This window comes from Pseudomonas cerasi, from assembly GCF_900074915.1.
GTDB lineage: Bacteria > Pseudomonadota > Gammaproteobacteria > Pseudomonadales > Pseudomonadaceae > Aquipseudomonas > Aquipseudomonas cerasi.
Genome location: NZ_LT222319.1, coordinates 697,672 through 754,351 on the forward strand (window position 1 = coordinate 697,672; position 56,680 = coordinate 754,351).

Here is a 56,680-nt window from a genome sequence, read left to right on the forward strand (position 1 = left end):
CATGCCCGGTACGACCATCACCGGCAAGGTGGTCGACGACGAGATCACTTTTGTCTGACAGCGCTCGTCAACGCTCTATAGAAGGGCCCTCGAACCGAGGGCCTTTTTTTGAGGCGTGGTCAGCAGTAGAATCAGGCCCGAGAGGCGATCTGAAAAAAAATCGCAAATCATTGTCTTAAAAAGCAATTTATAGGGTTGACAGGTGTTTTTAAAATTGTAGAATAGCGCGCCTCAGAGACGTGAACGCAACGATACAAACGAAGCGGAAAGGTCGATGAGATTGAAATCAACGAGTTAACAGCAAGCTGGTTTCAAGGCGACAGGTTGTAAAGTTGAATCTGAAATCGATAGTTCCGCGATAGCTCAGTTGGTAGAGCAAGTGACTGTTAATCACTGGGTCCCTGGTTCGAGTCCAGGTCGTGGAGCCAGATTTCGCAAGGTTCAATGCAGTTTCAGTCGGGGTATAGCGCAGTCCGGTAGCGCGCCTGCTTTGGGAGCAGGATGTCAGGAGTTCGAATCCCCTTACCCCGACCATATTTGGGTCGTTAGCTCAGTTGGTAGAGCAGTTGGCTTTTAACCAATTGGTCGTAGGTTCGAATCCCACACGACCCACCATTTTTGGCTTCAAGGTTCGCCTTGGAGCCGAATCTTAAAGATCTGATGCCACTCGTATCAGGTCGCAGGCAGCTGGTTGAGGTGCCTTGATTTACCGGGGTATAGCGCAGTCCGGTAGCGCGCCTGCTTTGGGAGCAGGATGTCAGGAGTTCGAATCCCCTTACCCCGACCAAATACTGTTGCTACATAGCTCGATCTTTAGATTTTTAGGTAGTCGGTCATTGCAAAAAAGCGGACAAGCGTCTTGGTGCGTTTAACCAGGCAAGCAGCCGTCTGGAGCGAAAGATAGCGCCAGCATCCGGTGATGTCAAATTAGAGCGCCCCGTTCCAAGCGAAAGCTTGTGATCGGGGCATTTTTTTTGGAAAAAATTGCTGTGCTGTGCTGTGCTGGCGTAGGCCCGCCTGAAGCAGTCATTAGGCCTCATAACTAAATAATCTGCAGTGCGAAGCATCTGCTGCATCTGCTGATAATGGCAGATTGAGCATTTTTACAACTGTCTCTATAGCGGCTGGATCACCATGACCTGCCTATCCTTCCGCTCATTTCCAGCATTTCAGGGCGTAGATGCCGAGCATCCTGGCTTGGTACAGGTCTGTCCTCAATCACTGGTTCAGTACCAGTTCCTTCACCGGCAATGTTGTGTTGTACCCACTTGGTGAGTTCGCCCAAGCTTCTCAACAGATCTTCCGGGCTGGAGCATCCTAACGGTAGTTGCCTGACGGCAGGGTCGCCTTCATTCAAGGGGGACGGTATGTACTCGTGACTTCCTGACGTGATATCTGGTGCAGCCTGTATTGTCGTACCCGAGTGCGAATTCAAAGGGGCACTTTGTTTTTTGCGCTTTAACTGCACGGTCTGGGCGGGCGTTTTGCCCAAGACGTGCCCCGATGCTCTGTCGGCAACTGCTGTCCTTTCGTGTATCGACGATCCCGAAGTCAAGTCCCTCACTGGAGCAGCTACAGAGTAATGTTTTTCAGCTCGCTGCGCCGCATCTGCTTTTGCCAGGTAGCTGATCTTGGCCGGTCGCTTGCCTCGCTCATTCATCACCGCTCGCATCATCTCGTAGTCCGGCTCTATGTAATCCATCGTCGTTGCGATATTTGAGTGATTCAGCAGTTTCTTGGTCAAATAGATATTGCGCTCTGGCAGCGTCATCAGCTCGCTGGCGATCGTGTGACGAAACCGGTGAGGAGTCATGCGTACCCCGGTCATCGCGGTGAGCTTTTTGTACATGGCCTCCACCTGATGAGAGTTCATCTCCTGACGACGGTAGTGACCAGAAAATCTGTTTACGTTGAACAGTTGGTCTTCGGGCTGAAAACCCACTGCTTTAGCAGCATTCATGATGGTTTCCAACTGTGCCATGAGCCCATCCGGGATCGGAATCAGGAACTCACGGTGAGTTTTCTCTGTTTCACCTCTGACTCTGATCAGCCGGTCGCCCAGGTACACATCCGCATATCGCAGGCACAGCAGCGCGTTGAGCCTGAGCCCCGTGTAGTAGAAGGTTTCGAACACGGTGAGCCAGAACCAGGCCGGAGTAATTTCTGTCCGTTTTCCAGTGGCGCGCTCTTCTGCTGCCAACACCTGGAGCCAGTTACGAGCGCGGATGCTAGCGTCGTTCGCAACTGTCTTTTTTGGGCGTTTGGGTGGCATCACACTCGTGTTTTTAAGTGGGTTAGCAACCATGTCTACCAGACCGTGTTCGATTGCGTAGCCGTAGATGGTGCGCAAATGGCTGGAGTACGTATTCCAGCTCCGCTTGGAAACTCTCTCCAGTTCGGATCTGCGCCAGTCGAGCATGTCCCGGTGCGTCGTCTCGCTTGCCAGACGGTCGCCGAAGAATCTGACATAGGACTTTGTGGCAGCCCAGTAGATCTTGACGGTGTCGGGTCTCAGGTCATGAGTGAGGATGTATTCCTGGGTCAGCTCAGGCAGTGTCATCGTGTTCATTCAGATGGTTCCTTATCTGCCAAGTCCGCCAAGCTGATGACCGGGTTGTCATAGGGCACTTCGCTAAAAACGTCGGTGGGCTCAATGAGCAGGTAGCCCCGCAGTTGCTTGCTTTTGCGTGGTCCTTTGACCAGGCACGTCCAGATGTTCAGGCCGGCGGGCGTCTTCCGATGTTTTTTCAGCTTCTCAAAAGATCGTTGGACCACTTGCCAGGCTTCTAGATCGCGCTCTTTCGCCTCATGCTCAATCGCCGGATGCTCGAGCGCGTAGCGTTTGAAGATATCCGGACTGACCAGAAACGCCGTGCTGTCCACGGTATGTACACGCGCTTTGGCGTCATTGATGATGATCCGGTGAGAGATCACACCGCCCTTCAGCCAGGTGAGGAAGTTGGTGCCATGATTCGGGGCCGAGTCAGTCGAGTTCTTGGCAGTGTCTGTTGCTGGAGTTGTCGCAAAAACGGGGATGTCAGCCTCAGCCTGCTTGGGCTGACTAAGCCGTGCAGGTGGTTTGGTTGGAGGAGAAAAGGGGATCTGATCGTCGTCAGTGCTCTGCGGGCTACTTTGCACTGGTGCAGTTGGAACAGCAGGTACTGGATCGGGAAATAGATCGAGCAGCTCATCCAGCGCATCAAAATCTTTCACTGGTGCCGGTGCTTGTTTCTGAGAGGATTGCTGCGCCGTCTGATTGACCGCGGCAGGTATCTTATTGTTGTTACCTACCGATAGTGGTTCGGCGGCTCCCACAAGCGCTTGCTCGACTTCTTCCACCGGTCCTGCGGCTTCCACCGTAAGGGTGCCGGTATACGCCTCTGGTCTTTCGGTAGCGTTCGGCCAGATCAATGCCGGCGCTATCTTCAACACCGTGAACGTGTTCTTCCAGCCGCGACCATTGTCGATGTTGGCTTTCCAGATCGCCTTCCCCTCTCCATTAGGCTGGATGATTGCTTGATCCTGGAGCAGATTGAACATGGGGGCATTGGACGTCGGAATGTGCTCAATGCCCTGTGACAGCAGATGAGCCCTGAGCTGGTCTACTGCAGGCTTGCTGACAAGCCACAAGCCGTCCTGCGTCAGCCAGCCGTCTGAAGGACCATCGGGCTGGTTCAGCTTGAATTTCTCAGAGATGAGCATCCTCAAGCCTTCGGCCAGCTGCCGCTGAATGGATTGTTTAGGCGCTGACATTGCCCGACCCGGATTGCCGCCGAGTTCTTGCGCCACCGAAGCCTGATCCGCCTGAGAGACAATTTCTCCCAAGATGTCGGCATGCTCATATTGCCCTGCGAACGCGAACACCAGTTGGGCCCAGAGCTCGGGAAACCCGCTGAGCCAGTCCAGTGCCTTCGCCGGAATGACGTTGGTGTAGATCAGCGACGAAGCAGCTCCATGCAGCCGGTAGTCGCGACCTTTCACGTACTTGAATCGGTAAGGTTGATCCAGAGGTCCGTGCCATGGATGCCAGGTCGTGCCGTCTGCCAGTTCCACCTGGACGTCCACCGCAATCTTGCCGAGGTCATGCACGAGCGCACCGTAGGCCGATGCGGCAGACCATGCTTCGGATTGAGCGGCCTGCGACTCGGGCGGGGCTCCGATGGGCAGCAGGTACATTTGCCGGATCTTCAGTGCGTAGGCGACGATTTCAAGCCCGTGATCCAGCATGCCACCATGATAGGCATGGTGATGGTTCTCCGAGGCAGGGAGATGCTGCACCAAGGCTGCGTAGCTCCTGAATGCCTGCACGTATAGCGTATCGAACTGTGCGCGGGGCAGGGACGTTCGCTGCCAGATGTTTTCAATGAGCTGACGCCGCCGGGGAGTAGACAGTAACTCGTCGCAAGACTCGGGTTTGATAAACCCTGTAGCAGCATTGGAGGGCGTGGTTGGCGATGTTTTTCTTCGCTGAAAGAAACTAAGCATTGAGGCACCCATGATGAAGTCATGGTGGGCCTTTTGCTCTATAGGGCTCAGCGTGACAAGTCGAAACCCATATCTGTCAACGCCAACTAAAAAGTGACCCCCTTCCGTGCTAAATCGCCAACTTAGTTTTGACCCCCCTCGGGTTCATATTTTCGAGCCGGTTCGGCCCGAGAAGATTTGGTTCCTGCTTTGCGCTTGTCCTTGAGTCGATAGCTTTCACCTGTCATCTGCACGATATGGGCATGATGTAACAGCCTGTCCAGCATGGCCGCTGTCAGTGTTTGATCATCCGCAAAGGTTCCGGCCCACTGGGTAAACGGCAAGTTACTCGTGAGGATCAGGCTGCCTTGCTCGTAGCGCTTGGCGACAACATTGAAGAACAGGTTGGCTTCATCACGACCAAACGGCAGGTAGCCGATTTCATCGATGACCAACAACCCAGGGGCCATCACCACACGACTGAAGTATTCCTTGAGCCGTTCCTGGCGGTGCGCAGCGGTCAGTTGCAGCATCAAGTCAGCCGCCGTGACGAAGCGGGTTTTGATACCGGCCATCACTGCCCGGTAGGCCAGGGCGATAGCCAGGTGGCTCTTGCCTACACCACTAGGCCCCAGGAACACGATGTTCTCGGCACGTCCAACAAAACTCAGTGCTGCCAGCTCCTGGAGCTGTGCCCGGGGGACGCCGGTGGCAAACGCGAAGTCGTATTGCTCCAGCGTTTTCACAGCGGGCAGCGCGGCAGTTTTCAGCAGGGCCTGTCGAGAGCGTTCACTTCGGGCATCGGTCTCGGCAGCCAGCAGCTTTTCGAGGAAGTCGGCAAAGCTGTCTTCGCCGCTTGCTGCTTGTTGGGCCAGGTGCGGCCAGTCCACCCCGACGCGCTCAAGCTTTAGCCCCTTGCATAGTTCTGTCAGGCGAGCATGTTGAAGGTTCATGCTCTCACCTCCAGCAGTTGCTCATAAACCGACAGCGGATGCTGCAAGCTCTCGTACGGCAGGACCCGTCCCAGGCGTAGGCCTTGGGCGGGTTGCGGGCGCAGGCTCTGTGTTGGCAGTGGTAATAGTACCTGCTGCTCTTGGGCCAGACGTACCGCCGGTTGAACACCCGTCGTGCCGTGAATCCGCTGATGAGCGACTTCGTCGAGCCATTGGCCGATATGTGCGTTGGCCGTCACCACATCCAGCGTCAGACCCGCACTCTTGAGCGTAGCGGCCAACGGGGTAATGAAACTGCCCTTCAGATACCCGTTGAAGCGCTCAACCTTGCCCTTGGTCTGGGCACGGTAAGGGCGGCAGACCTTGGGAATAAAACCAAACTCATCGGCCAGCGCAGCCAATCGGGGATGCCAACGGTGCTGGCCCTCCCCAAAAGCATCTCGCTCGGTGATGATGGTTCCGGCGTTATCAAACAATGCCTGCTCGGGCACGCCGCCAAAGTAAGCGAACGCCTCCCGAAGCCCTGTCAGCCAGGCTTCGCTGTCCTCTCGCTCGGAGAAACGGACAAAGCTTGCTCGACTAAAACCAAGTGTCGCCACGAACGCCTTAAGCGGCTGACGGCCTCGTCGAATGGTGGTGAAGTCCACCTGTATCTGCTTGCCGGGCAGTGTCTCGAAACGTACCACCGGCTCTTCTGCCTTACGTTTGAAGGGGCGAATATAAGCCTTCAGACGACTGACGCCGCCGCTGTACCCCAATGCCGTGATCTCACGCAGCAGGACGGTCGCCGGAATCCAGTGTGGGCGCGCCGCCTCAATACGCTCGTGCAGGTAGTCCTTGAAGGGGTCGATTTTGCACGGACGTGCGGGTCTCACCTTGTCACTGGGTAGCGACCGGGCCTTTCGCAGGTACTTGCGCACGGTGTTACGCGAAATACCCAGCTCACGGGCGATGAATTTGATGCCATGGCCCTGACGGGCCAACACTTTAATTTCCACAGACTGCTCCTGGGTCAACATATTGGCAGCTCAAAGCCGCCAGTTTTACCCAGGGGGGTCAATTCTAGGTTGGCGTTAGGGGGTCATTTTTACAGTGGCGGTGACACATATCCATCCTGGAAAGGTTATGTACATGAGCCGCCACCTGAATGGTTGGGATCCAAACAGTGTCAGCGAACCGATGTTGCCATGCTTGCCGAAGAAAATGTAGCCTCCAAGTGATTGTTTAGGATGGTTTTTTGTAAATTTCAATTCGTGCAAAGCTGCCTTTCTAGCCCTTTCGGCATCCATTTCCGGCGGGCTCGCCGGCCTTTTCGGGTAAGGCACTTACCCTTATTCCCCATTCCATTCAAACCCTTCGCCTTGCCCTTTTGCTTCAGCCCATTTCCCCTTTGGTGCTGACAATCCGGGGCAGGCAAAGATTGAAATCCAGTGAAAGGCCCATGGCTGCGCTGCATGTCTCCAGGTGAAGCGCAGGATGGCCGGGACAGCTTTTCGGTCAAAACACTGTCAATCCGCGCCTCTCAACGGTCGGTATCTGTTGCCCAACTGCTCGTTGAGGGCTTGATTTTCAAGGGAGATTGAGCTGAAGATACTCACTAATGGGCTATCAATTGATGTCAATACGACATGCTCTAATCGATCAGGCGAGGTGCAACATGACCACAGATGCCAATACAGATTTAAGCGGTGCAGCGCGTTTTGGTCACGTGCTCGGTTGTGGTCTGCGTCGAATACTCAATGTTGAGCGCGCGTTCTGGTCGCTTTTCGACCGCACCGGTGTGCCTAGAGTGATCATCACTCCAGTCAAGTGGGGTGCCCGTGCGGCGGTGGTCGGTACTGGCGCGTTATTCGTGGCTTGGGGATTGCTGTATGTGTTGGCGGTTGTGTGCTTTATTGCAATCGCAATCGGTTTCGTCACAAACCCTGATATTGAACGCGCTTTGCGTGGTTCTCAGCTCGTTCATTTTGATGATGACAACCCTTATCGAAAGGAGCTTCGAGAAGGCTCAGATGGTTTCGGTACCTACGTTGCCGGTCGGCGGGTGGACTAGGATGCCAAGCAGAGAATCGGAGGCCTGCTTGGCATGCTTATGCTTAATGGTTAGTTAAATATGTCTACAGCTTTCCTTTAATAACAGATATAGCATTTCCTGCACCTTTACCTCCCGCCTCTTCAGCTTTAGTTGTCGCTGTGCTTAGTCCGTTCATTAGTGAACCAAGCTTCATTCCGGTCCAGCCAAGCGCAACGACCCAAAAACTGGGCAAGGCGATGAACATTGCCCCTATTACGAAGTCCAGCAGCAGGTCTCCCTGCGCATTGCTCGCTCCGAACACTGGATCAAAATTGGAATGAGGGACGTCACTGCCGATCCCGTTGCCGTACAAGGCGTCCAGTATCGTGCTGTCCACCCAGCGGGCCAGTTGGAACCAGAAGTCGACAAAAATCAGTGCAAACTCGGCGAATGTGATCGTCATCACGACCTTCAGATCAAACATTCCGAATACCAGGACAAATGGAATGCAGATGATCAAAGCCATCTTCAAAAACGCCATTGCCATGGGGGCCGCCTGACGGACGCTGTCAATGGCAGGGTACATCGCAACAGATCCAAACGCTTGCCCGACTGTAGCAGTCAGGCGGGTCACATCGTTTGCTACTGATCCACCCACTTGGCCTCCGTAGTCGGTATACACCTGTCCCTGGGTCAGTTTCTGCTTCCTCGGGGAGACCAGATCGCGAATGACTGAGTCGTTCACCTCATTCGGAGTCATGAATTTTGCCCACTGAGCGAGCTTGCTCAGCAGATCTGGACTGACCTGTTCCAGCAGTCTGGCTCTTAGGCCGATGCTTGCGTCCGACCACCATTGAGTGCACGTAGGAAATCCCCCACCACCAGTGGTTTGTGGCAGGGCCGCATCTCTTGTTGCGTCGTAGGGCCATCTGGTCCGAGGACTGTGAGACCTGAACCCAGAGAAACCATCATCATAATAGCCTGGCGTCTGCAGGAAGAACCGCGAGCCGATCCAGTTGACGTCGTTCAATTGCTCTTTGGTGAGCGTTGGTTGAGTCATGAATAGTCGCGACCGTGCCAATGCGTAGCAGTCGTTGGTAAAGTCGGCGACTTCCTGTGCCAGTAGTGGGTCGTTGATACGCGCTCTATTCACATCCATTCGAACTTGTTGCAGGTCTACACCACAAGGGATCGCCGCGATGGAGGCTGCGGTTGCGGCTTTTGACATCGCATGCACGAATAGCCACCACACAGGAACAACGGCGCTTTTTCCATTCAACGTACTGAATGAGGTATTCCAACCCGTATCGGCAGGGTTGGGGACCGAATACTGACACTGTTCCGAGCGGCTCCGATCAAACTGCAACGTGTCGATGCTGACCGTCACCAAAGGCATACAGCAGACAATGATGACCAGAATCGCGGTGTAGAAGCGGTTCTCCACTCGAGCCAGCGAGAGTACGCCTTTGTTACCTTCGTCGGCACCCTCAGCACGTGCTTTGAGCCATTCGCTGATGATGATGGCGGCAAACGGCGCGGCCACCAAGCCGCTGTCCTCAATCATGTTCCAGACGCCGCTGTTGATGATCCAGCCCACCAGCGTGAGGTAATACTCCAGATAATCATTGGTGTGTAACATCATAGTGCACTGACTCCCTCGAGTAGGCCGGCACGCCGTAGCTCCATCAATGCAATCAACAGCAGGGCGATCACCTCACATCGCATTAGACCTGCGGGAATATCGGAGGATGCCTGTTGAACCAGTTGCTTCCTGATCTTGAGCCATCCGAAGGCCAGCGTTGCGTAGACCAACAGCCGCCAGGCCAGCATGTACCCGTAGTGCGTCCTCTGCCATTCGCTGAATTGCTCCAGATCCCCAAACACCTTGTCGACGAACGTCAGAAACGTCACGACCAGTAGCGCCATCAGTAATGACATCAATAGAAAAGTCAGCGCAGCTTTACCCGCTTTTCTCCATCGTCCAGTTTTTGTTGTGGTTGACGTCATCGTCAGTCCTCCTTCTTGGGGCTTTGCAATTGGTCAAGACGATCAGGCGTCGGGTCGCCTTGGAAGATGCCTTTTGAACCGTCCCTCCTGATTTGAGCCCGTTGCAGAATGGCTGTCGGAGAGTTGCTGGCCAGATTGCGCCGCATGTCCAGCTCGGTCTTCAGGTTGTCAATTTCCTGTTGCAGGTTGTTGTTCTGCTGACTGACCGCCTGCTGGGCCACATCATTGGCGGCGATGTTCGGTTCCTTGCTCCCGGTAAACATCGTGCGTTGAAGCAGCAACGCTTTGCCCAGTACGTCCGACAATGCCAGCTCTGAAGCAAGGCGTTTGGCCAATATGTCTTGGTCGTGTTCGGAACGAAGGGCCTCGACCACGCCACGCGTCACAGGCAGAGAGCTACTGCTGGCTTGCGACAGGTTCTCCTGCGTGAGGGACTTGTTGCCTGAAATAAGCTCCTGCAGTGCCTTGAGTTTTGAGTCGTAGGACTCTTGAATGAGGGGCGTGAGCCCAACGCCAGCAGTAGAGGTGGTTTTGGTGCAACCCTCACACGTGCGTTGTTGCTGCTCTCCCAGAACACGGTTGGCGAATGTGGTTGCATCCTGCGGCGAAGGCCAGGTAGAGCACACCATGCCGTTGTTGCAGCTCGATGGGCTGATAGACGCTGTATCAGCGGCATTACGTCCGTTCAGCAGGTTGTATCCTGCCCGCGTGACATCGCCTACGACCTTGATCGGTTGCTGGCCCGATCCACCGGCCTTGCTCCCACCCACCCAGGTGATACCGTCATTCCCACCTTGCTTTTCGACCTGAGCAACGGCTGAGACCGCGTCTGTGTTTCCGGTTTTCACTGCCTGACTCATGGCCTGGCCTTCGGCGATCTTGTCCCAGCCCATTTGTCCGCCCGCGACATCGAGCATCTTGTCCGCTATGGCGCGACACGTGCCTTTGGAGCGGTCGAAATCAAGACGGCCTTGCAGGATGCCGTTGGTGAGCAGGTTGTAAAGCGCTGGATTGGCGCGCTGGATAATCAGCCCTGGCAATGAGGCCACTGCGCTGGTGGCGTTGGAGATCATCGAGCCCATGATCGTCTGAAAGCCGGAAGTGGCACCGTTCAACTGATTCTCCAGTGTATTGTTCAGGCTCATGTTTCCGCAGACCAGGTTGCTGTTCCAGCCACCGCCAATGCTGATGCTGTCCATGTTCCCGGCGCTTCCCATGGTCACGGCGTTGCCGCCACCGACGCTGTACAACACATCGTCACCGATGACGCTGCCGGACGAGCTGGCACTGATCCCTGGCGTCTCGGCAAGGGCGCTGTTTACCGTCAGGGCGCTCATGATTGCGATAGTCAACATGGCGGCGGCGCGGCGCATGATTGAAGTCCTCTTGATCATCATTGAAAGTCCGTACTGCCAAGAAAAGTTTGACCTGCCCGCTTGCAGCAGGAATAGGGTCGCCATAGCGCCCAGGCGTATGAGCCGTCTGTGGCCTGCATGCCCGGGCCAAAGTTAGGAAATACAGCGCAGCTTGGACTGAGAGCAGGAGTGAGCTCTTGCCACTTACCCGTGGCAGCGACGCCTTCAATCAGTTCTCCTGCTGGCCAATAACCTGGCATCGGTAGTGCGCGTAGGGGTAGGTAGACATGGACTTGTCCAATTCTTGTGACCACATCGCCAGCACGTTGAGCAATGACCGCAGCTGCCTTGTAATCGTCGGCTTGATGGATGAAGCCGCTCCGGGGGTAAACGCTACCCCACATGTCCCCAGAGAAAAGGCCGCCCACCTCTCTGCGGCCAGGGATGAGTGCCTCCGGGTACACCGATTCAGGAACGCCGTGGCGCCAGGCAACCGTATCCAGTGTGCTCAAGAGGTAAGGCATGTATGGAGTAGCAGCACCTGGGCAGGCGTAGCCAGAAGCACTCGCAAACCGGCTGAACGTCGCTCCCCCTGGGTGACCAATGACGTCAGCATTTTTGAATTTAGCCAGGCTGTCTTCGTTGTTGTGATTGATGGTCCCGTCGCCGCCATCCTGGGCGAATGAGGTGGGTGAGCTCAGCGAAGAGACTTCGACCCAAGGGTTTTCGCCGGTATTGGAGTAGCTTGAAACTACCGCGTCCGGAACGAAGTGGCGAACCTTGGTCGATGTCTTCACCTTGCAGCCAAACGGGGTGCAGAGCAGCCAGTAACAGATTCCGACCACCTTGTATTCCAGGCAGTCAGGCGACAGGGTGGAGGCGGCGAGGGTGGCCGATGTCACGGTGCCCGCAGCGGCTGGCCCGGTCGAGATCGACAGGGCCAAGGCCGTCCAAGCAGGAGGCTTGCGCAGGTTCATCACGGTATATCTCCCTGGCCAGCTTCATCTTGATGGTGGGCAGCAGCACGCCACTGGGCAATGCGCTGTTCCGCCGCCAGAACATTGGGTTCGCCATACACAACAAACGTGCGGTCGACCACCACTGCTGGGACCTTCGTGACCCCAATGCTCCAGGCGTCTACGAGGTTTTGTTGAGCTAAGGCCAGGTCGCGTTGCAAGCGCTGCGCATCGGCGCTCTTGAGGCGCTGCTGCATGATGGTGATGGCTTGTTGCTGATTCGCTGGTAGCCCTTCCGAAAGCTTGGTCTCAAGCCGCTCTTGCTCGTCCAGGAAAATCAGCCGGACATGTGCCGATGTCTGAACGGGATGGTTACGGTCCGTAATGACCCACGTCTCCGCGTGTGCGAGGGTGATCTGGGCGGCCATGACCAAGCCCAGGAAGCCCAAAAGGCTACGTTTGGATCTGAAGCAATAGGTTCTGGAGGGAAGCATGTGGCAGTACCTGCAGATGGTGTCAGGTACAGGAAACGCGATTGATGAAGAGCCGTCAGTAGGAAACCGTTATCGGGACGGTTGGGGTTTGGTGGCGCCTGTCTGGGCCGTGCGCCTGCCATCGAGCAGCAGGCGCGGTAGCATTTTCTTATAACGTCGCATAAACACTGGTGGTAGGCTTTCCCGGAGGCCTGCTGCTGACTCTCTTTGGAACGACAGCGAATTTCCGCCAATCCTGATAGGCAGCTATCCGGGGGGGGGGGGGCGAGGAGCAATGGAACAGAAAGTTAACTTAACCCCGACGCCCGTCCGCAAATACGCATGCTGCCTACAGAAACGTTACGAATCAGGCTTGTCAACCGAGCTACTGTATAGCTGCGATTGTACATTGATCGCCCTTCCGCTATAAAACTCCGTCGCTGCAGCCTTGCATGCGTCATTGTAAAAATCTTCAGCATCCTCCACTGTGTAGCCAGCTCCAACGAAACACCCGTGCGCAATTTCCCTAAGAGTGTGGCGTTCACTACTGGCGTTGTCGTAAATAGCATTAAGGCATCCTACTATGGCGATCACGTCTTTCTTGGAAAGTCTGTCCTCACCACTCAACAAGCGTGCATGATTGATGTATGCCGATACGTTATATCCAGTAAATGAATCAGCCAGACCAGAAGAATCCTCAAAGCTGGAAATATCTTCATTCATCTTGAAATGGGCGATAGGGATGTATTTCATTTCACCCAGCTTTTTGGCTGTCAGATCACTTATTGCTTTTTCATCTTTCTTGTAAATCGACTTTTGCAAAAATATGTTAAGCTTGTTTAGTGTAGGTCCTGCAAGGCTAGTATTGCGCCGTGCAATTCCTTTTTCCATATCGGTTTGTGTAAACGGCCTAGTTGCGCCAAGCTTTTGATTTTCCTGAGAAGAAACTAGACCCTTTTTTTCAAGAAAGGGCATCAGTACTTTGTGAGCATCTCCCCAATTTTCTGAACTACAGTACAACGGCCTGAGTATCAGCAGAGCTTGCCCTGCACGGAATTGGGCTTCAGGACTTAGGCCCTCACTTTTCTGTAGGAGCGGCTGCAATGCATCGACACAATTCCTTGGCGTCAATGCCCGCTCACTGTTGATTGCTCGGGCATGATGGTTCTCGCCTTTTTCAATAAAAGGATTAGAGACAGATCGTGATGCATAGCCGTAAGACCCTGTCTCTTGATTTGGCACGCCGGACAAAGAATACTTATTTTTGCAATCATAAGACGCGCCCTTGGTTATATCGAAATCTGGCGGAGCTTGGACAATACCGTGTTTTTTCAACAACTCAGGCTTGACACGCTCACCCATGATGCAAGAAATATTATTAGCTATGGAATCATGCGCTTCCTTGGTGTCGATTAAGTTCTTCATGTGCACTTTTGTAGCGGCGCGAAAATCCAACATCGTAACGAAAAGATTTTCCCCACACAATTTTGGCAATAACGAAGAACGCGTCGGCGCAACACCTCCAAAATTGGCACGATTATGGTAGGCATGATAATTAGCTTCTGCCTTTTTCTCTGCCTTCTGCAGGCGGGCGTCGCTGGTAAAGCCTTGTTTGCCGTCATTTAAGGAAGTGGTAGAAAGAAAAAAATCATTGACTGTTTTATCGTAGAGGTAGGCGCTGCCCGCAAGATAAGCAGCGTACCTCATACTTCGGAAGTATGATTGAGAGCCATTACTAGATTTGCCTTTCGAATCGCCCTCGTGTGTCCGTGCGGTTTGAGTTGCGCTCAGCGCAGCGGATTCATTATTTTTTGCTATTGTATTAGCCGCTTCTTTCGTAGACGAGGCATTAAAGGTATTCTGCACCAGTCTTGAGGCTGAATAGAGATGACTGTTCCTTATTTGCATAATCTATATGTCCTATGCTATGGGGCATTTGTTCATGTAACAAAACCATACGTGGTCATCACAAAGCATGGAGTTCCGCAGAAAATTTCTGTCCGGGGAATGGAAGGTTCAGCGCTTCCAGTCGTTACGTTTGATGCACTTGATAGCGTAGGTCTTCGACTGTTCCCTTCGGAGGTGTTCGGCAGCCGCTTCGCGATCCTCCTCAACGATCTGAGCTTCGTCGCTTGAGCCTGCTCAGGTCCGCCAGTCTGGGAACGTCACTGAGAATAAGTCGGCATCTTGCGCCGTAGGGAACTGCGTAGCGCATCTTGCAGCGCGCTTGCAGCATAGCAAGCTCTTCCACAAGCCAGTACGCGTTGTGGGCAACGATCTTCGCCATCTGATGAAAACCAAGTGAGCCATAGCTACGGACCTGCACCCATAGTAAGCGCGCTTGTAAGGCTTGTTCAAAGGCTGGGTTCATTTATAAATCCTTCGTGCTGACCAGCCAGTCGATTGCGGAAAGCAGCACGTTACCGTCAGGTGCTCCCTGCAGCTTGATCGATCGTCCAGAGACTTTATCCTTGATGACCAGCGTCGGTGTGGCAGTGATGCCGTCCAGGCTGGCCTTGTGAGCCTGCCTAACAACAGTCTGTCGGACAGCCGGGTTACTCGAAGCGCAGTTATCAATAGAGTGCTGTCGATCCTCAAACCCCGGGATCTGCGGATTTCCAGCAGTTCCAGCACCGTTCGACCGAGTACGTTGATAAATGAGCTCGACGGCGAGCCAGAACACGTCATTGCCTCGCTCGATCCCTGCGCACTCAGCCCACCGAGCTTCATAGCTCGCGGTCGGCTCGTGCATTGGAAGAGGTAGTTGGTGCCACTGCAGGTTCACGTCTGGATGCTGATCCACCCATGCTTTGAGCTGTGGGAAGTAATCCTTGCAGTACGGGCATTCCAGATCTGCATACTCGACGATGGTGAATCGGGCACTACGGTTCCCGTAAACCCATCCGCCACTTTGCTTCTGCTGATCGACTGCCTGCTCCAAGGGGCCACCTGAGATGCCAAGCGTGTTCTGCCTCAGTTCTGCCAGCAGAAAAGGCGAGATAGCCACGGCGACCGCACCGATGCAGTAGAGAATTTGGCGACGTGTGGGTCGCTTCATGCGGAGGCCTCTTTATCGAGGAACTGTTTGGCCAGCAACTCCTGATTCAGCAACGTGAGAAGAGCCTTCTGGGCGCTTTCGGGCTGTGGGTGATGCTCAAGCCACTGGTCCAGCGCTTTGTGCAGTTGGGACTGGATCTCTCGACGATCAACCGCTACATGTTTCACGACTTCCAGGTGTTCGATCAGGACCGGTGCGCAAATTTTCAAGGCCAGCAGAGCATCTTCCTGTGGGTTTTTGAGCAGTTGAGTCAGGCTGTCGATCAGATTTTGAGTCAGGGCATCCATGGCTCTCATGCCAGGTTCTCCAAGGGTGAAGCGGGGAATGTAATGGTTGTCGGTTCAATCCCGCGAAGGCGGTCGAGGTCGTGTGCGATCGCCATTGCGGCTCCCAGCTCGTCTACCCCTAATGACTGCATTAGATCGTACCGCTGTTTTTTTTCTTCCGGCTCAGTCATGGCCAATGCCAGGAGCAGGCTTGGGGGCACGGCTCGAAACAAAACCTCCATCGATTTGGAAAGCACAACCCCTTCAGTATACTTTCCGCTCTCTTTACGGGCTGACAGCATCAGTGACTTTTGCGCAGGCGTCAGCTTACGGAACGTGGTGATTTTCTCCACTTCATCCGGTGGCATGTTCAGGCAGATCCACCACTCGATCATGTTAAGCATCGGTGCTGCTGCTGACGGAAGGTCGTCGATGTTCTGAGTGGCAAGCCAGAACCAGGCACCGAGTTTTCGCCACATCTTGGTGATCTTGATGACGTAGGGCGAGAGAAGGGGGTTTTTCGTAATGATATGACCCTCGTCAGTGAAGTTGACGATCGGACGCCCCTTGAATTGGTCCCGTTCTGCAATGTTGTTCACGGTGTTGATCAGCGAGATGTAGGCGACCGACAGTTGGGCGTTATACCCCTCGCGGGCGTAGGTGGCCAAGTCCAGGATTGTGATGTCGGCCTCAGGCCAAGGCGTACCCTCCCGGTTGAACATCTCACCGTCAGCCCCCATGCAGAACATGTCCATGGCTTCAGCCATCTCAAACATGCGTTCTCGGCGCTTTTCCGGAAGGGTGGTGTCCTTGCCAGCGTCACTCAGCGCATCACGCACATCCTCCGTCTTGACTGCTCGTTCAGCGTCAAAGCATGTTCTGGCTGCCGTCAGAATGCAGTGCCTAATGGCGCTGCGGTCTGCGCGAGTGAGTCGAGCCTCTTCTCTCTCTTCGCCGCCGGTGATCATGAGCCTGGCTACGATCTCCATTTCGCCCAAAACATCACGCTCCTCTTCGCCCTGTTCAGGCATTGTTTGCAGATGCTCATCGGATCCTTCAATGTCATCGGCATCCAAGATCGTGACTTTGTCAGGTGTTGACACCAGGCGAATGGCATCAGTGAAGGGGGCCAGACTCACGCCCGACCCTGGCGCCAACTTGAGCCGGTTGACCGTCAGCCCAAGCTTTTGGGCAAAATCTCCCAGTAGGCCGAAACTATTACCGGCTTCAATGATGAACAGGCGCGGCCTGTAAATGGCGATTAACTGCATCAGCAAATTGTTGGCCGTGGCTGACTTACCTGAACCTGTCGGGCCAAACAGGAGCAGATGGGCATTCATCTGCCGATCAAGCTTGTTGAATGGGTCGAACGTCAGCGGTGCCCCGCCCCTGTTGAACAGGGTTATGCCGGGGTTGCCCGTGCCGCTGGCACGCCCCCATACTGGCGAAAGGTTCGCGACATGCTGGGCGAGCATCATCTGCGTGTACCAGTCCAAAGCATGTTTCTTGTTCACATCAAAACTGGCGGGCAGCCACCGCAGGTAACTGCTGAGAGGGGCGACTTCATCACGAGGATAGACAGGTTCCATACCGGCGCTAAGCATGGCATTGGCAAGCTCCATGCTCCGACTTTCCAGTTGTTGCTCATCCTTGCCGGTCAAGTAAAAAACCACGTTGCCCCGGTACAGCTTGTGTTTTCGACCGATCAGTTTCCGGGCTTCGTCGACCGCTTCACGGGTCAGGGCGGAGGCTTGATTGTCACCGACTGATTTACGTGCCAGTTTTTCCAGGTGGGCCTCCAGAACATCCTGTGGAGTGATCACCAGCGTGATGTTGAGTACTGTGTCCTCGGGCAACTTGTCGAACAAGGCATGCAGCGCGTCCCCGCCTTTACGGTTTTCACCCGTCAGGTGCCCGGTCTTTGGCGCATCGCGTAAGCGATCGAGGACGATGACCCGATGAGGGCGCGAGTCGAAGTACCAGAGACCCTTCTTGGCATCCGATTGCGGTTCGCTGTAGAACAGGCACTGAGAGAAATCATCGCCGCTGGCCAGCGGCAGCGTGCCCTCTTCTGGTGGTTCGACCGTGCGGTTATTGACGATTTCGAAGAAACGATCGATGTCCTGGCGCTTTGATCCCAAGTGTTCGGGATGCGGGTTGAACCAGTGCAACAGCCAGTGACGAATGTCATGGCGATCCATGCGCCGGGTTTTGATGCCCGCGTTGGCCAGTCCTCCCGTCAGGCGCTCGCAAATGTTTTTCAAGTACATCGACGGCGTCTGGCCACGAACCAGTCCATCTCCGGTGCAGCGCCGGTAGACGACCATGCGAACCCTGCGTTGCTGGCCGCGCCAGGGCAGTTGAGACACTTTGGTGTCTTCAAATAAACCTCCCGGCTTGGAGATTGCCTCTAGGTGATGTTTGAATTGCTGCAGGTACATTTCTGTAAACGCCGTACCCTGAGCGCGAGGCTGGACGTAATCATGCAACGTCTCCAGATAATCTTCCCAACTGGTTTCATCCCTGGCGTAGAACTGCACCACCCAAGGCGATTCATCCAGTTCGTCAAAACTGTCCTGCAGCGCATTTTCAAGAGCATCGCGCGCTTTGCGTAACCACTCAGGATCCCGACCTTCGGTGCCGATGGGGGTGAGTTCATAGAATGCTGCCAGTGACTTGCCGTCCTCGAGCAGCATCGCTTGCTCCTGAGGGAGGTACTCCGTCCAGGGCAGCATGTCGACGAATGACGGGTTGACGGCATACAGGGCTGCGATATCGTCGACCGTCGCAGGTTTGCGCTTGGGATCTAGCCACGCGCCAGGCTCTGGTATGCCCTCAGCCGCCAGGCGAGCCAGATAACGCTCTCTGGCCTGTGCGAAGATGGCCTCATCTCGTAGCTGATCGGCGATCGTCTCGACTGGAGTATCAACCACGGTGTCAGCGCCTCGATCCCGACGCTTTGTCAAACGCTTCAAAAGTCCCATCAATAATCCTCCACCCGCTCGCCGGGCATCGCATATTGCACGCGTTGATACAGCGGAAATACGGTCGTATACCCCGGTACTGGCGCGGGATCGGAGCCCGCCAGGTGAGGGAATACGTACATGACCAGGTCCGGATTGGGCAGGCGCTTGAACTGGCTGTAGATCTCGTTTTGAGCGGTACGGGTGTAGGCCGCGCTATCCTGTAGGGGCTGGGTAGCGCGTACATCGATTGGACGGCGCAACTCCGAGCGTGCATCGAGCAATTGCCGGCCACTAGCGCTCCCGGCCGAACCGGTCGTCCCTTGGTTCCAGACATCCATCATGGTGTTTTGACCATGCGGAAGCATTTGCTCTTTGTTTGTCGAGCATCCAGCCAGCAAGCCCGCCGTGAGAAGGCAAAACATCAGCGCGCTGCGCGCTGACCCCAATTGATCAATCCAGGTTGGCATTGGCATGGTTCGCTCCTGAGGCGTATTTGACCTTGCGGCCTTTGAGTTCGTAGTCAATTTCCAGCTCCTGATCGATGTGCAGTGAGACTTGCGCACCAGGCAGGACATAAATGGCCGCGAACGCTTGTCCGTAGAGTTTGTTAACCCAGCTCGAAACATCCGTGACGCCTTGGGTCAGGATCTTTCCCATCGCCTCGTTACCAGACAAACCGGTGCTACCCAGCGTCCCAGAAGCGTTCGAGATGTAAGAGGAGGTGCTGCCCTCGGTCTTGATCAACGAGGCTGCTCCAGCACCTGCTGCGGTAATCAGGGCTTGTGAACCGATGTACTGCTGCGCATTGCTGCGTCGCTCGCCGGCGATGCACGGAATGCCGTAGGGATCACTGATCCAGCCCAGACCACCCTGGATGGGTTGTTGGTCGCCAGAGTTGTTTTGGTTGTTCTGGTTATTATTCTGCTGATTACCGCCCTGGGCTGGGGCGGGTAACGTGCGGACAGTGCCGTCGGTAAACACGAAGGTCAGACTTTTGATCTGCCCACGCACGCATGAGAGGGTCCAGTCGCCGGACGCTGTACCGCTGGCCACGGCACCGGCCACGTCTGGGAGATCGATGCCATTGGCCGTCAGGTTGTCCGGACCGATCAGCACCTTGAACGGGTAGGGGTCATTAACCGTCCCATCCACGGGAACCCGGCCAATCAATGCTGACATGGCCACTGATCCCATCAGCGTCGAGTTCTGAGGCAGGGTGTAGGCTCGACGTACCTTCTTACGCTCCTGTTGCTGGAGGACATCGTCATCGCGTGTGATCACCGCTGACGTTGTACTGGCCGGAAATGTCTACGGGGTCACGAGGCTGTGCCCGGGAGGGCGACAGATAGTCCTGCAGGCCCTGGCGGATGCGCGCGATGTCGCTGACCAACCGGGGATAGTCCAGGTGATAGCGTTGGGCCGGGTCTTGTGGAAGATCGACACTGCGTTGCGCGACGGCCTCGAGCGCGTTGAGCTGGCGAATCATCACTTGCACATTGGCTTGTTCAGAAGCCGTGCCGGCTGCTCCGGCATGCGCGGAAAACAGCAGGGGTGTGCACAGCATGACTGCGGTCAAGCAGATCTGCACACGTGCAGACGTTGATCTGAGCGCGGGGGGATTGAAGTTCACGTCGCGGGCCTTGGATGCTGTAGGAATCTATGTCCACAGCATGACCAAGGGCCGAGTTTGAATCAGTACGAAACCCTTTTTAGGTCTGAGAGGGTTTATCCAAAAGGGTCGGTGTGACAATGCTGCGTTTAAAGAAGAACAGGAACCCGGTACTGATTGCATACCCAACCGCCCAGGCCTGGGCGTTTTGATTACCAAATCGCTCGTGGCCACGATTGATCGGCTGAACGCTGACCAGCTCCCACCCCTCTCGACCGTAGCGGTTCAATACGTCGAGAGTCTCAGGGTTGCTTAAGTAACCTTGAATATCCGGTTCGGTCGTCTCATCTGTCGACTTGAACATCAGCACGCCGCTGGTCACGGTTTTATAGGGCAAGGGGACGAAGGTCTGGGTGTATTCAAATATAGTCATAAGTACCAAATGCCAGGGAGGGTATGATCAAGCAGGTGTACCTTCAGGCTACAACAGCCAGTTGCAACGATAAACCTCAAGGTTGGAAAATGTAACGTGCAGTGAGAGTCTCGTTAGACGATGGGGGAAAGCTGCATTACGTAAATTTTGTTCGAGAAGGACAAGTGCAGTGCGGACGATTGACTATCGAAGATTTGAATACAAGGGCGATTACGCGTCGGGGGCTTGCTTTGTACGCGTGGGTATCACCGATGGAGGAATGCTGTTCGGTTTGATCGCTCAGTTGCGAGACTATGACGGTACCTCTGTCACGAATGACATCGAAGAGATCATCAGCGGTGTGATTCATCGCCTTCATACCGAGCGGGCTTTACCCAAGGCGTTTTCTTCGATGTACGAAGTTCTTGAGCAATTTACTTGGGTCGAACACTACGCGCCTGGCATTGGAATTCCTTCTGAAGGGTCGTGGGCCATCGTCACCCTCGATGCCAGCAATACACCTGATTGGGAATATATGACCCTCGATGATGTTGTCGCTCATACCGATGTAGACCCCGACTTCTTCACACTGGGCGAAGACGACTTACGTCTCAAAAAGTAGGTGGCTGGGTAGGCACAGGGTATCGAGGTTTTGAGTGCTGCTTCATTTCCTTGAAGCGCTGCATGATGTCGATCGCCAGTGACACTAAAATCTGGCGCAGACCACCGCTTTCCAGCAAGCCTGCCAAGCAGCCGTTGGCCGCGAAGAGGTTTTTCAGAGGACGGGGTTTGAAACTGGTAGGCATGCATGATCACTGATAGCTTTGAACGCAAAGACACATCCCTTTACAGCCGAAGGCTGCCTATTAAAGGAATCCAACGAAAAAAACGGCACCACCCCCAGCCAAGCATTTGCCGCTTGCTGAGTGGACTCATAGTGCTGGTCTTAGCGAGATAGCCACTAAGGTGCCGAATTTTAGCTAATTGTCCCGGAGCAGGGGGTAGTCAGTTAGCGTTGTTGAGATGGGGTGTTCGGGTCAGCGAGCCATTCTGACCATGATCGCGGCGCTCCTTTGGGATTTTGCTTGGCGTATTCGTAAAAAAGCGAGATGAATTCCAAGCGGTCATTGCGCAGGTTGGCTCTGCCTTCGTGGGTTACATCCTTGTTGAAATCCAGAGCGCGCCCCGGATTGAAAACGAGTTGGCGTTCTATCAGGTCATGAAATGATACGTGGTGAGCGTTCTTGAGCATGTCGTGCATTGCGATGAAGATACCTGTGCGGCCTTGCCCGACTCCACAATGGATATGTACCCGACCCTGCTCGGGTAGCGCGCGCTCCATGGCTACGAAAAGGTCAATGTCTTCGGAACGCGGTCCCATGTGGTCGGTCACCATCAAACGAAGGTACTCCGCACCCGTGGACTTCACTAAGTCTTCTTCACTTGAGATATCCGGGTTGTTCAGCACGACCTTACGAGGATTCTCCATCCCGTGTTTGGCATCCTTGCGGTGAATGATCTCGACTGTTGGCTGCTGCTTGAGCGCAGCGATGCGAGATTGCTCATCGGCGATCACGTCATTGCGACTTTTACCCACATTCGCCCAGTTGTTGCCCAGTCGCCAAGTACATGGATAACCCCCAACGATCGCGTGAGATTCCTCTCGTACGTCCAATACCACGACTGGTCTTTCGGGGGTGGGATGCAAACGTTGCACTTGCTCCAAACTGGCGATACTGGCACTGCCGGAAATGTGCAGCGTGTCCCAGCCTTTCTGATTGAGGTCATGAGGGAGGATAAAACTGTCCGAAGAACGAAAATTTTCCAATTCGCCTGGTGTGCGGTCGTAGATGAAAACGGGTTCGCCGGTTGGCCGCTCCGGGGTGGTCAGTGCTTGTTTGAATTTCGTTATTGCGTGTCGATAAGCTTCGGGTGTCAATTGCGCATAAGCAGGCTTGACATCGCTGGCTGTAACTCCTCTCGACAAAGGTGTGGCGCCTCTGGAAATAATGACATGATTCTGCATGGATTGGATCCTATGAATAAATGCACCTCCTTCGTGGTGCATATGCTCCAACGGTTCCAAAAGAGGACGGGGAGTACATGCCCCGCTGGTGTGATTGCTCATGGTGGTGTAGAACCCGAGTTCTTCACGCTAACCGAAGATGACTTACGTTTTAGAAGGTAGCTGGCTGGGAGAAGGCGGCGCCGCGCCTCAATGTTATGAGCGCTGCTTCATGTCCTTGAAGCGCTGCATGATGTCGATCACGAGTGAGTTGACGGCCAGAATCTTCATGGCTCGTGTGACAGCCACGTACAGAAGGTTCAGCTCATCGTCGCGTTTGCCGGCGTCGATGTCAGGGGAAAGCGGATCTGCAGAAAAGTCGTCATAAAGCCCAACGAAGTCCCACTCCAGACCTTTGGCTCTGTGCGCAGTGGTAAGGGTCACGGTTGCATCGAGCTCCGATGTGACAGACGCAGCACGCAGCTGCTCAATTCGTTTGGGCAGGTCGGGGTAGTTTTCGATGATTTTGATCGACCGCAGCATCTCAGTATCCTGCGTGGCCTTTGCGATCACGACATACTGGTCGTAATCGGCATAGTCAGTGAGCAATTTTCGCTGCTGAACCTGGTCATTCATATGCCGGCTGAAATAGAACAGGTCCTCCAGATCGCGCAAGGAATAGCTGTCGATCCCTCCGATCCACTGCATGCGGTGGTCTTGGTTGACCAGGCGCAGCGCGTTCTCGATGACACCACTCACCGTGCGGTGCAGGTAGGTACGGTGAGGCAGATCGTCCGGTAAGGCTCGTTTCACCAACGTCGGCTGTCCCAGGCCTTGCAGGGGGATCTTTTCACCCTTGAAGGACAGGATGACGTTGGCCACGTAGGCAACAGCCGGTCCAAATCTGAAGCTCTGAGTCAGGAAGTGTTTCTCGGCGTCCTTCATCGCCGGGCTGTTTAAAGCATCCACAGCGCCTCTGAACCGATAGAGCTGCTGATGTCGATCACCGACGGTGACTTGCGTGATTTTTTGGATCTGGACCAGATTCGCAATGACCGGGTTCACGTCTTGCCCTTCGTCGAGCAGGATCGCACCGAAGCGCTGGCTCAGATCAGTGTGAACATTCGCAGGTTGTAAACGGTCATGTGAACCTCTAAGGGCGCAGGGGCAGAATGCGGGTTGAGCCGTTGATGCTGAACAGGGCGCGCGAATCATCCAGGCTGTTGAGCTGCCAGTTGCTCCCTGCGACCATATCGCCCGGGCGTATCAGGTTCAGTTGACTCAGCTGAGTGCTGCCAGGCGGGGCAACTGACAAGAAACGTTCGCCTCCGCGATACTCCACACCCACGATCGAAAAGGGCGGAGGCACCTCTGCCGCTTTAGCTTGTGCTGTTGTTTTGCGGGAGGGGACTGGAGCCTTCGGCTTGGCCGCAGCGGTGACTTGAGCAGATGCGGCTTCAACTGCACGCAGGTCCTGGAGTTTCACCTGCAGCTCCTCGATCCGAGCCCCCATGACCACAACCTCTTGCATCGTGGCCGCCGCTTGCTGGGCTGCGTCCTGCGCCTGCTTGACGAGAGCTTGGACGGCGTCGATTCGATTGGAGAGTGCCTGCTGGCCAGCCCTGAAATCATCGATCGTCACGGACTTCAGCTGGCTGGCAGCATCGATCCGGTCATCCACGCCATTGATGCGTTGGGTGATGGCGTTGACGGTTTCCAGGTTTGCAGCTGACTCAAAACCTGTTTTCAGGTGGAGAATCTGCCACTGCTGGTAGACCAGCATGCCGATCAGGGCGATCAGGACCAGGATTTGCAGTACGGTGGCGCGGGAAAGAGAAGGGCGCAGTGGCAGCTTCATGGAGGACCTCACTCAAGATGTGAGGCACGTTCGCAAAAGCGGTCCATCTATGCAGCAGCAAATCATTATTATGGTTGAATAGGTTTAGGGCGAGGGTGTGCGGACGGGGTGACTGGCGTGTTTCTATTGAGCTCAAGCACCCCACAAATCGCGGCGTCCGTTTATTACTGCAGTACCAAATATCTTGCAAAACGGCACCGCTATGCCTAATATCCTCCGCAACACACCCGCCATGCCAATGGTTGCTTCGGCAGCTAAGCACAAATTGAGCGGGTTTTTTATGCCCGGTAGTTTTTCAGCATGAAGCTTTTCAGCAAGCCCGCCATCGACATTCCTGCAAATACCTGACGCCCGCGTCATTACGGTTTTTTTGTGTTCTTCATCTGGCAGGTTATGGTTAAAGCAACTATGGTGAAAATCGGGCTTCATCCTTGCTTTATTGAAGGGGTTTTGCAACGTAACCTGGGGCGATTCAGTGTGCTGTTGTACGTTCGGTCGTCGATTTTTTGACTGAGGCAGTAAAGGAAGAGGTTCTTTCGCCTTCATAGCGAGGGATTACATCAAAAAGGAGAGAAGGCCGAAATGAAGATCCAGTCCATCCGTATTCAAAACTTCCGTACTTTGAAAGACGTAACAATTCCGTTCGATTCCGTCACGACTTTCATTGGGCCGAACGGGGCCGGAAAGTCAACTGTTCTCCGTGCACTCGACTGGTTCTTCAATGGCAGGTCCGGCTCGTTGACAGAGAAGGATTGCTCATTTGGTGCGACTGATGAACACATTGAGGTTCAAGTTACGTTCGCAGAACTCACAAAAAAGGATCGAGAGGCGCTTGGTAAGTATGCGCCTGAAGGAGTCAACACGTTTACCGCATGGAGACGTCGATCCCCTGACGGTCTCGATGTGCTCTCGGCAAATGCAAAAGGATTTCCAGAGTTTAATGCTATCAAGGCTGCAGGCAGTGCCGCTGCGAAAAAAGATTTTTATGCCACTCTACGGCGAGAACGACCTGAGCTGAATCTTCCTGCGGCAAATACAGGCCCCGCAGTCGAGCAAGCAATGACAGCATGGGAGGCAGCACACATTGGTCAACTTCTCGATGCCCCTGAGGCTTTGCAAACTAATTTTTTTGGTTTCAATAGCGGCGGTATAATGAGCGGGCTTTTCGACTTTGTGTTGGTTACGGCCGACCTTCGCGCAAGTGAGGAATCTATCGACGGTAAGACAAGTATCATTGGACGAATTCTTGAGCGCTCTATTGATCGAGCTGCTGCCGATGAGGCAGTTGCGGAAATTGTTGCAGAGTCAAGAGCAAAGCAGCAAAAGGTTTATGAAGAGAAGTTTACGAAGCAACTCGAGATCATCACGACCCAGCTCAATGAGGTCGTAACAACCTATGCTCCAGGCCGAGGAATTACAGTTTCTCCCGCTGAAGTGGAACTTAAGGCGCCTCGCACAACGTTCCACGTTGCCGTACTTGACGGTACCACTGAAACTTCAGTAGAGAGACAAGGTCACGGCTTTCAGCGCACTCTGCTGATCTCCGCATTGCAACTCTTGGCTCAGTCGGGCGCAGCTTCAGCGGAAGGTGTCATCTGCCTGGCGATCGAGGAGCCAGAGCTTTTCCAGCACCCGATCCAAGCGCAGACCTTCGCAAAGGTACTCAGATCACTTGCCGAAGATGCTGAAAAGCGTATCCAAGTGACCTATGCCACTCACAGTCCCTACTTTTTGGAGTCGCGAAATTTCCATCAGATAAGACGGCTGACAAGGTCTACTGACGAAGTCCCGGTAGTGACAGTTCATTTTGCTACAGTTGAAGATGTGAAGGTGAGACTTCATGGAACAGTGGCCGGCGATGTAGTTGATCGTAGGCTCGACCATAATGTTGCTGACCAGCTTGCTATTGCACTTTTTGCGAATCGTGCATTTCTTGTGGAAGGCACAATAGAATCTGCAGTGTTCTATGGGATTGGGGATAGAACGTTTCCCGGTGACCTTGAAGCCGCAGGACTTTCAATCATTCCTGTGGGTAGCAAGACGTCAATACCCCTCGCACATGCGATTTTGAAATCTATTGGTGTGCCAGTCTATGCATTGTTTGATGCCGACGGTGGATTTGAAGCGCGAGCGAGGGCGAAAAATAAACTACAGAACGCCATAGATCAAGAACGCCAAAATCACGTAGCGGAAAACAGGATGCTGATGAGGTATTTCGGCTTGGCTGAAGAGGATTTCCCTCCTGCGACGATTTCGGACGCAGTGGCTATTTTCGATGACCACCTCGAATCATTTCTCTCGCTCAACTGGTGCGAGTGGGGGGTAGCTTGCGAGAGCATCGCGGTTGAGACAGGAATAAATCTGGCAAAAAATCAGCTCGGGTATCGGACTGCAACACTTAGATCCGATGGATTGGTGCCCGATATGCTATCTCAGATTCTCGCGAAGGCGCGGGGTAGATAGCTGCCAGTATCGCGCCAAATCTTAGTTGAAGAGGCTACTCACTTGGTATAAATAATGGTATTTTTTATGTATTAAATTGTAAATTGTTGATCTTAAAGTAAATATAGATGGTATTGATAATAGAGTGGAATGATGGTTGGTTTGTGTTGACTGGTCAGACGCCAAGCTGAGTGCGTCATAGACTGGCAACGCCGGCCGAAAAGTGACCCACCTATGTTTTAAATCGCCGACTAAAATTGACCCCCTTTGCGTGTGTTATCGAGCCGGTACGGCCCGCGAAATTGGGCTTCAAGCCGATCATATCGAACAGAACCATCAGCATTGATCACGAAATTGAAAATCGATTGGACAGCGTTGCTTCGTCCATCAAAAAGGCCACCCGAAGGTGGCCGTGGTCAAGCGTTGATGAGTTGTCTGGCGAGCGCCATTTCTACAGAATCACCGTCTTGGTTCAACGAGTCCAGTCCGGACTCTGGAACATCTCTTGAAGTGCTCTGTGATACGGCGATCTACTTAGCCATCAGTTGCAGGCAGGTGATTTGAGAACTGCCGATGTAACCGAAAAAGATCACCCTGACATCCTGCTTCTGTCCGATCCTCCAAGAACGCCTTGCCGCCTGTTGCACCGTGTAGACGTTGTAACCCGTCTGCATGTGTCGCCGCTGATGCCCTAGGGCCGGGCGCTTCCTACGAAAGCCTGTGAAATATCTTCATCGTAGTGCGCACTTGGTCAACATCTGCACCATCGCGGCGAAGCCGATGTTGACCTTCAATGGGTCATGGACAATGACATCCAAATCAGCGGATTGGCTTGGTTCACCACCGGGCAGGTCAAGTCATGGCAGACGTCGCTGCTTATTAAACATGATCGAGCCGAGCAGCAGGACCAGAATGCTCGCTATCAACATAGCGGAGTTCGCCCCTTGAAACCGTGCGATCAACCCCCAAGCCAACGCCCCTAGCGTCCCTCCAAGGTAATTTGAAAAAAAGTACAAGGACAGTCTGAAGGCTCTCTGGCCCGGCGGCGAGGCTCTCGTCAGGTCACCGCACAATCGTATGAATAGGATAAACAAGGCGCAGCCGCAAAGTAACAGCGCCAGGCCGTGAATGACTACATGCGATGTCAGCGCGAGCAGTGTTGTAGTTATCGAGAAGATGAGCGTCAACACAGCCTCTTCATACCGGGCGAAGAGTCGGATCGAAAAACGGCCCGAAAAGGTTCCAAGCAGAGCCCCAACTCCCCAAAATACCATCAGCAATGTGTACCGGGTCGCATTGTCGCCGTAGTGAAGTCTGACCAGAGAAGGCAGCAGGGTTTGGACACTACAGCATCCAAACGCTAAGGCTCCGACCAAGAGCAGGTTCTTTGCCGATGTTAAATTGATGAGTGACGTGGGTGGAGCCTTGTCCACCCCATTGTTTTTGATGGTGGTACGCCATTGGGCCTTATCCCAGAAAACGATGACCATTACCGTCCAAAGGCTAGCGACAATACCGACGAGAGCTGGTAGCGCGGTTAGGCTCTGGTGTATGACGTACGCAACGAACAAAGGGCCGGCCAGTTTTGCAATGCTGACCGCCAACCCGTGAACTGACAGCACCGTATCTATATCATCCTCGCCAAACAGGGAGATGATCGTTGCTTGATAGGACGGCCCCCTGATCGCAATGCCGGCATTCAGGATGAGCAACGCGCTCATCCCTAAAGCGAAACTCGGGCTTCGTATGAAGTAGACGGCACCCAACACACAGCTCACGCCAATCAGAACCTGCCCTATGAAATGCAGCCCTTTGCGAGAGTAGCGATCGCCTAGATAACCTACAAACAGAGTGAGTATGGCAAAAGGCGCGTTACTGGCGAAATAGACCCAGAAGGCTGCGTCAACATGGCCCGCGCTCCAGGACCAGGCAAACAGCAATGTTTGCGTCTGAAAGACGATCTGAAGTACCAACGTGCCAACCCAATACCCGGCGAAGGTAGGATTTTTCATGATATCGAGCTGGCGGCTTCTATTGGCGGTGGGGGGCATGTCGCTCCTTATCAGGCTGCGGGCAGCAGACTGTCAACTACGGAGGGTAATGCCCAGGGTGTATCGGCCAAGGCCACGGCCCCACTGTTTTTCAATTCATCGATGCCCCCATAGCCCCACAGTGCACCCACCGGAATTATTGCATTTAGCTGCGCAGCCTGCATGTCATCACGTTTATCGCCAATCATGAACACGCTAGATGGGGGCTTCGCAAGGGATGCCAGCAGCGCCTTCACCAGATCAGCCTTGTCATCCAGTTTACCGTCGGGTGAAGTGCCGAAGATCGACTGGAAAGCATTGAACAATCCGTTGTAGGTAAGCATTTTTTCAGCAAATTCTTGTCGTTTAGAGGTCGCAATGTTGGCGCTGATTGAAAACTGACCCACCCTGCCGATTGAAAATTGACCCAGGACGGATTGCTGATTTTTGCCCCAGCAATTGTGGATAAGCTTAGCAGCAGTGTTCCGATTGAAGACGCATCAAGCCCCACCGCATGCAGCAGGGCATTTATGGTGCGGATCAAAATGGCTCATCGTCCTCGATATCATTTCCGTCCTTTCGCTTTCGTTCGCGTGTTTTGATCTTTGTCTGGGCAGCCAATGTGCTGTGTTGTAGGCGGTAGGACTCGTTGCCCGTTTCGACGATGTGGCAGTGGTGTGTCAGCCGATCCAGCAACGCGGTGGTCATCTTGGCGTCGCCAAACACACTCGACCATTCCGAGAAGCTCAGGTTGGTGGTGATGACCACGCTGGTGTGTTCGTACAGTTTGGACAGCAGGTGAAATAACAGGGCGCCACCGCTTTGGCTGAAGGGCAAATATCCGAGTTCATCCAGTATCACCAGGTCTGTGCGCAGCAGTGCCTGGGCGATTCGCCCTGCCTTGCCATCGTACTTCTCACGCTCCAGCAGATTCACCAGATCCACCGTGGAAAAGAAGCGCACGCGTTTGTTGTAGGCCGTGATTCCGGATACAGCCAAGGCACTGGCCAGGTGTGTTTTCCCGGTGCCAGGGCCGCCGATGAACACGACATTCTGCGCGGTTTCAGTGAACGCCAAGCTGGATAGATCGCTGACCAGCCGGGCATCAGCGCTGGAAGCGCTGAAGTCAAAGCCAGCTAAGTCACGGTGCATGGGGAGTTTTGCCATGTTCATCTGATGATTCACCGAGCGCACCGCGCGATCCGCATGTTCCTGCTGAAGCAGATGTTCCAGCAGCCATTTCGATGAAGCCGTCGACGCTGTTCCTTGAGAGACCAGTTCTTCCCAAGCACTGGCCATGCCGTGCAGGCGCAGTTCTTTGAGTTCAGTCATTAGGTCACGCATTGCGATTCTCCTCATCGGTCGTACGGAGCCGGTCGTAGCGTGCTGTATTGGCAACCGGCGCCACTTTGAGTTGCAGGCTGGTTTCTACACAGGGAGGTGGTGCGGTGGAGGTCAGGCGGGCAACGACATTGAGGATGTGATCGGCGCTCAGACTTCCCGATTCAAGTACCAGCTCCACCGCCACCAGCACTGGTTCGAGACCGGCGATGGGCACAGCAGCCAGTACCTGCATCATGATTCGATCACCGTTGGTGTGACGCCTCAGTCCGCGTTTAAGAAGCTGTAACGGTTTTGGCAGATCAGCAAATGGAGCGCCATTGCGCAGTGCACCAGGCTTGCGTTCGATGAGTGGGATGTAGTGCTGCCAGTCAAAACCGATCTGATCTCGATCAAAGAGGCGCTCGTGACTGGCGATCACCGTTTCGTCGGCAATGACCACGATTCGCGAAGGGTACAAACGGCTGCTGACCCATTGATCCACACGCTCGCAAGGCACCGAATAACGATTGCGCGCCACGCTGATCAGGCAGGTGCTAGAGACACGGACGGTGCGTTCCACGTAGCCATCAAAGGCCGTCGGCATCGGCATCATTTCAGCCTGCTCCAGCTCCAGGGCTTCTGCCACCGTCAAACCGTTGTACTGCGGATGTACAAGTTCAGCCCAGAGCGTACGACAGCGTTGGCCGAGCCAGACGTTCAGCTCCTCGAAGGTATGGAACATGCAATTTTGAGCATCGAGCCAGATTCGCCTCCGGCTGTCTTGCACGTTCTTTTCGACGATGCCTTTCTCCCAGCCAGAGGCCACGTTGCAGAAGTCCGGATCGAACAGATAGTGCGCGCACATCACGGAAAACCGGGCATTGACCGTGCGGCCTTTGCCTTTGTTAACCTTGTCGACAGCCGTTTTCATGTTGTCGTAGATGCCGCGACGTGGCACGCCACCCAACGCTCCAAACGAACGTGTATGGGCATCAAACAGCATCTCGTGGCCTTGACTGGGGTACGCAACCAACCAGAACGCGCGACTTGCGCACAGCTTCATATGGGAGACCTGGATACGTCGAAACAGGCCACCGATCAGCAGGCCTTCTTCGCTCCAGTCAAACTGAAAGGCCTCACCGAGGGCAAAAGTCAGCGGTACAAAAGCGCGTACAGACTTGCCTTGCTCGCACCGCCAAGAGCGGACAAACGCCGTGAGCTGGCTGTAACCGCCGTCATAACCCTCGGCCTTGATCTGCTCAAAAAGTGCCTTGGCGCTCCTACGGTTGTGTTTTGGCCGGAACGAATCAGCCTTGAGCGCCTGCTCTAAGGTCTCGTGAAAAGGGTTGAGCTTATTGAAGGATGCGCACCGTTGGTACGCCGGTTGATTGGCTTCGGGCGCTCTGACCCATTTTCGGATGGTGTTTCTCGACAGCCCGGTACGCTTGGCTATCTGATGCAGCGAGAGCTTGTCGCGGAAGTACATCCGCCGGATTTTTCCCAACATTTCCATGCTGATCACCCTGTGTTCTCCTGCTCAAAAAGTGAGCAGAAGCAGTTGAACACCTGGGTCAGTTTTCAGTCGGCAGAACAGCCTCTACTGGGTCAGTTTTCGGTCAGCGGCAACAGTTCAGGCTAAGAGTGCCGTGCGTGCCGGGTGAAATTCAGTGCCCCAGCGCCTGTCTGCAGCTGTCTCTCATAGCTTGCATTTGCATGCTAAAGGCCAGCTCCTCGTCGGGGCTGATCATCGTGGGACTCATTTTACAAATTCGTGCCTGAACTGCCTCGCTCTGCGCTAGCAACTGGTCCAAAGTCGCAGCCGTACTCAGTGCGGCAATGGCGTTGTACAGCGCAGCCAGGTCCGCAACGCGGCTCTGCTCAAATGCAACCATGGGGTCTTGGTTTTGATCGTTCGCTGGGATACTGATGTCGAGGCCAAGGCGTCGGGCGATTGCATTCTCGTCGGAATCAGCCAGAAGCATATCCTCTGCAAACTGCGCAGTTTGCTGCTTGAATCGCTTCCAAACCTGCCGCTGTAAGGGAGTAAACTGATTAGCACCGGTCTCTATAAAGTCTACTGCAGTAGATAGCTCCTCAAATGCTGATGCACACCAGGCAGTGGACATCTTCCGTGGAAACTGAACCTCTGTTAGCAATTCGCTGATGTTTTTTTTTGGCGATCACTCAAATTCTCCCTGCTCGTGGCGCTCGTTGCGTAGTTCTTCCTCAATCGCACGGATTTCGTTATCGAGGGCTGTGGCGTTCATCAGGTTAGCCGCTTTTTTTCCCAGTTCCCAGCACTTCGCCGATTTGCTGCTTTCAGGTCGAGTTCGCTTTGAGCAACACCTTTAGCGTAGTGAACGCTGAACTGGCTTATGAATGCGTGACATACCCAAACCACAAACGGTGCATTGTGGCAGGTGACAGCTAGCGCGATAAGTCACCCCTTCTTCATTGGTAGGCGACTGCTGCTCCGTTTGGGACTGCCGCAGGCAGCGTAACACCTACGTTGCCTGAGGTTGGTGTGATCAGGCTACCGGAGGACGCGGTGCCTATGGCCAGCGATCCCCCAGTCAAATTGATCATCTCTGAAACAAGACCGGGGGGAGGGGACCCGAAGAACGCGTAACTTCGTCCAGCATCGACTACTCCATCCAATCTTGGGTAACGCGCGTACCAGGTGGGCAGATCCAGCTGATTATCTGGCACCGTTCCTGATGCAGCTTTGTGAGCGTAGGCATACTCGGCCAAGGCATTTCTGTAGACGAGGACGTTATGAGCAATCAAGGAGATTTCTACGGTCTGGGAGCTCTGTTCTGCCTGGTCTGACTTCTCATAAACCATTCCGAGCACTGCTGTAATCACCACCATTGCAAGCCAGTAAATGTTCACTCTACGTCCTCGATGACAGTTATGAGCCTGGTCAGAACTGACAACAGAAAATGGTGGCGTAATCGTTCTGGCCGACCACGATTCCTGGGGTACTGCTGAATCGTTGGCCTGAGCCGGCCGTGTCCCAACCAACTTTTGTGTAGCCGACTGGGCAAGCGTAGGTAGTGACGTCGTTTGCGTCGTAGCCGGGAATGGTTTTTGCCGTACAGGTAGGGGCACTGGAGCCATTCACCACCCAGACCTGGTTATCACACGAAAGCGATCGCCCCGTGCTGGTACGTCCAACCATACCGTTTGCAGCACAGGAAGTGCCGGCAGTTGCAACGCCATTCAGCTGCAGGTATTCACCGACGGTCGCGCGACCTTCCGAAGTCACTGTCCCTCCTCGGATGTTCCCGGCTGTGTAGACGTTCTTGTCGCCGTAGACCCGAACCCAGTCCGTACCAGCCACCACCCCATTTTTCGTTGTACCAGCCGTTGTCGCCCTGGGTGCGAAACCAACCGCCTGTGACAGTCTCTCCTGATATTCGGGCAGCAGCGCCCGTGAGGTTGGCCGAGGCATTCACCGACTGTGCGTATACATCACCTGCAGCGACAACGTTGCTCTGGGCTGTGACGCTCCCCGACGCACTCACATTGCCCTGGGCTGTAACGGATCCCGACGCACTCACATTCCCAGTGGCGTTGACTGATCCAGCAGTGTCGACATTCCCTCCAACCGTCACTGTTCCAGAGGCGTTCAATGCAGCCACATCGTTGACATTGTTTCCTCCCATACTGAGCGCCGTGTTCATGCGATTGAGTTCAGGTTTTCCTGGGATCGCGTTGCGGTACAGGTAGTCGTTGGTGAGCGTGCCATCCTGGAGGAACAGGGCACTCGCAGTGTGGCCAACGCCTGGGTTGATCCCATAGTTGCTGAGCGCAAGTTGCCAGCCGCCTCGCACTCCTTGGATAACGCCGGTGTTGTTGAACGGGATGAAGCCACCCGGCGCACCCATATTTTCCGCAATCGTCCGGGTACCGATCTCATCGATAGCCTGTCCACCGGTAGTGATCACGATGGATTCGAGCTGGTTGACGTTGACCCTTCGAGCAAGCACCACGAAGCTCTGACCGAATGCATTTGTGTCACTGAAGCTGGCTGGCAGATAGTTGGTGTTGCGTAGCATCTGAGGGGTAATCGTCGCGGGCGTGGTTGTGCCCGCCGATCCATAGACCGTTGCGAAATTGTCCTTCAGGTATTTAGAAGCGGCCTCTGCGATCTGCTGCTGTTGCTGAGCTGCGATTTGATAGTTCTGCGCATCCATCCTGTCGGCCATCATCGAGACGCCTACGGCCGACGCAATGGCGAAAATGATCAGGCCGAAGAGCAGCTCGATCACCACAAAACCATTATTTCTGGTCTGGCCATGCTTGAGAGCATTCATCCCCAGAGGCTCCTGTTCGATTGTTGATCCACATCCTGGCTAAGCATCGCGATCTGATTCGAACGGATCTTCTCGCGAATACCAGGGCCGTCAGGTCCAGTCAGTGAAAGGCTCTGGATCTTCAGATGTCGCATTTCGCCTTCACCTTCGAGGGCAAGCGCAGCTACAGCTACCAAGCCCTGTGACAGAATTGATCGGACATTGCTGATGGCCGGCTCCGCAAGCGTCGCTATTCGCTCGATCGCCTGCGGTACTGTTCCCGCGTGAACGGTGCTGATGATGAACAGGCCATTGATCGCCGCTCGGACTGCCTGAACTGCCGTCGGGGTGTCTCTGATCTCACCGATAAGCATCATGTCCGCGCCAGAACGGAGGCCTCTCATCAAAGCCTCTTCATACCCCCCATTGCGTCTTGAAACCTGCATCTGGATGCAACGACCGAGTCCGTGACGACCGTTCAAATCTGTCTCGGCTGGACCCTCTGCAGCCAATGCGATCCCACCGCACGCAATTAGCCTGGCGATGATCAGCGAAGCCGCGCTTGATGTCTTACCGGTGCCCATTTCGCCGCAAAAAATCACCAGGCCGCGCACATGCTTCGTCAGCAACGATTCGACGAGGTCTTCCGGAAAACCCAACTGGTCGAACTGGCGCACCTGCGCATTTGATTTCCGCACTACGAACACAGCCTTGCCAAAGGCATCAGGTACAAGCCTGGTCACCGACCCAACACTCATTGTCGGCCTTATCAACCAGTCACTGCTGCCAACGCTGTGCAAGAAGTGTCGCGTGCCTGCGCGCAGCCAGATCGGTACCTTGGATCCGCAGCTGGTCGAGCGGCTTGAAAAGATGACCGTGCTGGATCAGGTCTATCTGACCGGGCCGGGTTGCTCTCTATGCCGCGACGGGGTGAACGGCAGGGTTGCTGTCGCCGAGATTGTTCTCCCGACCCACCGGTTCATGGAGGAGATCCGAAAGAATGGCCCAAGCCCTGCGCGTCAGTATTGGGTCAAGCACATGGGGGGTATCACAAAAGTTGCCCACACGCTCATCAAGATCAATGCGGGGCTGATTGATCCGCGCATGGCAGAGGCCGTAGTCGGTCCATTGGATTTTGACAGCTACATGCTGGATGCCGAAGCACCTGAGGCAGAAGTCCATGCTCAGTAAGGTGATGGATGCCTGGTCTGGGCTTGTAGATGGCTTTTACAGAAAACAGTTCGGAGGCAATGAGCGTATCCGGCTGTACGAGAGCATGACCGCCCTGCTGGAGAACGGGGTGCCGCTTGACCTGGCGCTCGATCGTATTGGATCAATCTACAGTGATGGAGGCCGTCGAGCTCGGCATCCGATTGCCCTTGCCAGCTATGGCATAGGCAAGGCTGTGGACGGTGGTAAGACGCTGGCCCAGGCCTGCCTGAACTGGGTGCCTTATCAGGAGCACGCCGTTATCAGCGCCGGCGAGAAGTCAGGGAACTTGATCCAGGCATTCAGCGACTGCGTGCGGATCATCGAGGCTCGGCAAAAAGTGATGAAGCTGGTGCTCTCCACGGCCTTGTACCCGATTTTTGTTTGGAGCCTGATGGCCTACCTGCTGAACGTAGTGGCCACTCGGGTGGTGCCTGCCATGAGCCGCTCATCCAACCCCGAAGCTTGGACCGGCGCACCGATGGTTCTGCACATAATCGCCACCTTTGTGACCAACTGGGGGACGCTGGTTTTGTGCCTTGTAGTGGCCCTCATTGTCACCAGTATCGTCACTCTCCCTTACCGGGCGAATGCTTGTACGGGGCCTCACGCATGACATCGGGTACTGGAATCAACGTGCTCGCAACTGACAGGCCGCTGCCTGCCTTACTGACTGGCCCGCGTCGGCGCTTTTTGACCCAGGCGTATCAGTTCGTTGGAGAAGCACAAACCAGCGATGATCAGGGCCGCTCCCGGATAGAGGCTTTCGCGCGGTACTTCATTGAGGGCTACAAATGCCAGCAATGCCGCAAACAGTGGTTCGGTGAGTTCAAGCGCTTGCACCTGGGATGGCTTGAGGTACTCAATGGCCTTGGTCGTGCAGAAAAAGCCGAGGATGGTCGGCAGGGCGGCCAGCGCCAGCAGTGCGGCAATAGCCATTGATGACAGCTCGCCGATCACGAAACCATCGGCGGCGGCCGGCATCAGCAGGTACAGGCTGCCGAAGAAGAGCAATTGACGAGTGAAATGCAGGCCCCCCGAAACGCCCATTTTTTTCATGGCAACCGAAAACGCACCGTAGCCACAGCCTGCGATCGAGGCCAGCGCTGCACCCTCCAGAGTGAAGCCCTGTTGCAAATCAGCGCCGAAGATCACCGCAATACCTGAGATGGCCAGTGCGGCGCCCACGGTTGCATTTGCAGTGATGGCATCCTTCAGTAACAGGCGCCCCAGAATGATCGACGAGATTGAGGCACTGGCCATGAGTACGACCACGACACCCGCCGCAGCGTAATGTCGGTAGGCGGACGTTTCGAAATGGAACAGCACGAAAATACCGAGGAACGCGCAGATCGCGGCCTGGCTCCATTTGGCGGCTGATGTCGGACGCTTGAGGAAACGCAGCACGATCGAGAGCAGTATGCACCCCAGTATCGTTTTGATGACGGCAACGCTGCTGGAGGTGAAGCCATTGCTCATGAGTACCTTGCTGAGCACACCAATGGTTGCGTTCAGTGCGGCGGCGGAGAGCGCAAAGATAACGCCCTTGCTGAAATTGGATTGCATTGATGACGTTCCCTGTCGCTGGTTTGTCGTTTGAGAAGGAGTGAAGCGGTTGCGGGTGGCCTGCAGATCCACGCTGGCCTTGGCAATCATCGGGCAATGTTCGGCGAGTTCGATAAACCGGGTCAAGGCCTGAAAAGTTGTCGAATGCGGCAGCAACCCATAAAGCAGGTAATCCTTGACGCCTGACACGAGCGTCAAAAGCAGTGCGAGCAAGACGTTGGCGCACGACCACGGAAAGCAGTTCCAGCTTACTGGGGCTGCGAATCAGCCGATTGACCAGCAGATACTTCAGGTTTGCCGGTGCGCCGATCAGCAGGGTTGCCAGTAGTAACAGCCGAGGCGTGGACTCGCCCAGGTAAATCGCCAGGCTGTGCCGAAAAGTTGATATTGTTTCGCCATCTTAATCGGCCGGGTTCAGTTGTTGATATACGTTACAGAGACCGTGTTACCCGGGTTTACACCATGGACGATCATGATATATTAACGCGATAATGTGTTTAAAGGTGGATAAATTAAATTTAATTTTTGTTTCTCGATCAGTGAATGTACGCTCGTTTAAGTATTGCCAGAGGGCGATAATGAGCATGCGTACGTCGAGGCGCTACAGGGCTTAATTCAATAGATTACCCGCTAATATGAGTGACTGCCATGAGTGATATTCTAAATAAAATAAAACATTACAAGCTTCAAGAAATAGAGGCGGCAAAAACTAACGTACCATTAAGTCGCATCAAGCAGCGTGCCCTCGAACAGTCCAGTCCCCGCGGTTTTTATAAAGCACTGAAAGCAAAAGAAGAGCAGGGTCTGTTGGGGCTCATTGCAGAAATAAAGAAAGCAAGTCCATCAAAAGGCCTGATTCGCGAAGACTTCAACCCGCCTGAACTGGCGAAGGCTTATGAAACCGGTGGGGCCGCCTGTTTATCCGTTCTGACCGACACGCCCAGCTTCCAGGGTTCCCCGCAGTTTCTCATCGATGCGCGAAACGCTTGCGCCCTTCCTGTGTTACGAAAAGACTTCATGTTTGACACTTATCAGGTATATGAGGCACGTGCCTGGTGCGCGGATTGCATATTGCTGATCATGGCCTCATTGAGTGACGACCTCGCCGCCGAACTTGAAGATGCGGCCATGACGCTGGGGATGGACGTTCTGGTGGAAGTGCATGACGAACATGAAATGGAGCGTGCGCTCAAACTGTCTTCTCCGCTGCTCGGCGTCAATAATCGCAACCTGCATACCTTCGAAGTAGACCTCGGCACAAGCGAGCGACTGGCATCCATGGTGCCCGCAGGCAAACTGCTGGTCGGTGAAAGTGGCATCGGCAACCATAACGATTGCCTGCGACTCAAAAAATCCGGCATTACTACCTTTCTGGTCGGCGAAAGTCTGATGCGCAAAGAGGATGTTACTGCGGCCACAAGAACACTGCTGACCGGCAGTGCTGACTGACGCGTAGGAAACTCACGGCTCAGAGGGGCGTTAATGCGCTCCTCTTACCGTCCTGCATTTGTCCAGACGTATGCAGTTGATTGGCCCTGAATGCTGTGGAATCAGTATCCACAGCATCACGACCTGAAGCAGTAGAAAACCCTTAGAGCGAAAACCTGGCCACCAGCTTATTCATGTCTACAGCAAGCACTGAGAGCTCGGCACTGGCCGCCGCTGTCTGATTGGCCCCCGTTGCACTCTGGATGGAAAGATCGCGGATACTCATCAGGTTGCCGTCGACCGAACGGGCTACCTGCGCCTGCTGCTCCGATGCGGTCGCAATCATCAGGTTCATTTCGTTGATTTCATTGATTGCTTTTGCGATCAGGGTCAGTGCTGCTCCGGCTTCATGAGCGATGGTGAGTGTGCCACCGGCCTGATCGCAACTTTCACTCATGGCCTTGGTGGCCTGTGCAGTGCCCGTGAGGATGTCGCCAATCATTTTCTCGATTTCCTGAGTCGAGGTCTGGGTACGATGGGCCAGCGCTCTGACCTCATCAGCCACCACCGCGAAACCGCGTCCCTGCTCACCTGCCCGGGCGGCTTCGATGGCTGCGTTCAAGGCCAGGAGATTGGTTTGTTCCGCAATGGTACGAATGACTTCCAATACCTTGCTGATGTCCTTGGACTGCACGGCCAGACGCTCTACATCGACACTGGTGCTCTGCACGGTCTTGCTCAGTTTCTCGATGGCGTCGACCGTACTGGTAACCCGTGCTGCGCCGGTGCGGGTTGACTGATCAGAGGCTTTGGCTGCATCCGATGCAGCGGCAGCATTACGCGCCACCTCATCGACCGCAGCGGTCATCTGGTTAACGGCGGTGGCTGCCTGATCAATTTCGTTATTCTGGCGCAGCAAACCTTTGCTCGACTCCTCGGTGACCGCGTTCATTTCTTCAGCGGCGGATGCCAGTTGAGTGGATGAATCACCGATCAGCTTGATCGTATCGCGCAGATTGTTTTGCATGACCTGGGCAGAGCGCATCAGGTCGGAAAATTCGTCTTTGCCCGTGACGGTAATCACGCTGCGCAGATCACCCTTGGCGATGGTGTCGTTGACACGCAGCATGTCGCGCAACGGCGTGACGATACTTTTGGTGAACAGCACGGCCAGCACAATCGTCGCCAGCGTCGCGGCTGCAATAATGAAGATCACAAACGTTAAGCCGCTTTGATACGAATCCTCGGATTCTTTTCCTGAGTTTGCCGCCTCGTCAATGTTCATTTGAACAAGCCCGTTCACAGCGTCGTCGAGAAGACGGGTAACAGGCGTCACGTTTGAACTCAGGTAGGCCAGCGCTTCAATGGTTGCGTTTTGACGGATAAGTGCAGTCACCTGGTCGAATGCAACCAGTGCTTTATCGGTGTTTTCCGACACGGCTTTGAACAGTTGTCCTTCTTTATCGCTGGCGACAAAAGGGGCGTAAAGGGCTACCTGCTTTTTCAACTCATCACTCAGCGAAGCGATCATGCCGGACGTGGTGGCCATGTCCTGTGGATTGGTCTGGGACAGCATTCTGCGGACTTCCAGGCGCAGGCGCAGCATCGTGGCATTGATTCGGTCTGCAACCACCACGCTGGCCAATGCATCGTTTTCAATGTCTCTGGCCGTCTCGCGGATTTCTCCCATTTTCCATACTGACATACCACCCAAGGCGACCAATAAGAGTGCAATAAACATAAAGCTGAGTGCTGCGCGCGCAGATACTTTCAAGTTTCTCATTGTCACTGACCTCCTTGTAGAATTGATTTTTCACGGCTTTAGAACTATCGGCTACCAGAAATATTACTTGAGGTAGTCGGGTTTTGTTTCTGGATTAGTTCGTGCATTAGTTGCGCACGGTTTTGTTCTTTAATTTGTTTAGTGCGCTTTTTTGGGGCGGGATTCATGTAAGTCAGAGGGTGTACAGCTCGCCTATTTTGAGCGTGCAATCAGTAGGCGTTTGAAAAGTAAGAGAAAAGCTATCTTTTTAGAGTGGCCGGACAGCCAGACGCTCTTACCCCTCTCAATCGTAACCATTTAATACGGTCAGCGTTTCAGGGGTGTAAATCAGGGCTCAAGAGCAGTCGCTTTTGTCTGGAGGGTCCCGTGACGACTTGCTGCGTGAGCTATCCCACGCAAGGCTTCATAACGATTCTCTGATCACCAGCGGGCAGTCCACCGGCTGGGAGCCCGACACTTCAAGGCTTTCAATCAGGTGCCGGGCGGCGTTGCGACCGATCTCGTAATACGGCAGTTGCACGGTGGTCAGCGCAGGAATGAACAGCTCGGCGATGCCGATCATGTTGTCATAACCCAGTACGGCAACATCGCCGGGGATTTTCAGGCCTTGGCCCAGCAGCAACTGGTAGGCACAAAAGGCAATGCGGTCATTGCCGCAGATCAGAATGTCGAACTGCGGACGCCCATCTATCATGTGCCGTGCAAGGATAGCGGCGGTTTCCCAGTAGGCATCGTGTTCGGACAGGTTGTACTGCAAGAGTTCGTCGCGAGTCAGGCCGAATGCCTCGCAGGCACGCAACATACCCGCCTGGCGGATTTCCCAGGCCAGGCTCTGTTTTGGCAGGTTTATGAACAACGGGCGTCGATAGCCCTTGCTGAACGCGTGGTGCAAGGCGCGGTACTGACCCGTTTCGTCGTCTGGCACATAACTGACCAGGCTGCTGTCATCAGCTACGCAGTTGGCGAGCACCAGCGGCTTGCTCTTCAGGCGCTGGGGGATACTCACTTTGCGTAACCCCATGGCGCTGAAGATCAACCCGTCGGGGCGGTGCGACAGCATCAGGTCAATGTTCTGGTCAGTGGGCGGATTGCTCAGCAGGTTGAGGATAAATACGTTCCAGCCTGCCTGCTGCGCGGTCTGTTCGATCGACAGCAGCAGCTCGACCGCAAACGGCGTCGTTGCGGTGTCCAGGGCAAATACGCCGATGGTTCGGGTCTGCAGGTTGTCGCCGCGAATCCTGCGAGCCGACAGGCTGGGTACGAATTGAAGCTCATCGATCGCGTTGCGCACTCGCTGATAAGTATCCGGGCTCAGTTTTCCCGGATCATTGAGCGCCCGAGACACCGTCATCAGAGACACACCGGCCAGTTTTGCAACGTCTTTAACTGAGGTCATGCGAAGCGGAGCCTGTCGGGTTGACTGATGATTATCATGCTACAGAGACCTGATTTTTTTCGCGACTTCAATGATTTACCGACAGGTATCCCGAGGCGAGTTGCCATGCGTCGGCGATGCAGACCCGGCCTCCGGTTCCGTTGGCAATAAGCTTTACCCCCAGGCTGTCGGTCTGTGGATAAAGACGGCTGCTGAAGCTGAAACTGCCGTTTTGCTCGAACACCTCGATGGACGAGCGATCAAGGAAGATCCGCAGTTCAAGCTGATTATGTTGTGGATCTATCGCTACACTGCGCTGACCGCTGACGTGGGTGCCCGACTGAGTACGGTCGAGTATCAAACGTTTCAGCGACGCATCGTAGTAAAGCAGCGTCTGCTCCTTGCCATCCTCACTGCAACGCAATGCCACACCCAGGTGACCTTCGATGCAGTCGAGCAGGTCCAGGTGCACGTGGATTTCGAGCATGTCGCCGTGTATGTCGGCCAGCGATTGGCTACCCGCTTCGCTCCACCAGGGGGTGCCTGGCAGTGACGCGTTGCGCAACGCTGTCAGCTCGCGCGCGGGCTGCACGCACAGGCGATCGGCGCGTACTTCAAGTTCTCGCGGCAGGCCCAGCATGCCGCGCCAGTGATGTGCCTCGGTTGGGGTCGGGCTTTCCCACATGTCGATCCAGGCCCACAGCAGACGCCTGCCATCGGCAGCCACCAGCGTCTGCGCCGCATAGAAATCGTGACCGCTGTCCAGCTCGATAAAAGGCCCGCCGGTGAACTGCCATTGACTGTCGACCTGGCCCACTCGATAGCCGGTGTGAAACCTGTTCAGTCGCTCGTAGCGCTGCGCCGGCACGCCCTGGGGGGAGTAAAGCAGTACGTCGCGTTCATTGAGGCCAAACAGGTCCGGGCATTCCCACATATAGCCGTCGCCTTCGCCGCCTGTGGACACATAACTGACGAAGTCCCACGCGTGCAGGTCCCTGGATCGATAGAGCGGCAGCAGCGGTTTGTCGCCCAGGCGTGCGCCGGCAATCAGGTACCAGTGGCCATCCTGTCGCCAGACTTTCGGGTCACGGAAATGAATCATCCCGTCTTGCGGCGGGGTGTCGATAACGGCGCCGTGTTTGATGAAGCTGATGCCGTCGGTACTGGTGGCCAGGCACTGCACCTGACGGATGAAACGCTCGTCGCCCACATCACCCAGCCACGTGTGCCCGGTGTAGATCAGCGCCAGGGTGTCGTCATATACCACTGCACTGCCGGAAAAACAGCCGTCCCGGTCGAAGTCATCACCGGGCGCCAGGGCAATGGGCAGGTGCTGCCAATGGACCAGATCGGCACTCTTTGCATGGCCCCAGTACATCGGGCCCCATTTTGCGTCGAACGGGTGGTGCTGATAGAACACGTGATATTCGCCACGAAAGAACACCACCCCGTTAGGGTCATTCATCCAGCCCGCAGGCGGGGCCAGGTGGTAACCGGGGCGATAATCGTGGACGAGCTGCGACAGGCCCTCTTCCAGCGCATGGCGCGCGCGCTCTAGGGCGGGAGACATCGGCTTGCTCATGGCATTTGCAGAAAAACTCATAGGGTGCCTGCTTGTACGAGGTGCGGTGTGATGCCGGGTGTCAGGTGTTGACTGGCGTCTGTGTGGCGCTTCAGGGCCAGGCCATCGGCGTTGAACAGGTGCAGGTTGCTGTCGTCGAATTGCAGCGCGACCTGATCGCCTGCCTGCCAGCCGGCCTTGGCATCGCAGCGACAAATCAAGGGCTCGCTCGCCCCGGTAGCCAGATGCACATAGACCTCGCTGCCCAGGTATTCGACACCGGATACCGTGACGCCAACGCCGTTGTTCGCAACATTGAGGGTGATGTGCTCCGGGCGAACACCCAGGGTCAGTTGCGCATCCTCGGTCAGATTCGAGCTGTCGAAGGGCAGGGATTTCATACCCAGTGCCGGGATGTCGATCAGGCTGTTGCGACCCGGTGCCTGCAAGCTTACCGGCAGAAAATTCATTCTCGGCGAGCCCAGAAAACCGGCGACGAAGAGGCTGGCAGGGCGCTCGTAGAGTTCGCGTGGTGAGCCGACCTGTTCGACCTGACCGCCGTTGAGCACGACAATCTTGTCCGCCAGGGTCATCGCCTCGACCTGATCGTGGGTGACGTAGATCATCGTCGAGCCCAGCCGCTTGTGGAGCCGGGCGATTTCGTTGCGCATCTGGACCCGCAGCGAGGCGTCCAGGTTGGAAAGCGGTTCATCGAACAACAGGATGTCCGGTTCTCGCGCCATGGCTCTGCCCATGGCCACGCGCTGACGCTGCCCGCCGGACAATTCCCGGGGCTTGCGCTGCAGCAGTTTGTCCAGTTGCAGGATCTGCGCGGTTTTCAGCACGCGTTCGCGCAGGCTGCTTTTTTCCGTCTTGGCCAGCTTGAGGCCGAAACTGATGTTGTCGTAGACGCTCATGTGCGGGTACAGGGCGTAGGACTGAAAGACCATACCGACACCACGCTCGCGCGGTTCCAGGTCATTGACCCGTCGTCCGTCGATCAGCAGGTCGCCAGCACAGATCGAATCCAGTCCGGCGATCAAGCGCAGCAGCGTCGACTTTCCGCAGCCCGAAGGGCCGACGAACACAACGAACTCACCCGCAGCGATCTCCAGGCTGACATCGCGCAGAATGCGCGTGCCGCCCAATTGCTTGTTGATGTTGGCTAGCTTCAATTTCATCACGATGCTGTTCCTTGTCAGTTGTGTGCATCAACCTTTCAACGCGCCGGCAGTGAGGCCGGAAACGATGCGGCGCTGGAAGATCAGCACCAGAATCACCAGTGGGACGGTCACCAGCACCGACGCCGCCATCAACAGGCCCCAAGGCAATTCGTGGGAGCTGCCACCCGAAATCAGGGCGATGGCGACCGGGACCGTTCGTTGCGCGTCTGTCAGGGTGAAGGTCAGGGCAAACAGGAACTCGTTCCACGCGGCAATAAAAGCCAGCAGGCCGGTCGTGACCAGTGCGGGCCACAGCAGCGGCAACAGCACGCGGGTCAGCGTGACCCAGGGCGATGCGCCATCCATGATTGCCGCTTCTTCCAGCTCATGCGGCAGTTGCCCCATGAACGTGGTCAGCACCCAGACGGTGAAGGGCAGGGTAAAAATCGTGTAGCTCAGGATCAGTGCCCATGAGGTGTTGTACAGACCCAGTGCGCGGATGACTTCAAACAGCCCCGACAGCACCGCGACCTGAGGAAACATCGAGACGCCGAGCACCATCATCAGCACCGTGCCGCGGCCTCGGAACTTGACCCTGCCCAGGGCGTAGGACGCCGTCAGGCCCAGGAACAGCGCCAGCACTACCACACTCAGCGCAACCACCAGTGAGTTGGCGATGGCCTGCAGGAATGAAGCCTGGCTGAGGACCGCTGCGTAATTGGAGAAGTCGGCTTCGGTGATCCAGTAGCTCACTTCAAACAAGGCACTGGACGGTTTCAGCGAGGTCAGGATGGCGTAATAGAAAGGGAAGATCGCGTACAGCAGCACGACCCCGACCAGGCCCCAGAAGGCCAGGCGCAGCAGCGCTTTCTTCAGTGGGCGCAGGTTCATGAGCGCACCTCCAGCTGGCGACGTCCGAGGTACAGATAAAGCATGGCAATCACTGCCACGACCAGAAACAGCAGGGTGGAGGCGGCGCTGCCGTAGCCGACGTCCTGGAACTCCACCAGGTGCTGGCGGGCATAGACCGACATGCTCATGGTGCTCGAAGAGTTGGAGGTCAGGACGTAGATGACGTCGAAGACCCGCAACGAATCGAGAATGCGAAAGATCGCGGCGACCAACAAGGCGGGCATCAGCAACGGCAAGGTGACTCGCCAGAACACCCGCACCGGATGAATGCCGTCGACCCTGGCGGCTTCGTAGCAATCGCTTGGCAGCATCTGCAGTGCCGCGAGCATCAGCAGGGTGACAAAGGGCACGGTCTTCCAGACGTCGACGATGATCACTGCCCACATCGACAGGTCCGCATCTGCCGTCCAGGCCAGCGGCGCGTCGATCAGGCCCAGGCTCAGCATCATATGGTTGATGATGCCGAACTGGTCATTGAGCATCCACGACCAGATCTTCGCCGAGACGATGGTCGGAATCGCCCAAGGGATCAGAATCAACGCACGGACCAGCGCGCGGCCGGTGAACTTGACGTTCAACAGCAACGCCACCATCAGTCCCAGGACCATTTCCAGCCCGACCGACACCACGGTGAAATGCAGGGTGTTGCGCACCGCGTTCCACCATTGCGGATCGACCAGCACGCCAGACCAGATGACGCCGTCGTAGAGCAGATAATTGCTCAGGCCCACGAATGAGCCACTGCCGGTATCCGACAGATCGGCATCGGTCAGGCTGAACCAGAATGTGCGCAGCAACGGCCAGGCCGCCACCAGTACCAGGCACACCAGCATCGGCGTCAGAAACAGCCAGGCGGCGCGTAGCCTGCGACGTTGTACAGGCGTTTCCCGGATGACGAGTTCGTCGTCTCCGGGGAAGTCGGTAGAAGAGACGGGCATGTTGATTTCCTTACGTGTGGCTTACCAGTTCCGGCGTTTGATGCGGGTCAGTTCGCGTTCCAGTTCGACCAGTGCCTGATCGACCGGAATATCGCCCGCCAGCACGCTATGCACCCGATCGAAGAATGCGTTGGAGACGCGTGGGTAGCCGTTGGCCGTGATCGCGGCGGGGCGCATGACCCCATTGCTGAGGATGCTGTGCAACTGCGGGTAGTAAGGCATCGCCGCGAGCAACTCGGGGTCGGCATAAAGGGACTCGATGACCGGGTTGTAGGCACCTGCCAGGGAACGCTGTTTTTGCTGCTGGGCGCTGGTCAGGTAGGCAACCAGTTCTGCCGCCAGTTTGGGGTTGCGGCTGTAGCGCGAAACCGCCAGGCCCCAGCCTCCGAGCGTTGAAGCGTGGGTGCCGTTCGCGCCGCCACTGGGCAGGGGCGCGACGCCGACCTTGTCTTTTATCGCGCTGTCCTTGCTTTGCACCAAGGCCCAGACGTAAGGCCAGTTGCGCATGAACAGCGCATTTCCCGACTGGAATACGCCACGGCCTTCTTCCTCGGTGTAGTTAAGGACGCCGGGCGGGGAGATCTCGCCGATCCAGCTTTTTGCCAGGGTCAGCGCGACTCGTGAGGCCTGGCTGTTGACCACGATGTCTCCGCGCGGGTTGACCAGTCCGCCGTCCGGCTGGCTGCTGATCCATTCCAGGGCGTTGCACGTCAGGCCTTCATAGGCGCGCCCCTGGAACACGTAGCCCCACATAGTGGCATTCCCCGCATCGCGTTCGGCTTTTTGCACTTTTTTGGCGGTAGCGGTCATGTCCTCCCAGGTCTGGGGGACCGGCTGCTGGTACTTGTCGAGCAGATCCTTGCGGTAATACAGCAGCCCCGAGTCGGTAAACCAGGGCATCGACACCAGCCGGCCGTCGACGGTGGCGTTGTCCACCTGTGCCTGGAAATAGCCTTGTGTCGCATTTGCCGGAAGCAGTTCGCGCAGATCCGTCAGGTGTTTGGCGAGCATCCCCGGCCACACCATGTCGATTTGAATGATGTCGATGTCGGTGGACTGGGCGCTGAGGATCTGCTGGTAGAACGACAGGCGCTCGGTTGCAGAGTTAGGCGTGGAAACCACCTGAACGTTGTTGCCGGTCTGTTTTGACCAGCTATCGACTGCCTCCTTGCACAGTTGCAATTCAGCGCCGACGGCCCCGCACGAGATCGTCAGATCGGCTGCGTTCGACAGCGCAGAAAACCCGGCGGACAGGGTGAGCAGCGCGGCGGGAAGAAGAGATTTCAGCTGTTTCATAGAGCCCTCTTTATTTTTGTTTTTATAAAAGTTAACGTTAACATAGTCAATGTAACAGCGTATTTTCGATGTGGCACCCTTTTTTCTCCGATTTGCACAATTTTGTGCTGAAGGAAAAAGGCTCGGCCAACGTCACGAAAACAATAAAAACAAAACAGGAAGTCCACATGCAGAACGCATCAAGATGGCTACTCGCAGGGGTACTCGGCACCTCGACAACCGTCTCTCAAGCCGCGACTCTGGAAGAGCGGATGGCCGCATTCGAAGCCCGTGCCAGCGCTGCGGAAAAACGTGCAGCCGCAGCCGAACAGCAAACCCAGGCGCTCGCCAGGGAGCTTCAGCAACTCAAACTCTCGACCCCCGTTGCGCAGCCTGCCGCACCCACTTCTGCGTCCACCGTTGCGGCCAGTTCACAGCCGGCTCTGGATGATCGCGTGGCAAAACTCGAAGCCCGCCAGCAAAGCATGGAGAAACCAGGCAGTGCCGGACACCTCACCGACGGGTTCAGCTTCAAGGGCTACGCTCGCTCCGGTCTGTTGATCAACGACGGTTTGGGCGGCGGTCGCGGTGGGCCTTATACAACCCCCGCAGGTTCAGTCGGTGGTGCGGTCGGGCGCCTGGGTAACGAAGACGACACCTACATGCGCTTCGATCTGTCGAAAGAGATCTACGCGCAGAACGGCACGCGCTCCAAGTTCACCGTCTCCATCGCCGACGGCGTTGAAAGCTATAACGACTGGACGGCCACCGAAAGCAGCCTGAACGTGCGTCAGGTATTTACCGAACTCGACCACATTGCCGCTTTCAAGGGGAATTCAGTGTTCGAAAACGCCACGCTGTGGGCCGGCAAGCGCTTCGACAGGGATAATTTCGATATCCACTGGCTGGACTCGGACGTGGTCTTTCTGGCCGGGACCGGTGGCGGTATCTACGATGTGCAGATGACCAAGGACTGGCGCTCGAACTATTCCCTGATCGGACGTAACTACGGAGATTTCAGTGAGGGCGGCGTCGATGCCGATGTGGAAAGCTACATCCTGACCTCCAACCAATTCTTCGACAATGGTCAGTGGCAGTGGATGTTCAACGCCATTGGCGCAAAGAAAAACGACGTCGGTACGCGCACCAATCAAGCCGGTTTTGCACCCGCAGATTCAGGCCTGCACACCATGTTGGCCAATCACCAGAAGGACTTTTTCGGTCGGGAAGGCTTCTTCAAGACGGCGTTGCTCTATGGGCAGGGCCTGGGTGCGCAGGTCAAGGACATTGGCGCGGATGGCGAACTGATCGACGACGCCCGCGCAGTGCGTCTGGCCATGTATGGCGAGACACCTATCGCGCCGGGATGGCGCATCGGCCCGAGCCTGCTGGCAGAGCAGAGCAAAGACCGCTACGTCAAAGGCGACGATTACCGCTGGCTCACGCTGAACATGCGCCTGGCCAACGAGATCAACAGCAACTTCGAGATGGCCTACGAGCTGAGTTGGCAAACCATGGACCTCGACCCCAAAGGCTATCTGCAACGTAATGCGGTTGACGGTAACTTCTGGAAGTTTACGGTTGCGCCGACCTTCAAGCCGGACATGGGTGACCTGCTCACACGCCCCGAACTGCGAGTGTTCGCAAGCCTCATGAACTGGTCTTCGGATCTGGACCGCTACAGCACGACCGGCAACTTCGGCAAAAGTGATTTCAACTCCGGTGGTGTTTGGCAGTTCGGCATCCAGATGGAGACCTGGTTCTAGGCTCTGCAGGTAAAGCCCGGCACCGTGTGCCGGGCTTTGAATCGGTTTACTGCTACCCGATGAGCATCGGGACAGTTCGTCCTACTGACCAGCTACGCTCTTCATCACCTGCACCCTGAGCACCTTGTTGGCAGCGGTAATGTACGCCCAGCTTGCCTGCTCGCTGGAGCAGAACGTCAGGTTGCTGGTATCGGCAGCCGCGACCAGCAGTTTTCCGAGTGGCTTGCCTGCTGCGGAAAACACCTGAATACCTTCCTTGCTGCTGCTCCACAGGTTGCCAAGCGCGTCGACTTTGATCCCGTCAGGGATGCCGGGCTGGATGTCAGCGAACACCTTGCCGTTGATCAAGCGACCGTCGCGCACCTGATAGACCATGATGCGATGTGCCAGCTTCTTGTTGGTGAAGTCGTGGGCCATTTGTGAGTCGGCCAAATAAAGCAGCTGCTGATCCGGCGAGAAGGCCAGGCCGTTGGGCGAGTGGACTTCGGGAGTGTCGAGACGGGTGATCTGCCCGGTGTCGGGTACGTAGCGATAGATGAACTCGCCGCCTTGCTCAGGCTTGCCGCCATAGCCCTCGCTTTTGCTCAACACCCCGAAGGTGGGATCGGAAAACCAGAGAGCGCCGCTTTTATCCGCCACTACATCGTTCGGACTGTTCAGCCGTTTGCCCTGGTAGGTGTCGACCAATGTACGCCACTCACCATTGGGCTCCTGCCGCACGATGCCGCGCTTGCCATGGGAGGCCGCCACCACACGGCCCTGGCCGTCGAGCGTATGCCCATTTTGAAAGTCGGCTTTTTCCAGCCAGGTGGACACGCCATCCTTTGCCTGCCAGCTGCTGACCTTGTTGGCCTTGATGTCACTCCAGATCAAACGGCCATCGGCCAGGCACAGCGGGCCTTCTGCCCACTTCGCCTGATCGGTGAGCAGCTCGACGCGGGCCTGTGGGGCAACCAGTTGGCTGAAGGCCGGGTCGATAACGACTTGCCGGACAGGGGCGACGGCGTCGGTTGCGCCTGCTGAACCCGCAGCCAGGAGCGCACTGCCCAATAGCCATGAGGAGGGGCGCAGAAAGCGATTTTTACGGGTCGGTTTCATAGGTTCAGGTCCGTATGCGATCAGTAGGCACAGCTGCCGTTGGTACGTTTGTCAGCCGCACCCGGTTTAAGTTTGATGATCAGTTGAACATTGGGTTGATCACCCACGGTGCGCGTCAGGTGGCCTACACGTTCGTCATCCGGACGCGGCCGGGACCGGGTGTCGGCATTGAACTGCATCTCTCCCGGTCCTTGCACCAGCACACTGCCATCGGTGGTCTCCACCGACCATTGCCCCTGCAGGGTGACGACCCATTGTGGCCCCGGCGCGTGGTGCCAGTTGCCGACGTATCCCACCGGCAGCACCGCGTAGGCGATGCTTTCGATATCGTCAGGGGAGACGCCGACCCATTGCGGCGCGGCTGGCGGGGCATAGCTTTTGAACTCCAGGCCTTCCAGGCGGCAGTGGCCCACATGCGTGGCACCGTTTTCGTCAGCCCACAGCGTGGCATATGAAACAGGTGGTTGCAGTTGACCGTTACTGTGAGTCATTTGCGCAGACTCTTTCGGCACCGATTGCACGTCGGCATTGGCACTCGCCATGCCCGCGCAGGCGGCGCAGGCCAGAGCCAGGGTGTATAGAGATTTCATCGGGTCACTCCGTTTACAGGGAAATTCCGTGTGTCTGTCGCAAGACAGCGCGCTACTCAGGCCGGTCGGGTGTGAGGCAGCCAGCGCTGCTGCAAATCCCACCGTATGACTTCGATCACCCACATCCACAGCAAGTGCCCGAACGTTTCAGATAACAACTCCGAGGCAGGCAGCTCCCACAGCGGCGGTGCCCAATGGAACGCAGGCAGGATGACGCCGTGAAACCCCAGGGTCACCAACAGGCCGAAACCCAGACCCTGCCACAGGGCGGCGCGCGGATACCGGAGTACAAGCAGGCAATAGAACATGGCGAAGAAGATGGAAAAGCCATGGTGGACCAGGGCACTGCCGTAATTCACCACATGCTCTGAATACACATAAGTCAGCTGCTGAGCGTTGATGCCCAGCGAATCAAGCATCTCCACGGGCGGGACCGGGCGGTCCGGCGTGCGAGGCGGGAAGGGGATCTCTGTACCCCATTTGATGAAACTGGAAACATTGCCTCCAACAAAGCCGGCCAGTGCGGCGACACCATACGCTCGCGTGTTCAAATCAGCGCCCCTTCTTCGATAGACCAGGCTGTGAGCGATCTCGCTCTAGCCGTTTACCATGAAGTATGTGCAACGCTCATTTATTTGTAACATACTAATTTTATAGCTCATTGATACTAAAAAAATATCAGATGTTTGATTTGAAATTGATGCGCCAGTACGTGGTGGTCGCTGAAACCTTGAATTTTCGCAAGGCCGCGCAGCGCTTGAACATGTCACAGCCGCCCCTGAGCGTTGCGATTCGTCGTCTGGAAGAATGCCTGGGCGTGCAGTTGTTGCTGCGTAGTACGCGCTCCACGCAATTGACCGCTGCGGGCGTCGTGTTTTTGGCCGAGGCTCGGCAGACGCTGTTGCAGGCCGAACGGGCCTGTGAAATGGCACGTCGCTCAGCGGCAGGCATGCTCGGCACGATTCGCCTGGGCTTTGTCGACAGCGTGGTCGATGGTTTGCTGCCGGCGCTGCTGCGTCGCTATCAGGCCGCGAACCCGAACGTCGATATTCAACTGCAGGAGGCCACCCCTCCCGAGCAACTTGAAGGCCTGCGCAACGACCGGCTGGACGTCGGCATTCTGGTGTTGCCGGTCATAGACCCGGGCAATATCCATATCGAGCCGCTGTTCGAGGATCGCATGGTTGCGGTGCTGCCGCAGGATCATCCCTTGGCCGAGCAGACGTCCATCGGTCTTGCGGCGCTGGCAGACCAACCCTGGATTCTGTTCGCCCCGCATCATGGCCCGGGCATGCACTCGCACATTCTGCTGGCCTGCGCCAACGCAGGCTTTACTCCTCGGGTCGTGCAACAGCCTCGCCAGATGCAGACCACGGCTGCGCTGGTGGCTGGCGGAATGGGCGTGGCGCTCATGCCGCAGCGCTATGCCCGACGTCAGCCGGGGCGGCTTGCCTGTCGTGAGCTGACGGGCCCAGGTACACCTGTCGCCTATGTGCTGGCGCTGGCGTATCGCGAGCTGTCTCCGTGTGCGCAGTCCTTGCGCGAAGTGGTCATGGAGCTGGTTCAGTCGCCGGCGTTCACGCTGTCGTCTGCGGAGTCGTGACCCCGTCATCTGAACTCAGGTCCCAACCCGCTATTCGCGTGCCGGTTCAAATGCACTGAACGCCTTGCTACGCCCTGACTCCAAATCTTGCCCCGGCGCTCAAACAATGCATCACGTCGATGGGTGTTCGAATCCTCTGCCAATCAAGGAATTCCCATGACCGATCCACGTAACGTTGCCCACGACAAAAAAGTCCAGCAAGAGAAAAAGAACCACGGCGAAGAAATCGCGCCGAATGCCGAGCACGCGCCTCAGCCGGGGATGAAGCCGGCACTCAAGCACGATGATGACCAGCAGGAAGAGCAGGCGTAAGCCAGTGACCTGATCGTGACCTTTGGCGGTGCTGGCTGATGTCAGCACCGCCAGGTGGCGCATTCGATGCCATCACTTCAGGCAGGCAACAGGGGCCTATAGCATGCTCAAACACATCATTTTTGACGTAAACGAGACGCTGCTGGATCTGGCCGCGCTCGACGCTTTCTTCGAGGGACTGTTCGGCGATAGCCGTGTGCGCACCGAATGGTTCCTGACACTGCAAGAGTGCTGGATGACCAACACCATAACCGGCCAGTATCAGGCGTTTGGTGATCTGGCGCAGGGCGCTTTGAGAATGGTTGCCGCACGGCACAAGGTGGACGTGGGCGACGATCAGTGCCAGGCCCTGGCCGCAGGCATCAAATCTCTTCCTGCGCATAAGGACGTTCATCAGGCACTGCAGTTATTGAAGGACTACGGGTTTGTGCTCATTGCCCTGAGCAATGGCGCGCTGGAGGCGCTGCAGCAACAGCTCGAATTTGCAGGATTGACCGGCTGCTTCGAGCACATCATGGCAGGCAGCGAAATCAGTCAATTCAAGCCAGCCGCAGCAACCTACCAAATGGTCGCACAGCGCCTGGGCATCGCTACGGATCAGATGATCATGGTCGCAGCACACGCCTGGGACATCGCCGGGGCTGCCCAGGCCGGGTGTCGCACCGCGTTTGTCGAGCGCCCGGGGAAGGTGCTCAACCCGCTCGGCACCCAGCCTGACTTGATCGGTAAAGATGTTCAGGATGTCGCCATGAAACTTTGCGCAGGTCCGTTTTAGCGCTGATTCGGGAGTCGGCCTGCAGCCATCCCTGATCACTTGCAGACCTTCACTTGAAGGGTATGACCGATATCTCCCCGTTCCTTTCAATGATCGCGTACCTGATGTCCTTCATCTCCACGATCCCTTGCGTGGTTCGTGCTGCCTCCATCACATCGGATTCACTGATACGGGCCTCTCTCATTCGTTGAGTCAGTGGCTTGCCGTCTTCCACAATGACCGTGGGGCCGCCATCCAGAAACTTTGCCAACCGCTTTGATCGGCGTTTGGCCAGGGAAAAGCCGACGTCTATGGCGATAAGGGTGGAGATGATCAGTATCGCGTTAGTCACCGAAAAATCATCGCCCAGCAGCGCCTGCTGAGTGGCCTCGCCAATGATCAGCAACAAGACGAAATCGAAGGTGGTGAGGTCGGTAAGAGAGCGGCGTCCGGCAATACGAAACAAGACCATCAAGACAAAATAAATCGCTGCTGCTCTGAGCACTGCATCCATAAATCGCTTTCTCTCTACGGGTAGATAAACCTGGGCATCGGCAGCGTTTCGCCACCCAGCATATGCATTTGCCCTCGGTACAGTCCCACCCCATTACTGCGAACAGTCAGGTACAAGGTGGCCAGACCGTCCTTGTCGGCCTGCATCGGAATAACCAGATCACGGCCTTCGCTGTGAAGGGGCGCGGGCTGGGGGTTGAGGTTCTCGATCGACACGCCTTCGAGCAGTCCACTGCCGACGACCAGATAACGCATTTCGGAGGGGGCGCCTTTGGATGTGACAATCATATCGTCCTGACTGCCGTTGCGGCTGAAACGCTCGTAGCTCACCTGCAGTTTGCCATCTGCCGTTTCGGGCTCCACCTGGCTCAATGGCCCTTTGGAAAACAAGCAGGCGAGGGTCAGCACTATCAGCACAATCAGGCCAGCCCAACCGATGCGCTCAAAGCGCCAGACTCGACGCTGCTGCGCCATATCTTCCTCGACGGGATATGACCGGCTGCGGAACTCATGGTCGTCCGCCTCATCACCGCGTAGTGCCATTAACGTGCTGTCCATTAGGGAAATTTTGTAGGCACCTTATTACGCTTCCAACCGGCCCGCTGTCCAGAACGGTTTACATCCTTGCCATGGTTTTGACGTTCCTGGTGAGTGACTGCCAGAAGCTCTGGCGTAAGGGCGTAGATGTGATTCACCGTATGTGATTGAGCGCTTGCCTGTAACAGTCGTGTTGTTTGAGATAAATGGCCGCATCACTCGCAGGTAATCTGATGGCCTGGAGCACGGTTTGAACGTTAGCCGAGCGAATGCCGACAGGAGGGCGATGAAGGGGCGGTTCGAGTGTCTTGCGTTAGTCGTTGATCGGCGCTTAGGACGATAACGCGGAGCGGATTCGGGATCGCACTATGTAAATGCCTTCCAATGAATTCGGGCTGGATGCCACTCCAGGCGAGCCTGTGCAAATGGTTATCCAGCCCGATGCTGCAATTACGATCAGAAGCGGACCGTCACGCCGGCATTCACCGAGTGGAAACGAGTGTCAGTGCCGAACTGCCCCTGGTAAGACAAGCCCAGATCGGTCTGACGGTTCAATCGCAGCTTCGCGCCGACTTCGGTCAAGGCGGTGTCGCGGTTTTGAGCTACGCCTTGCACTTCGAAGTTTGGACCGCCGGCAAAGCTCTGCTCGTTTCGCGGATCCAGATCACCAAAGGCGCGTCGCCATCCCAGTGAGCCGTAGACCTGGGTATCGAGGTTGGCCACTCGGGTGTTCGTCGATGCGCGCAGGCCGAGCGTCGAGAAGACGGTATTCTGCTTGTCGCTGGACACGTCTAGCGCGGCTGGCCCACCTTTTTCGTGCAGATCTTTGGCGTCGTAGCGAACATAGGAAAGCCCGGCGAAAGGTTCCAGAGCCACGCTGCCAAGCGGTATGCGGTAGGCCGCTTCACCACTGGCCTGCAACGATTTCGCGTCGCGTTTGCCAGTCAAGTGATCACTGAATCCGGCGAAGGCCACATTCCGCTCGCTCTCCAGCTTGTGCCAGGTGTAGCCGACGTCGGCGCTGAGGCGCAGTGCATCGATCTGGGCTCCGGTGTACAGGCCAAGATGATAGTTGTCGCTGTGGCCGTCGGCATCGCGATCATCGGCGTCGAACTTCGAGCGGCTATAGCCAGCGTAGACGCCGCCGCGCCAATCCGGGGTGAAGCTGCCGTCCGCACCGAACAGCAGGCCACCTGTGCTTTGATGCAGACCGCCTGCGCCATTGTTGCTGCTTGTTTTGGTCCAGTTGCCGAATGGTTGCACCCAGGCACCGCTTTCGGCGGGTGGAGTGGTTGGCATCAGATTGAGTGCCATGGCTGGCATCCGCAATGTCCCGGTATCGAGAAGATTACGCACACGAGTCCCCAGTACTCCGGACACCACCTGGCTGTTGGCGATCAGGGCGGTCGAGGTACTGGCGAGCGTGTCGCCGGACAGCTGATCGGCAGCATTACGCGCGCTTTCGGCATCCAGAATCAACAGATTGTTATAGAGGCGCAGCGGTTCGCCGCTTTGCTCCAGCACGCTGAGCGCACCCGCTGTATTGAACTGATTCTGGGTCAGCATGACCGTTTGAAAGATACCCGGTGTTGGCGCGGGGGTCGGCTCTGGCTCAGGTGTTGGAGTCGGCTCAGGTGTTGGTGTTGGTGTTGGTGTTGGTTCAGGTGTAGGCTCCGGAGTTGGAGTCGGCTCTGGAGTCGGCGTAGGTTCTACGCTTTTTTGTTCAATGGTGAGGTTCAGGTCATTGGCTGTGCGTTGCAGCCCGACATTCAGGAACGCCGAGTTGGTAAGTGCCTGGGCATAGGCAG

Annotated in this window: 49 protein-coding genes, 4 tRNA genes and 7 pseudogenes (2 of these 60 running past the window's edge); 15 read left to right on the forward strand and 45 right to left on the reverse strand. The window is 55.8% G+C overall.

The features are described from left to right. The 5 genes from clpB to PCPL58_RS05635 all read left to right on the forward strand — a co-directional run. Positions 1-58: the 3' portion of an ATP-dependent chaperone ClpB gene (gene clpB, locus PCPL58_RS05615; protein WP_065348991.1), read on the forward strand. Its footprint begins 2,507 nt before the window's first position; only the last 58 of its 2,565 coding nucleotides appear in the window; the start codon falls outside the window, past its left edge; its stop codon occupies positions 56-58. A gap of 294 nt (positions 59-352) precedes the next feature. After that, positions 353-428, forward strand: a tRNA-Asn gene (locus PCPL58_RS05620). Positions 429-457: 29 nt separating this feature from the next. Continuing rightward, positions 458-534 (forward strand) — tRNA-Pro (locus PCPL58_RS05625). Positions 535-539: 5 nt separating this feature from the next. Beyond that, a tRNA-Lys gene (locus PCPL58_RS05630) sits at positions 540-615 on the forward strand. A 95-nt stretch (positions 616-710) separates the two neighbouring features. After that, a tRNA-Pro gene (locus tag PCPL58_RS05635) sits at positions 711-787 on the forward strand. A gap of 342 nt (positions 788-1,129) precedes the next feature. On the opposite strand, the gene PCPL58_RS05640 is transcribed toward PCPL58_RS05635, so the two are convergent. From PCPL58_RS05640 to istA (PCPL58_RS05655), 4 genes are all read right to left on the reverse strand, one after another. Continuing rightward, positions 1,130-2,569: a site-specific integrase gene (locus tag PCPL58_RS05640; protein WP_065348992.1), complete on the reverse strand. Its 1,440-nt coding sequence runs from the start codon at positions 2,567-2,569 to the stop codon at positions 1,130-1,132. After that, on the reverse strand, positions 2,566-4,497 hold the full coding sequence (gene mobH / locus PCPL58_RS05645; protein WP_083188321.1) for a MobH family relaxase: 1,932 nt from the start codon (positions 4,495-4,497) through the stop codon (positions 2,566-2,568). The genes PCPL58_RS05640 and mobH overlap by 4 nt, the downstream gene beginning before the upstream one ends. Positions 4,498-4,607: 110 nt before the next feature. Continuing rightward, positions 4,608-5,417 (reverse strand): IS21-like element ISPsy4 family helper ATPase IstB, encoded by an 810-nt coding sequence (istB, locus tag PCPL58_RS05650; RefSeq protein ID WP_005741073.1) that lies wholly within the window; start codon positions 5,415-5,417, stop codon positions 4,608-4,610. Next, positions 5,414-6,436: an IS21-like element ISPsy4 family transposase gene (istA, locus tag PCPL58_RS05655; RefSeq protein WP_002551322.1), complete on the reverse strand. Its 1,023-nt coding sequence runs from the start codon at positions 6,434-6,436 to the stop codon at positions 5,414-5,416. The genes istB (PCPL58_RS05650) and istA (PCPL58_RS05655) overlap by 4 nt, the downstream gene beginning before the upstream one ends. 638 nt (positions 6,437-7,074) lie before the next feature. Between istA (PCPL58_RS05655) and PCPL58_RS05660 the strand changes: the two genes are divergently transcribed. Next, complete coding sequence (locus PCPL58_RS05660; protein WP_065351003.1) at positions 7,075-7,470, forward strand: DUF3742 family protein; 396 nt, start codon at positions 7,075-7,077, stop codon at positions 7,468-7,470. Between the two features lie 64 nt (positions 7,471-7,534). On the opposite strand, the gene PCPL58_RS05665 is transcribed toward PCPL58_RS05660, so the two are convergent. From PCPL58_RS05665 to PCPL58_RS05730, 14 genes and pseudogenes are all read right to left on the reverse strand, one after another. Beyond that, entirely contained in the window at positions 7,535-9,073 is a 1,539-nt protein-coding gene (locus PCPL58_RS05665) for a conjugal transfer protein TraG N-terminal domain-containing protein (protein WP_065348994.1), read from the reverse strand. Next, on the reverse strand, positions 9,070-9,438 hold the full coding sequence (locus PCPL58_RS05670) for a hypothetical protein (protein ID WP_005736141.1): 369 nt from the start codon (positions 9,436-9,438) through the stop codon (positions 9,070-9,072). The genes PCPL58_RS05665 and PCPL58_RS05670 overlap by 4 nt, the downstream gene beginning before the upstream one ends. A gap of 2 nt (positions 9,439-9,440) precedes the next feature. Continuing rightward, positions 9,441-10,811 (reverse strand): integrating conjugative element protein, encoded by a 1,371-nt coding sequence (locus PCPL58_RS05675; protein ID WP_065351004.1) that lies wholly within the window; start codon positions 10,809-10,811, stop codon positions 9,441-9,443. A gap of 20 nt (positions 10,812-10,831) precedes the next feature. Beyond that, the gene (locus tag PCPL58_RS05680; protein WP_065348995.1) at positions 10,832-11,770 is read right to left on the reverse strand and encodes a TIGR03756 family integrating conjugative element protein; all 939 of its coding nucleotides are present in this window, start codon (positions 11,768-11,770) and stop codon (positions 10,832-10,834) included. After that, on the reverse strand, positions 11,770-12,243 hold the full coding sequence (locus tag PCPL58_RS05685; protein ID WP_044423197.1) for a TIGR03757 family integrating conjugative element protein: 474 nt from the start codon (positions 12,241-12,243) through the stop codon (positions 11,770-11,772). Before PCPL58_RS05685 ends, PCPL58_RS05680 begins: the two co-directional genes overlap by 1 nt. A 339-nt stretch (positions 12,244-12,582) precedes the next feature. After that, on the reverse strand, positions 12,583-14,130 hold the full coding sequence (xopAG, locus tag PCPL58_RS05690) for a XopAG/AvrGf1 family type III secretion system effector (protein ID WP_065348996.1): 1,548 nt from the start codon (positions 14,128-14,130) through the stop codon (positions 12,583-12,585). Positions 14,131-14,332: 202 nt separating this feature from the next. After that, positions 14,333-14,593, reverse strand: a complete 261-nt coding sequence (locus PCPL58_RS05695) for a hypothetical protein (protein WP_057425711.1) — start codon at positions 14,591-14,593, stop codon at positions 14,333-14,335. Further along, positions 14,594-15,280: a DsbA family protein gene (locus tag PCPL58_RS05700; RefSeq protein ID WP_065348997.1), complete on the reverse strand. Its 687-nt coding sequence runs from the start codon at positions 15,278-15,280 to the stop codon at positions 14,594-14,596. It abuts the gene before it with no gap. Continuing rightward, positions 15,277-15,576 carry a hypothetical protein gene (locus tag PCPL58_RS05705; protein ID WP_004662717.1) on the reverse strand — a complete coding sequence of 100 codons (300 nt, stop codon included), beginning with the start codon at positions 15,574-15,576 and terminating at the stop codon, positions 15,277-15,279. The genes PCPL58_RS05700 and PCPL58_RS05705 overlap by 4 nt, the downstream gene beginning before the upstream one ends. Then, a complete protein-coding gene (locus PCPL58_RS05710) occupies positions 15,573-18,530 on the reverse strand; it encodes a conjugative transfer ATPase (protein WP_065348998.1) in 2,958 nt (985 codons plus the stop codon). The genes PCPL58_RS05705 and PCPL58_RS05710 overlap by 4 nt, the downstream gene beginning before the upstream one ends. Next, positions 18,530-18,985, reverse strand: a complete 456-nt coding sequence (locus PCPL58_RS05715) for a TIGR03751 family conjugal transfer lipoprotein (protein ID WP_005740043.1) — start codon at positions 18,983-18,985, stop codon at positions 18,530-18,532. Before PCPL58_RS05715 ends, PCPL58_RS05710 begins: the two co-directional genes overlap by 1 nt. After that, positions 18,963-19,811, reverse strand: a pseudogene (locus PCPL58_RS05720) (TIGR03752 family integrating conjugative element protein); the annotation flags it as partial. The gene PCPL58_RS05715 and the pseudogene PCPL58_RS05720, both read right to left, overlap by 23 nt. After that, positions 19,777-20,076, reverse strand: a complete 300-nt coding sequence (locus PCPL58_RS05725; protein WP_414860609.1) for an integrative conjugative element protein, RAQPRD family — start codon at positions 20,074-20,076, stop codon at positions 19,777-19,779. The gene PCPL58_RS05725 and the pseudogene PCPL58_RS05720, both read right to left, overlap by 35 nt. Positions 20,077-20,221: 145 nt before the next feature. After that, a complete protein-coding gene (locus PCPL58_RS05730) occupies positions 20,222-20,554 on the reverse strand; it encodes a DUF4177 domain-containing protein (protein WP_065349000.1) in 333 nt (110 codons plus the stop codon). A gap of 169 nt (positions 20,555-20,723) precedes the next feature. On the opposite strand from PCPL58_RS05730, the gene PCPL58_RS05735 reads away from it, so the two are divergent. After that, positions 20,724-21,155, forward strand: a complete 432-nt coding sequence (locus tag PCPL58_RS05735; RefSeq protein WP_065349001.1) for a hypothetical protein — start codon at positions 20,724-20,726, stop codon at positions 21,153-21,155. Positions 21,156-21,542: 387 nt separating this feature from the next. Here PCPL58_RS05735 and PCPL58_RS05745 read toward each other — a convergent pair whose 3' ends face one another. From PCPL58_RS05745 to PCPL58_RS30720, 4 genes and pseudogenes are all read right to left on the reverse strand, one after another. Next, on the reverse strand, positions 21,543-22,559 hold the full coding sequence (locus PCPL58_RS05745) for a phosphatase domain-containing putative toxin (RefSeq protein WP_065349003.1): 1,017 nt from the start codon (positions 22,557-22,559) through the stop codon (positions 21,543-21,545). Between the two features lie 195 nt (positions 22,560-22,754). After that, positions 22,755-23,651: pseudogene (locus PCPL58_RS05750) on the reverse strand (3'-5' exonuclease); the annotation flags it as partial. Between the two features lie 40 nt (positions 23,652-23,691). Continuing rightward, a complete protein-coding gene (locus PCPL58_RS05755; protein ID WP_065349004.1) occupies positions 23,692-24,396 on the reverse strand; it encodes a hypothetical protein in 705 nt (234 codons plus the stop codon). A 132-nt stretch (positions 24,397-24,528) separates the two neighbouring features. After that, the gene (locus PCPL58_RS30720; RefSeq protein ID WP_155521772.1) at positions 24,529-24,942 is read right to left on the reverse strand and encodes a hypothetical protein; all 414 of its coding nucleotides are present in this window, start codon (positions 24,940-24,942) and stop codon (positions 24,529-24,531) included. 36 nt (positions 24,943-24,978) lie between these two features. Here PCPL58_RS30720 and PCPL58_RS05760 point away from each other — a divergent pair, with 36 nt between their 5' ends. Continuing rightward, positions 24,979-26,859: an ATP-dependent nuclease gene (locus PCPL58_RS05760; protein ID WP_065349005.1), complete on the forward strand. Its 1,881-nt coding sequence runs from the start codon at positions 24,979-24,981 to the stop codon at positions 26,857-26,859. Positions 26,860-27,254: 395 nt separating this feature from the next. Here the strand turns inward: PCPL58_RS05760 and PCPL58_RS29135 are convergent. The 9 genes and pseudogenes from PCPL58_RS29135 to PCPL58_RS05800 all read right to left on the reverse strand — a co-directional run. Then, positions 27,255-27,512: pseudogene (locus tag PCPL58_RS29135) on the reverse strand (hypothetical protein); the annotation flags it as partial. Between the two features lie 183 nt (positions 27,513-27,695). Continuing rightward, complete coding sequence (locus PCPL58_RS05765) at positions 27,696-28,889, reverse strand: MFS transporter (protein WP_065349006.1); 1,194 nt, start codon at positions 28,887-28,889, stop codon at positions 27,696-27,698. Positions 28,890-28,900: 11 nt separating this feature from the next. Further along, positions 28,901-29,275: an HAD hydrolase-like protein gene (locus PCPL58_RS05770; protein WP_232002890.1), complete on the reverse strand. Its 375-nt coding sequence runs from the start codon at positions 29,273-29,275 to the stop codon at positions 28,901-28,903. 133 nt (positions 29,276-29,408) lie between these two features. Further along, positions 29,409-30,212, reverse strand: a complete 804-nt coding sequence (istB, locus tag PCPL58_RS05775; protein ID WP_031598096.1) for an IS21-like element ISPsy20 family helper ATPase IstB — start codon at positions 30,210-30,212, stop codon at positions 29,409-29,411. Further along, positions 30,205-31,704 carry an IS21-like element ISPsy20 family transposase gene (istA, locus tag PCPL58_RS05780; protein ID WP_104685638.1) on the reverse strand — a complete coding sequence of 500 codons (1,500 nt, stop codon included), beginning with the start codon at positions 31,702-31,704 and terminating at the stop codon, positions 30,205-30,207. Before istA (PCPL58_RS05780) ends, istB (PCPL58_RS05775) begins: the two co-directional genes overlap by 8 nt. 151 nt (positions 31,705-31,855) lie before the next feature. Next, complete coding sequence (locus PCPL58_RS05785; RefSeq protein WP_065349007.1) at positions 31,856-32,317, reverse strand: hypothetical protein; 462 nt, start codon at positions 32,315-32,317, stop codon at positions 31,856-31,858. A gap of 325 nt (positions 32,318-32,642) precedes the next feature. Beyond that, positions 32,643-33,083: a type IV pilus biogenesis protein PilM gene (pilM, locus tag PCPL58_RS05790; RefSeq protein ID WP_065349008.1), complete on the reverse strand. Its 441-nt coding sequence runs from the start codon at positions 33,081-33,083 to the stop codon at positions 32,643-32,645. 31 nt (positions 33,084-33,114) lie between these two features. Then, positions 33,115-34,510: pseudogene (gene pilV / locus PCPL58_RS05795) on the reverse strand (shufflon system plasmid conjugative transfer pilus tip adhesin PilV). Continuing rightward, positions 34,507-35,220: pseudogene (locus PCPL58_RS05800) on the reverse strand (ATPase, T2SS/T4P/T4SS family); the annotation flags it as partial. The pseudogenes pilV and PCPL58_RS05800, both read right to left, overlap by 4 nt. Here PCPL58_RS05800 and PCPL58_RS05805 point away from each other — a divergent pair. Together PCPL58_RS05805 and PCPL58_RS05810 are read left to right on the forward strand one after the other, a co-directional pair. After that, positions 35,219-35,680: pseudogene (locus PCPL58_RS05805) on the forward strand (ATPase, T2SS/T4P/T4SS family); the annotation flags it as partial. The pseudogenes PCPL58_RS05800 and PCPL58_RS05805 overlap by 2 nt on opposite strands. Continuing rightward, a pseudogene (locus PCPL58_RS05810) lies at positions 35,670-36,281 on the forward strand (type II secretion system F family protein); the annotation flags it as partial. The pseudogenes PCPL58_RS05805 and PCPL58_RS05810, both read left to right, overlap by 11 nt. Before the next feature lie 83 nt (positions 36,282-36,364). Here PCPL58_RS05810 and PCPL58_RS05815 read toward each other — a convergent pair. Next, entirely contained in the window at positions 36,365-37,264 is a 900-nt protein-coding gene (locus PCPL58_RS05815) for a DMT family transporter (protein WP_003371145.1), read from the reverse strand. 648 nt (positions 37,265-37,912) lie between these two features. Between PCPL58_RS05815 and trpC the strand changes: the two genes are divergently transcribed. Then, positions 37,913-38,713 carry an indole-3-glycerol phosphate synthase TrpC gene (gene trpC, locus PCPL58_RS05820; RefSeq protein WP_065349010.1) on the forward strand — a complete coding sequence of 267 codons (801 nt, stop codon included), beginning with the start codon at positions 37,913-37,915 and terminating at the stop codon, positions 38,711-38,713. A gap of 142 nt (positions 38,714-38,855) precedes the next feature. On the opposite strand, the gene PCPL58_RS05825 is transcribed toward trpC, so the two are convergent. From PCPL58_RS05825 to PCPL58_RS05855, 7 genes are all read right to left on the reverse strand, one after another. Beyond that, complete coding sequence (locus PCPL58_RS05825) at positions 38,856-40,475, reverse strand: methyl-accepting chemotaxis protein (protein WP_065349011.1); 1,620 nt, start codon at positions 40,473-40,475, stop codon at positions 38,856-38,858. 403 nt (positions 40,476-40,878) lie between these two features. Next, a complete protein-coding gene (locus tag PCPL58_RS05830) occupies positions 40,879-41,871 on the reverse strand; it encodes a LacI family DNA-binding transcriptional regulator (protein WP_065349012.1) in 993 nt (330 codons plus the stop codon). 67 nt (positions 41,872-41,938) lie between these two features. Beyond that, the gene (locus tag PCPL58_RS05835) at positions 41,939-43,453 is read right to left on the reverse strand and encodes a glycoside hydrolase family 32 protein (RefSeq protein WP_065349013.1); all 1,515 of its coding nucleotides are present in this window, start codon (positions 43,451-43,453) and stop codon (positions 41,939-41,941) included. Continuing rightward, the gene (locus tag PCPL58_RS05840) at positions 43,450-44,595 is read right to left on the reverse strand and encodes an ABC transporter ATP-binding protein (protein WP_173926051.1); all 1,146 of its coding nucleotides are present in this window, start codon (positions 44,593-44,595) and stop codon (positions 43,450-43,452) included. The genes PCPL58_RS05835 and PCPL58_RS05840 overlap by 4 nt, the downstream gene beginning before the upstream one ends. Before the next feature lie 27 nt (positions 44,596-44,622). After that, a complete protein-coding gene (locus PCPL58_RS05845) occupies positions 44,623-45,465 on the reverse strand; it encodes a carbohydrate ABC transporter permease (RefSeq protein ID WP_003430791.1) in 843 nt (280 codons plus the stop codon). After that, positions 45,462-46,424 carry a carbohydrate ABC transporter permease gene (locus PCPL58_RS05850; RefSeq protein WP_065349015.1) on the reverse strand — a complete coding sequence of 321 codons (963 nt, stop codon included), beginning with the start codon at positions 46,422-46,424 and terminating at the stop codon, positions 45,462-45,464. The genes PCPL58_RS05845 and PCPL58_RS05850 overlap by 4 nt, the downstream gene beginning before the upstream one ends. A 21-nt stretch (positions 46,425-46,445) precedes the next feature. After that, entirely contained in the window at positions 46,446-47,720 is a 1,275-nt protein-coding gene (locus PCPL58_RS05855) for an ABC transporter substrate-binding protein (RefSeq protein WP_065349016.1), read from the reverse strand. Positions 47,721-47,887: 167 nt separating this feature from the next. Here PCPL58_RS05855 and PCPL58_RS05860 point away from each other — a divergent pair, with 167 nt between their 5' ends. Then, positions 47,888-49,465 (forward strand): carbohydrate porin, encoded by a 1,578-nt coding sequence (locus PCPL58_RS05860; protein WP_042930958.1) that lies wholly within the window; start codon positions 47,888-47,890, stop codon positions 49,463-49,465. Positions 49,466-49,546: 81 nt separating this feature from the next. Here PCPL58_RS05860 and PCPL58_RS05865 read toward each other — a convergent pair whose 3' ends face one another. From PCPL58_RS05865 to PCPL58_RS05875, 3 genes are read right to left on the reverse strand one after another with little or no spacing between them, the layout of a single operon-like run. Then, the gene (locus PCPL58_RS05865; RefSeq protein ID WP_065349017.1) at positions 49,547-50,563 is read right to left on the reverse strand and encodes an SMP-30/gluconolactonase/LRE family protein; all 1,017 of its coding nucleotides are present in this window, start codon (positions 50,561-50,563) and stop codon (positions 49,547-49,549) included. Positions 50,564-50,583: 20 nt separating this feature from the next. Beyond that, positions 50,584-51,153, reverse strand: a complete 570-nt coding sequence (locus PCPL58_RS05870) for a cupin domain-containing protein (RefSeq protein ID WP_003430782.1) — start codon at positions 51,151-51,153, stop codon at positions 50,584-50,586. A gap of 56 nt (positions 51,154-51,209) precedes the next feature. Continuing rightward, complete coding sequence (locus tag PCPL58_RS05875) at positions 51,210-51,704, reverse strand: YagU family protein (protein ID WP_065349018.1); 495 nt, start codon at positions 51,702-51,704, stop codon at positions 51,210-51,212. A gap of 131 nt (positions 51,705-51,835) precedes the next feature. Here PCPL58_RS05875 and PCPL58_RS05880 point away from each other — a divergent pair, with 131 nt between their 5' ends. The 3 genes from PCPL58_RS05880 to PCPL58_RS05885 all read left to right on the forward strand — a co-directional run bounded on the left by PCPL58_RS05880 (position 51,836) and on the right by PCPL58_RS05885 (position 53,843). Continuing rightward, positions 51,836-52,756: a LysR family transcriptional regulator gene (locus PCPL58_RS05880; RefSeq protein WP_065349019.1), complete on the forward strand. Its 921-nt coding sequence runs from the start codon at positions 51,836-51,838 to the stop codon at positions 52,754-52,756. Positions 52,757-52,912: 156 nt separating this feature from the next. Further along, positions 52,913-53,068, forward strand: coding sequence for a hypothetical protein (locus PCPL58_RS31495; RefSeq protein ID WP_080336682.1), 156 nt, complete (start codon positions 52,913-52,915; stop codon positions 53,066-53,068). A gap of 103 nt (positions 53,069-53,171) precedes the next feature. After that, positions 53,172-53,843, forward strand: a complete 672-nt coding sequence (locus PCPL58_RS05885) for a haloacid dehalogenase type II (protein WP_065349020.1) — start codon at positions 53,172-53,174, stop codon at positions 53,841-53,843. Positions 53,844-53,892: 49 nt separating this feature from the next. Here PCPL58_RS05885 and PCPL58_RS05890 read toward each other — a convergent pair whose 3' ends face one another. The 3 genes from PCPL58_RS05890 to PCPL58_RS05900 all read right to left on the reverse strand — a co-directional run. After that, a complete protein-coding gene (locus PCPL58_RS05890; RefSeq protein WP_003371183.1) occupies positions 53,893-54,336 on the reverse strand; it encodes a DUF421 domain-containing protein in 444 nt (147 codons plus the stop codon). Positions 54,337-54,350: 14 nt separating this feature from the next. Further along, complete coding sequence (locus PCPL58_RS05895) at positions 54,351-54,878, reverse strand: hypothetical protein (RefSeq protein WP_065349021.1); 528 nt, start codon at positions 54,876-54,878, stop codon at positions 54,351-54,353. Positions 54,879-55,328: 450 nt separating this feature from the next. Continuing rightward, positions 55,329-56,680: the final stretch of an autotransporter family protein gene (locus PCPL58_RS05900; RefSeq protein WP_065349022.1), read on the reverse strand. The gene runs 1,564 nt beyond the window's last position; the window shows 1,352 of its 2,916 coding nt (coding positions 1,565-2,916); its start codon lies off the right edge, out of view — the gene reads right to left on this strand; its stop codon occupies positions 55,329-55,331.

Excerpts from the sequence above, each read along its gene's own strand:
- PCPL58_RS05640 (WP_065348992.1), bottom strand. The coding sequence starts at position 2,569 with ATGAACACGATGACACTGCCTGAGCTGACCCAGGAATACATCCTCACT.
- mobH (WP_083188321.1), bottom strand. The coding sequence starts at position 4,497 with ATGGGTGCCTCAATGCTTAGTTTCTTTCAGCGAAGAAAAACATCGCCA.
- istB (WP_005741073.1), bottom strand. The coding sequence starts at position 5,417 with ATGAACCTTCAACATGCTCGCCTGACAGAACTATGCAAGGGGCTAAAG.
- istA (WP_002551322.1), bottom strand. The coding sequence starts at position 6,436 with ATGTTGACCCAGGAGCAGTCTGTGGAAATTAAAGTGTTGGCCCGTCAG.
- PCPL58_RS05660 (WP_065351003.1), top strand. The coding sequence starts at position 7,075 with ATGACCACAGATGCCAATACAGATTTAAGCGGTGCAGCGCGTTTTGGT.
- PCPL58_RS05665 (WP_065348994.1), bottom strand. The coding sequence starts at position 9,073 with ATGATGTTACACACCAATGATTATCTGGAGTATTACCTCACGCTGGTG.
- PCPL58_RS05670 (WP_005736141.1), bottom strand. The coding sequence starts at position 9,438 with ATGACGTCAACCACAACAAAAACTGGACGATGGAGAAAAGCGGGTAAA.
- PCPL58_RS05675 (WP_065351004.1), bottom strand. The coding sequence starts at position 10,811 with ATGCGCCGCGCCGCCGCCATGTTGACTATCGCAATCATGAGCGCCCTG.
- PCPL58_RS05680 (WP_065348995.1), bottom strand. The coding sequence starts at position 11,770 with ATGAACCTGCGCAAGCCTCCTGCTTGGACGGCCTTGGCCCTGTCGATC.
- PCPL58_RS05685 (WP_044423197.1), bottom strand. The coding sequence starts at position 12,243 with ATGCTTCCCTCCAGAACCTATTGCTTCAGATCCAAACGTAGCCTTTTG.
- xopAG (WP_065348996.1), bottom strand. The coding sequence starts at position 14,130 with ATGCAAATAAGGAACAGTCATCTCTATTCAGCCTCAAGACTGGTGCAG.
- PCPL58_RS05695 (WP_057425711.1), bottom strand. The coding sequence starts at position 14,593 with ATGAACCCAGCCTTTGAACAAGCCTTACAAGCGCGCTTACTATGGGTG.
- PCPL58_RS05700 (WP_065348997.1), bottom strand. The coding sequence starts at position 15,280 with ATGAAGCGACCCACACGTCGCCAAATTCTCTACTGCATCGGTGCGGTC.
- PCPL58_RS05705 (WP_004662717.1), bottom strand. The coding sequence starts at position 15,576 with ATGAGAGCCATGGATGCCCTGACTCAAAATCTGATCGACAGCCTGACT.
- PCPL58_RS05710 (WP_065348998.1), bottom strand. The coding sequence starts at position 18,530 with ATGGGACTTTTGAAGCGTTTGACAAAGCGTCGGGATCGAGGCGCTGAC.
- PCPL58_RS05715 (WP_005740043.1), bottom strand. The coding sequence starts at position 18,985 with ATGCCAATGCCAACCTGGATTGATCAATTGGGGTCAGCGCGCAGCGCG.
- PCPL58_RS05725 (WP_414860609.1), bottom strand. The coding sequence starts at position 20,076 with ATGCTGTGCACACCCCTGCTGTTTTCCGCGCATGCCGGAGCAGCCGGC.
- PCPL58_RS05730 (WP_065349000.1), bottom strand. The coding sequence starts at position 20,554 with ATGACTATATTTGAATACACCCAGACCTTCGTCCCCTTGCCCTATAAA.
- PCPL58_RS05745 (WP_065349003.1), bottom strand. The coding sequence starts at position 22,559 with ATGCAGAATCATGTCATTATTTCCAGAGGCGCCACACCTTTGTCGAGA.
- PCPL58_RS05755 (WP_065349004.1), bottom strand. The coding sequence starts at position 24,396 with ATGAAGCTGCCACTGCGCCCTTCTCTTTCCCGCGCCACCGTACTGCAA.
- PCPL58_RS30720 (WP_155521772.1), bottom strand. The coding sequence starts at position 24,942 with ATGAAGGCGAAAGAACCTCTTCCTTTACTGCCTCAGTCAAAAAATCGA.
- PCPL58_RS05760 (WP_065349005.1), top strand. The coding sequence starts at position 24,979 with ATGAAGATCCAGTCCATCCGTATTCAAAACTTCCGTACTTTGAAAGAC.
- PCPL58_RS05765 (WP_065349006.1), bottom strand. The coding sequence starts at position 28,889 with ATGCCCCCCACCGCCAATAGAAGCCGCCAGCTCGATATCATGAAAAAT.
- istB (WP_031598096.1), bottom strand. The coding sequence starts at position 30,212 with ATGCGTGACCTAATGACTGAACTCAAAGAACTGCGCCTGCACGGCATG.
- istA (WP_104685638.1), bottom strand. The coding sequence starts at position 31,704 with ATGGAAATGTTGGGAAAAATCCGGCGGATGTACTTCCGCGACAAGCTC.
- PCPL58_RS05785 (WP_065349007.1), bottom strand. The coding sequence starts at position 32,317 with ATGTCCACTGCCTGGTGTGCATCAGCATTTGAGGAGCTATCTACTGCA.
- PCPL58_RS05815 (WP_003371145.1), bottom strand. The coding sequence starts at position 37,264 with ATGCAATCCAATTTCAGCAAGGGCGTTATCTTTGCGCTCTCCGCCGCC.
- trpC (WP_065349010.1), top strand. The coding sequence starts at position 37,913 with ATGAGTGATATTCTAAATAAAATAAAACATTACAAGCTTCAAGAAATA.
- PCPL58_RS05825 (WP_065349011.1), bottom strand. The coding sequence starts at position 40,475 with ATGAGAAACTTGAAAGTATCTGCGCGCGCAGCACTCAGCTTTATGTTT.
- PCPL58_RS05830 (WP_065349012.1), bottom strand. The coding sequence starts at position 41,871 with ATGACCTCAGTTAAAGACGTTGCAAAACTGGCCGGTGTGTCTCTGATG.
- PCPL58_RS05835 (WP_065349013.1), bottom strand. The coding sequence starts at position 43,453 with ATGAGTTTTTCTGCAAATGCCATGAGCAAGCCGATGTCTCCCGCCCTA.
- PCPL58_RS05845 (WP_003430791.1), bottom strand. The coding sequence starts at position 45,465 with ATGAACCTGCGCCCACTGAAGAAAGCGCTGCTGCGCCTGGCCTTCTGG.
- PCPL58_RS05850 (WP_065349015.1), bottom strand. The coding sequence starts at position 46,424 with ATGCCCGTCTCTTCTACCGACTTCCCCGGAGACGACGAACTCGTCATC.
- PCPL58_RS05855 (WP_065349016.1), bottom strand. The coding sequence starts at position 47,720 with ATGAAACAGCTGAAATCTCTTCTTCCCGCCGCGCTGCTCACCCTGTCC.
- PCPL58_RS05860 (WP_042930958.1), top strand. The coding sequence starts at position 47,888 with ATGCAGAACGCATCAAGATGGCTACTCGCAGGGGTACTCGGCACCTCG.
- PCPL58_RS05865 (WP_065349017.1), bottom strand. The coding sequence starts at position 50,563 with ATGAAACCGACCCGTAAAAATCGCTTTCTGCGCCCCTCCTCATGGCTA.
- PCPL58_RS05870 (WP_003430782.1), bottom strand. The coding sequence starts at position 51,153 with ATGAAATCTCTATACACCCTGGCTCTGGCCTGCGCCGCCTGCGCGGGC.
- PCPL58_RS05880 (WP_065349019.1), top strand. The coding sequence starts at position 51,836 with ATGTTTGATTTGAAATTGATGCGCCAGTACGTGGTGGTCGCTGAAACC.
- PCPL58_RS31495 (WP_080336682.1), top strand. The coding sequence starts at position 52,913 with ATGACCGATCCACGTAACGTTGCCCACGACAAAAAAGTCCAGCAAGAG.
- PCPL58_RS05885 (WP_065349020.1), top strand. The coding sequence starts at position 53,172 with ATGCTCAAACACATCATTTTTGACGTAAACGAGACGCTGCTGGATCTG.
- PCPL58_RS05890 (WP_003371183.1), bottom strand. The coding sequence starts at position 54,336 with ATGGATGCAGTGCTCAGAGCAGCAGCGATTTATTTTGTCTTGATGGTC.
- PCPL58_RS05895 (WP_065349021.1), bottom strand. The coding sequence starts at position 54,878 with ATGGCACTACGCGGTGATGAGGCGGACGACCATGAGTTCCGCAGCCGG.